Raw genomic sequence first — 57,671 nt, 5'->3', positions numbered from 1 at the left:
GGGTCGTCCGTCGCGTCCGCCGAGCAGTTCCGCAAGGTCAAGGGCATCGTCGAGGCCGATCCCGACCGCCGCTTCGTGGTGGTCTCCGCCGTCGGCAAGCGCTTCTCGGCCGACAACAAGATCACCGACCTCCTGCTGCTCGTGAACGCGCACGTCCAGTATCACGTGGACTGCACCGCGCTTCTCGCCGACATCGAGCAGCGCTTCGTCGACATCGCCGACGAGCTGGGCCTCAAGTGGCCGGTGCACGAGAAGTTCGAGCTCTTTGCCAAGAACATCAAGAAGCACTCGCCCGAGTACGTGGTCTCCCGCGGCGAGTGGTTCACCGCGCACCTCATGGCCGAGTACCTGCAGATGCCCTTCGTTGACGCTGCCGACGTGGTGGTCTTCCACCACAACGGCGAGGTGGACATGGAGCGCACCGCCGTGCGCCTGAAGGACGTCATGGTGCGCGAGGGCTCCTTCGTGCTGCCGGGCTTCTATGGCGCCACGGTGGACGGCCAGATCAAGCTCTTCCAGCGCGGCGGCGGCGACATCACAGGCGCCATCCTCGCGCGCTGCATCGACGCCGGGCTCTACGAGAACTGGACCGACGTCTCCGGCTTCCTCTCCGCCGACCCGCGCATTGTGGACCACCCGCGCTCCATCCGCCGCATCACCTTCGACGAGATGCGCGAGCTCTCCTACATGGGCGCCTCGGTGCTGCAGGAGGAGGCCATCTTCCCGGTGCGCGAGGTCAACATCCCCATCCAGATCAAGAACACCAACCGGCCGCAGGACGAGGGCACGATCATCCGCGAGCGCGCCCGCGCCGGCGAGGACGAGCACCTGATCACCGGCATCGCCGGCAAGAAGGACTTCATCTCGGTGCACGTCAAGAAGGCGCACATGTCCAACGAGGTGGGCTTCGTCCGCCGCGCCCTCTCGATCCTGGAGCGCTACGGGGTCTCCGTGGAGCACATCCCCACGGGCGTGGACTCGTTTTCTGTGGTGGTGAACGGCGCCGACGTGCGCGACTCGATCTACTCCATCGTCTCCGACATCCGCCGCGAGCTGGAGCCGGACGACATCACGATGGTGGACAAGCTCGCGCTGATCTCCGTCGTGGGCCGCAACATGTCCAAGAGAAGCGGCACCTCCGGCAAGATCTTCGGCGCGCTCGGCGAGGCGGGCGTCAACATCCGCATGATCACGCAGAGCTCGCAGGAGATCTCGATCATCATGGGCGTCAACAACGACGACTTTGACCGTGCCATCCAGGTGATCTACGACCGCTTTGTCCGCGACGAGATGGTCACCGCCGCCTAGCTGTAAATTGGGGACAGTCCCCAATTTACAGAAAAGATTTATGCGAGACGGAGCCTATCCGGCTCGCGCGTCACGAGAGGAACCGCCATGAGCGAGAAGACCGTTGCCATTCTCGGCGCCACCGGCGTGGTGGGCCAGCAGATGCTCCAGTGCCTGGAGGAGCGCGACTTCCCGGTGGGGCGCCTGGTCCCGCTGGCCTCCGAGCGATCCGTGGGCAAGCCCGTGCGCTTTCGCGGCGAGGACGTTGCCTGCCGACTCGCCGAGCCGGATGCCTTCGAGGGCGTGGACATCGTTCTCGGCGCCGCTGACGACGCCACCGCCCGTGCGCTCATGCCCGAGGCCGTGCGCCGCGGCGCCGTATGCGTGGACAACTCGCACGCCTTCCGCATGGACGCCGACGTGCCGCTCGTCGTGCCGGAGATCAACGCTGCGGACATCGCGAGCCATCACGGCATCATCGCCAACCCCAACTGCGCCACGATCATAGGCCTCGTGCCCGTGTGGCCGCTCCACCAGCTCGCGGGCGTGACGCGCCTCGTCGTCTCCACCTACCAGGCCGCCTCGGGCGCCGGCAAGCCCGGCCTCGACGAGCTCGTGCGCGAGATCGGCTGCGTGGCGGCCGGCGAGCCGGTGGGGGAGAGCAAGCCCTTCCAGTACCAGCTCGCGGAGAACCTCATCCCGCAGATCGGCGGCTTCAAGGACGAGGGCTACACCTCCGAGGAGCTCAAGATGCTCAACGAGGGCCGCAAGATCATGCACCTGCCTGAGCTGCGCGTGAACTGCACCTGCGTGCGCGTGCCGGTGGTGCGCTCGCACTCCGAGTCCATCACGGCGGAGTTCGAGCGCCCCCTCTCCGTGGAGGAGGCGCGTGCGGCGCTCGAGGCGGCGCCGGGCGTGAAGGTGGTGGACGAGCCGGCCGCGAGCCGCTATCCCATGCCGCTCGAGACCTCCGACCAGGACCTCATCTACGTCGGCCGCATCCGCCGCGACCTCTCCGCGCCCGAGGGCGTGAGCGCGCTCACGTTCTGGTGCTGCGGCGACCAGATCCGCAAGGGCGCCGCCACCAACGCCGTGCAGATTGCGGAGCACCTGGTCTAGGGGCGGGCGGAACCGCATCGACCGCCTCGTCGCGAAGGGGAGCCCCATGGCGCTTCTCGCCAGCTACTGCCTGCCCGGCCTCGCTGTGGAGGACCGTGCTATCAGCGTGCCGCTTGACTGGCGGGGGACGTCTCCTGCGCGGCTGGCGGGTGTCTCGGGAGCCCCGACCTCAGCGCTCGCGGAGGCCTCGGCTGCCGAGAAGTGCGACCCCGCGTTTGAGGGCCGCTCGCTGCGGCTCTTCTACCGCGTGCTCTGCGCGCCGGAAAACGTTGGGCGCGACCTGCCGTACCTTGTCTACCTTCAGGGCGGTCCGGGCGGCGCCGGCCCGCGCCTCACCTCGCCGACAAGCGACGGCTGGGTCGCTGAGGCCGTGCGCCACTTCCGCGTGATCCTGCCTGACCAGCGCGGCACCGGGCGCTCCAGCCGCGTGGACGGCGCCGCAATCGCGCGCGAGGGAGACGCCACCGCGCAGGCCCGATTCCTCAAGCGCTTCCTCGCCGACTCGATCGTCCGTGACTTCGAGTACCTGCGCCTTGCCGAGCTAGGCGGCGCGCGCTGGGTCACGCTCGGTCAGAGCTACGGCGGCTTTCTCACGCTCACCTACCTCTCCACGTTCCCGGGTGCCGCGGCCGCAAGCTTCACCTGCGGCGGCATACCGCACGTCCCGACGAGTGCGGACGAGGTCTACGCCCACACGTTCCCGCGCATGGTCGCCAAGACGGGCCTCCTCTACGAGCGCTACCCTGACGACGAGCGCCGCCTCGCGCTTCTCGCCGAGCGCGCTGTCGTCGGTGACCTGCGCCTGCCCGACGGCTCGCCGCTCTCGCCGCGCCGCCTGCAGTCGCTGGGGCAGGGCCTTGGCATGAAGCCGGGCCATGAGCGGCTGCACAACCTCCTCGACCTCGCCTTCTCGGTTGGTGACGGTTCTGCGGAGGCAGCCCTCGCCGCAGCGGGCGGCAACGTCGAGAAGGTCGAGGTATCGCCGGCGTTTCTCGCCGGGGCGTGGGAGGCCACCAACGTGGTATCGAACCCGCTCTACTGGGTGCTCCAGGAGCTCATCTACTCGGACGGCGAGCTGGCCCGGCCGATCGCGTGGGCTGCGGAGCGCGCGCGGTCAGGTCGCCCTGAGTTCTCGCCGGACGCCCGGCCGCTCATGCTCACCGGCGAGGCGTGCTTCCCGTGGATGTTCGAGGAGACGCCGGAGCTGGCGCCGTTTGCGGGCGCGATGGGAGAGCTCATGCGCGACACGAGCTTCGGTCGGCTCTACGACCCTGCGGTTCTTCTCGCCAACGAGACCCCGCTCCAGGCGGCCGTCTACTTCGACGACCTCTACGTGGACTCCGGCCTGCAGCTCGACACGCTCTTCCGCGTGGGCGCGAGCCACGCCTGGGTCACCAACGAGTTCGAGCACGACGGCCTGCACGGTGAGCGCGTCTTCAGGCACCTGCTCGAGGAGGCCCGCGACCGCGGCGACCTTGCGGGTGTGCTGTAGCGGAGCCCTCCTCGGCGAGAATAACGCACAGAATCGTACATGTGCGTTATTTCCACCTGCGGATATAGAAAGTTGTGCTTGATTTTGTGCGTTGTTCCGCGTGGGACGAGGCAGGCGGGCGAGAAGGACGGAGGGCCCGCCGCACGCCCCCTCCGCCGAGCCGTCCGCGCCTCTGGCAGAGAGGGCGCGCCCGAACGCCGCCCCCGGCGCTACAATGCCCCAAACAGGTCCAGGACGGGAGGCACGCCATGGCAGATTCGCTGAAGCCGCAGTACGACGAGCTCGTCGCCAGGTGGGCCGCGCTCGCGCCCGAGCGGCGCGAGGAGCTGCTCGCGGAGTTTGTGCCCGACTATGTCTACAACTCCGAGAAGATCGAGAACTCCGAGCTCACGTACGAGACCGTGAGGCAGATCGTGGAGACCGGCGGCGTCACGGGCTACACCGGTGACGTCCAGCTGCTCATAGAGACCTACAACCTCAAGCTCTCCTGGGACCTCGCGCGCGTCAAGCTCGCCGAGAACCCGTGCCTCTCCGAGGAGCTCATCCAGGAGGCGCAGGGTCTCGTCACGATGGGAACCTACGACGAGAAGCGCCTGCTCGCCGGCGAGCGCCCGGGAACCTTCAAGCTCGAGAACTACGTGGGCGGCCCGGCGAGCGTGGGCATCCCCGCGGCCGAGGTCCCGCGCGAGGTGGGCCTGCTCGCCGATGACGTGAACACCTATCTGGAGGAGGGCGAGCGCCGCCTCACCATCGCGGCCTACCTCCACGCCAAGCTCTTTGACATCCACCCCTTCGCCGACGGCAACGGGCGCACGGCGCGCCTGCTCATGAACGGCGTGCTGCTCGCGATGGGCATGCCTCCGATCGTGATCCACGCGCAGAACCACGCCGCCTACCACGCGGCGCTCGACGTGTTCCACCTGGAGGGCGACCTCGGCCCGCTCAGGCGCTTCCTTCGCTCCGAGACGATGCTCACCTGGGAGGGCCTGCTCGACTAGCCATGGGCAGCCCCTTCGACTTCAACCGAGACGGGCGCTGGTCGACCTCAGAGCGCGCGTTCACGCACTATGGCGTGGACCCGCTCATGCGGGAGGGCGGCGGCTCCGGGTGCGGATGCGGCGGCTGCCTCTCCGTGCTTATCGGCGTGGTCATCTTTCTTTTCGTCTTCCTGATGTGAAGATGGCCTCGTCCCAAAAAAGTCCTTGCATCGCGCCGCGCGGTCTTGCATAATAGTCGAGCTGCTTCACGAGGTGGCAAAAATGGTGGGTGTAGCTCAGTTGGCAGAGCGACGGACTGTGGCTCCGTAGGTCGAGGGTTCGAGACCCTTCGCCCACCCCATTTAATCGAATACGGATCGTTAGCTCAGCTGGTAGAGCAGGGGACTCTTAATCCCAAGGTCCAGGGTTCGAACCCCTGACGATCCACCATTTTGGATCGTTAGCTCAGCTGGTAGAGCAGGGGACTCTTAATCCCAAGGTCCAGGGTTCGAACCCCTGACGATCCACCACGATATGCGGGGGCCGTCGAGAGACGGCCCTTTCTCGTAAGGAGGGTCCATGCCGAGAAGGACGCGGAGCACGCCGAGAAGAATGTCGCCTCGCGGCCCGCTCGCCCTGCTCGCCGCCCTGCTCGTCGCGGCCGCGTCCGTCATCGGCTCCGGGGCGCTCTCCCTGCCGGGCGCCCCGCAGGCCCCGCTCGAGCGCCTCTCCGAGCGCCAGGCCGGCTGGACGGCGTGGGACGCCGACGCCTGCCCCGACTACTACCGGGTCGTGGGCACGGCGGTCGTGGACGTCGAGCTCGAGCCCGGCGAGGTGCGCTACGAGGGCCTCGACGAGCTCGGGCGCACGGGCCGCGTGGCGGCGTGCGTGACGCCCGAGATAGCGCAGGCCGGCAGCGAGCGCGAGCGGGAGGACATCTCCGACATCCGCCCCGCCGGCTGGGGCCACAACGAGGAGGTGGCCATCGCCATGCCCGACGGCAGCACCTATCACGGCTACCTCTTCAACCGCAGCCACCTGCTCGCAAAGTCGCTCGGCGGGGACGATGCCGACTACAACCTCGTCACGGCCACGCGCACGCAGAACGTCGGCGACAACCGGGGCCAGGACGGCGGGATGGCCTACGCCGAGGGCGTCGCGCGCGAGTGGCTGCGCGCCCACCCCGAGGGCACGCTCTACTACTCCGCCACGCCTGTCTACGAGGGGGACGAGCTCCTCTGCCGCAGCGTCATCGTGGACATGCGCTCCTCCGACGGCAGCGTCGACCAGGAGGTCGAGGTCTACAACGCGGCGGCGGGCTTTGAGATCGACTACGCGACCGGCGAGTTCAGGGAGGTATGACATGGCTGAGGGGCTTGAGGCGATCCGGCGCGCGCTCGCGTGCGACCCGGCGCTCCGCGAGGAGGTCGTCCGTCGAGAGCGCCCCTGGGAGGGGAGGATCTTCTCGGTCGAGCTCCTGGAGGTGGAGCTCTCCGACGGCTCCCGCGACGGGCGCGAGCTGGTGCGCCATCACGGGGGAGCCGGCGTGGTCGCCGTGCGGGACGGGAGCGTCTGCCTCGTGCGCCAGTACCGCGTGGCCCTTGGGCGCATGACGCTCGAGATCCCCGCCGGCAAGGTCGACCCGAGCGAGCCGCGCGACGTCTGCGCCGCCCGCGAGCTCACCGAGGAGACGGGGCTCGTCGCCGAGCGGCTCGAGCTGCTCACGGAGTCCTACGGGGCGCCGGGCTTCACCGACGAGCACACCTCGGTCTACTTCGCGCACGGGCTCACGCAGGGCGAGGCGTCGCCCGATGAGGGGGAGTTCCTGAACGTCGTGTGGGTGCCGGTCGACGACGCGCTTGCGGCGATCCGCGCGGGGCTCATCGACGACGCCAAGACCGTCTCGGGCATTCTCGCGGCGAAGGCCTACGGGATGCTCTAGAATGGGTGCTCGCCGGCCGCGTGCCGGCTGTCGCGGGCGCCCTTAGCTCAGCTGGATAGAGCAGGGGACTTCTAATCCCAAGGTCGGGGGTTCGAATCCCTCAGGGCGCGCCATCGCTTGTCCGGGCCGGACCCACCTCCGTGGGCCCGGTCTTTTGCCGCCTCTCGCGGCGGCGAGCGGTTCGCTCGCAAAATTCCGGTAAGATGCGTGAGGCGATATGCGGCATACTGAACAGGTGCGAGTTGCCCGACGGAAGGAGCACGCGTTGATATACACGATGACGTTGAACCCCGCCCTCGACTACGTCATGCACCCCCTGACGCTCGACATGGGATTCACCAACCGCTCCTCCTCCGAGGAGCTGCACTGCGGCGGCAACGGAATCAACATCTCGACGCTGCTCAACGAGCTGGACGTCCCCAGCATCGCCATGGGCATCGCCGCCGGCTTCACCGGTGACTACCTCCTGCGCCGCCTGCAGGAGAAGGGCGTCGCGTTGAACTTCGTCCTTCTCGACCGCGGCTACACGCGCATCAACATCAAGCTCAACGGCATCGTCATGACGATGGTCAACGGCATGGGCCCCAAGATCCCGGAGAAGAAGGTCGACGAGCTCCTCTCCCGCATGGACGTGGTGGGTGCCGGTGACACGCTGGTCCTCACGGGCTCCATCCCCAACACCCTGCCCGAGGACATGTACATGCAGATCATGCACCGCCTGGGCGGCCGCGGCATCCAGTTCGTGGTCGACGCCCCCGGCCAGCTCCTGATGGAGTCCCTCGAGGCGCATCCCTTCCTCATCAAGCCCAACAACCACGAGGTCGGCCGCATCTTCGGCGTGGACATCGAGGAGCCCGAGGCGTGCATGCCCTACGCCCACAAGCTCCAGGAGGCGGGCGCCCGCAACGTCATCATCTCCTGCGGCGGGCACGGCTCGCTGCTGCTTGACGAGAACGGCGCCGAGCACGTGGTGCCCACGGCCAAGATCAGGCTCGTCAACGCCACCGGCGCCGGCGACTCCATGGTCGGCGGCTTCCTCGCCCAGGTCACGCGCGGCGCCGACTACGAGACCGCGCTGATCTTCGCCTCCGCGTGCGGCACGGCCACGGCGGCGAGCAAGGGCATCGCCAAGCGCTCGACGATCGACCGCGTCGTGGCGGCGCTCTACAAGAAGATGGGCCGTGCCATCCCCGGCACCATCGCGCGCGACATGGAGAACAACCGCGCCCGCGAGGCCGCGGAGGAGGGCTCCGCCGAGAAGAAGTAGTTCTCGCCGAGGGTCTCGCCGAGAGGGGTCGTTTACGCCCGCGAGGGCGTGACGTTACAGAGATAGGCCGCCTGGGCGGCCGGGACGACATAGGGGGAGTCCACATGTACGAGGGAGTCAACGCATCTGACGGCATCGGCATCGGCGTCGCGCGCGTCGCCGTCGAGCCCGACCTCAGCTTCACGCCGCACGCCCCGGAGGACGCCGGCGACGAGAAGCAGCGCTATTCCGCCGCCGTCGCCAAGTTCATCGAGCAGACGAACGCCCAGATCGCCCGCATGACCGAGACCGTCGGCGAGGAGGCCGCCGCCATCATGGGCGCCCACATCGAGTTCGCCGAGGACGAGGGCATCGTCGAGATGGTCAACGGCTCCATCGAGGCGGGCATGTGCGCCGAGCAGGCCGTCTCCGAGGCCTACGACATGTACTACAACATGTTCTCCAACATGGAGGACGAGCTCTTCCGCGAGCGCGCGGCCGACGTCGCCGACGTCAAGACCGGTCTTCTCGCCGACCTGCTGGGCCAGGAGCTCGTCGACCTCTCCACGCTGCCGGAGAACTCCGTCGTCGTGGTGCACGAGCTCACGCCGTCCATGACCGCGGACATCGACAAGGACAACGTCGCCGCCATCGTTACCGAGACCGGCGGCCGCACCTCCCACTCCGCGATCATCGCCCGCGCGCTGGAGATCCCGGCGGTCCTGTCCGTGGCCGACGTCACCACCGCAATCAAGTCCGGCGACATGGTCATCGTCGACGGCACGCGCGGCCGCGTGCTCGTGAACCCGGACGACAACGACCTCACGCACTACCGCGCCAAGGCGAAGCAGTACGCCGAGGAGAAGCTTGCGCTCGAGGCCTATCGCGGCAAGGAGACCGTGACCGGCGACGGCGACAAGGTCCTTCTCGTCGCCAACATCGGCAACCCGGACGACGCCAACGTCGCGGCCGAGCACGACTGCGAGGGCGTGGGCCTGTTCCGCTCCGAGTTCCTGTTCATGGACGCCAAGGAGCTCCCGAGCGAGGACGAGCAGTTCGCGGCCTACCAGAAGGTCGCGCTGCGCATGAAGAACCAGCCCGTCATCATCCGCACGCTCGACGTGGGCGGTGACAAGGAGATTCCGTACCTGCACCTCCAGAAGGAGGAGAACCCCTTCATGGGCTACCGTGCGGTGCGCTACTGCCTCGCCAACCCCGATCAGTACAAGGTCCAGCTTACGGCCCTGCTGCGCGCCTCGGCCTTCGGCGACATCAAGATCATGGTGCCGCTCGTGACCAACCTCGACGAGATCCGTCAGGTGAAGGCCCTCGTGGAGGAGTGCAAGGCGGACCTCGACGCCCGCGGCGTCTCCTACAACAAGGACATCGAGGTCGGCACGATGATCGAGACGCCCGCCGCGTCGCTGATCGCCGACGACCTGGCCGCCGAGTGCGACTTCTTCTCCATCGGCACCAACGACCTCATCGGCTACACGATGTGCGCCGACCGCGGCAACGACAAGGTGGGCTACCTCTACGACGTGTACCAGCCCGCCGTGCTGCGCTCGCTCAAGCGCATCATCGAGGAGGGCAACAAGGCCGGCATCATGGTCGGCATGTGCGGCGAGGCCGCGGCCGACCCGCTGCTCATCCCGGTGCTCATCTCCTTCGGCCTGAACGAGTTCTCCGTGAGCGCGCCGTCGATCCTGCGCACGCGCCGCATCATCTCCGAGTGGACCAAGGCCGACGCCGACGCCCTCACCGAGAAGGTCATGAAGCTCAAGACCGCCACCGAGGTCAAGGCCATGCTCCAGGCCGCCGCCCGCTAGCCTGTAAATTGGGTAAATTGGGGACAGTCCCCAATTAACACAAACATTTGATGCCGCTCGCCGAACCGTCGGCGGGCGGCATCTCTCTTGGCCGATTTGGGGTAAGACGCCTTCACGGGGAGATGGGGGTGCGCATGCCAAGAGGTCCAAGGGCGCTTTCTGATTCGGGCTACTACCACGTCGTCATGAGGGGCGCAGGCAAGCAGGTCATCTTTGAGGACGCGGGAGACTACGAGGAGTTCCTCTCGGTTCTCGACCGGGGAAGAACGTCATCCGGCGTGGACGTCATCGCCTGGTGCCTCATGAGCAACCACGTTCACCTGCTCGTCGGCGACCCGCTCGGCCATCTCAGCGACTTTGTCCACTGGGTGGCGACAACATACGCGCGCCGCTTCAACGACCGCTGGGGTCACGTGGGGCACGTCTTTCAGGAGCGGTTCCACAGCGTGCCAGTGACGGACGAGACGCAGCTTCTTCGTGCGGTGAGATACATTCACAACAACCCGTCCAAGGCGGGGCTGGCCGCGCCAGACGAGTATCCGTGGAGCAGCTACCGGGAGTATGTCGGGACGGCGCGCATATGCAGCACGTCCCCGGTGCTCGACCTCCTGGGCGGGTCGGAGGGCTTCGAGGGGTTTGCCAAGGCCGAGGACGCGCCGTACTTTCCGCAGTTTGCGAAGAGGGTCTCAGACGAGGACGCATCCGAGGCGGCCGCCGCAGTCGTCTGGCCGTCGACCGTGTCGGAGTTGAAGCAGCTCGGTCCCGCCACAAGGGACGAAAAGCTGAGGAGCATGCATGAGGCGGGGCTCTCCGTCAGGCAGATGGTTCGCCTGACCGGAATAGGGCGATACGCGATCGAGAGGGCCCTGCATCAATAGTTTCTGTTAATTGGGGACTGTCCCCAATTAACAGATGACGCGGAGGGCGAAGGGGATTACGTCGATCGAGAAGGACGTGCCCTCGAGGGCCTCCCCGTCGACCTGACAGGGCGGCGCGGCCGCGAACTCGAGTCGGGCGTGGCGCGTGCGGCGCGTCTCGACGACGCTCGAGCGGACGTGCCGCCCGGTCCGGGCGAGCCCGAAGAGGGCCAAGAGGCGCGGCAGGGACGGCTTGCGCGTGTTGTAGCAGACGTCGAGAAGCCCGTCGGCGGGGTCGGCGTCCGGGCAGATGCGAAAGCCCCCGCCGTAGCTTGGCCCCACCTGGACGGCGAAGACGAGCGTGGAGAGCTCGACGGGCTCCTCGTCGTCGAAGGTCGCCGTGCAGGGAAAGCCGCCCTTGGCGCGCGAGAGGATCCTGAGGCCCGACGTGACGAAGAGCGCCTCGCCCTCCTGGGAGGTGTCCTCCGCGCGCCGCCGCGTCGTGTCGAGCGCGATGGCCGCGTCCAGCCCGAAGGAGAGCGTCTCCATGAAGTAGGTGTCGTTCACGCGCCCGACCTCGAGCGGGCGCGCCCGTCCGCGCACGATCTGGGCGAGCGCCGCCTCGACGTCGTTTCTCGCCATGCCGAGCGTGCGCGCGTAGTCGTTGCCGGAGCCGAGCGGGACGACCCCGAGCCGGGGCCGCGCGTCCGCCGGGCGTTCCATGAGGCCGCAGACCGTCTCGTGGATGACGCCGTCGCCGCCCAGGACGAGCACTGTGTCAAACCCCTCGGCCGCCCCGGCGAGGGCGGTGGCGTCCCCGGGGCCGGCCGTGAGCCGCATCTCGTAGCCGTCGGTGACGGAGGAGTAGCTGGAGAGGAAGCGGCGGGCGAACTCCGCGCCGGCCGCCCCCTTGCCGCTGTGCGCGGCTGGGTTGGCGATGAGGAGCGTGCGCCCGAGCGGGGAGTCTGCCATGCGTGACCAATCTCCGTGGTTCTTCTCGCTTGCCCCATTCTACGCTTGCCCGCTGCGGGGAGCTCGCCTATACTTCTCCGTGCGACCGGGGCGTGGCGCAGCTTGGTAGCGCATCTGCTTTGGGAGCAGAGGGTCGCTGGTTCGAATCCAGTCGCCCCGACCACCGCACGCGGGTGTGGTTCAATGGTAGAACCTCAGCCTTCCAAGCTGATGACGCGGGTTCGATTCCCGTCACCCGCTCCAGAGTCTGTTCGAGCCCGGGCCTCGCGTCCGGGCTCTTCTGTTAGTTGGGGACTGTCCCCAATTAACAGTTTTGCGAGAAGAACACCTGTGGATTGCGCCTGTGTTTCATGTGTACGGAAGATTACGCGCGAGGTTCGGCGGCGTTACGCTTCGTGCCCGGATTTGTGTCTCCAGGTTTCAAAAACGTATCCTCTCTTCCGGAACTTTTGGCGCGGCGCAGCCGCCCGAGAAGGGAGAGAGACATGACGTATTCCGAGAGGATCATCGCCGACCTCGAGGCCCGCTACCCCGAGCAGACCGAGTTCATCCAGGCGGCCAAGGAGGTCCTGGAGACCCTGCAGCCCGCCCTCGACGCGCACCCCGAGTACGAGGAGAACGCCCTGCTCGAGCGTCTCGTCGAGCCCGAGCGCGTCATCATGTTCCGCGTGCCGTGGGTCGACGACGAGGGCAAGGTCCAGGTCAACCGCGGCTACCGCGTGGAGTTCAACTCCGCGATCGGCCCCTACAAGGGCGGCCTGCGCTTCAACCCCACCGTCACCGTGGGCATGCTCAAGTTCCTCGGCTTCGAGCAGATCTTCAAGAACAGCCTCACCACGCTGCCGATGGGCGGCGGCAAGGGCGGCGCGGACTTCGACCCCAAGGGCAAGTCCAACCGCGAGGTCATGGCCTTCTGCCAGTCCTTCATGACCGAGCTCTGCCGCCACATCGGCCCCAACACCGACGTCCCGGCCGGCGACCTGGGCGTGGGCGGCCGTGAGGTGGCCTACATGTTCGGCCAGTACAAGCGCATCCGCAACGAGTGGACCGGCGTCCTCACCGGCAAGGGCCTCACCTTCGGCGGCTCGCTCGCCCGCACCGAGGCCACCGGCTACGGCCTGGTCTACTTCGTCGACGAGTACCTCAAGAGCGCCGGCGACTCCTTCGAGGGCAAGAAGGTCGTCGTCCACGGCTCCGGCAATGTGGCCATCTACGCCATCCAGAAGGTCGCCCAGCTCGGCGGCACCGTCATCGCGGCCTCCGACACCAAGGGCTGGGTCGAGGACCCCGAGGGCATCGACTACCAGGTGCTCGAGCACATCTACAACAAGAAGCGCTCCGGCCACGACCAGGGCGTGAGCCTCGCGATGTACGTCGATGAGCGCCCGAACGCCACCTGGCACGAGGGCGACGGCCGCGGCGTCTGGCAGCTCCCCTGCGACATCGCGCTGCCCTGCGCCCGTGAGAACACGCTCACCCTCGAGGACGCGAAGGCCCTCGTGGCGGGCGGCTGCAAGGTCGTGGGCGAGGGCGCGAACATGCCCACCACGCCGGACGCCACCGCCTACCTCATGGAGAACGGCGTGGCCTTCATGCCCGGCAAGGCGGCCAACGCCGGCGGCGTGCTCGTCTCCGGCCTCGAGATGAGCCAGAACGCCGAGCACCTCTCCTGGACCTTCGAGGAGGTCGACGGCAAGCTCGAGAGCCTCATGCGCGGCATGTTCCACAACGTGGACGACACCGCCCGCGAGTACGGCCACGAGGGCAACTTCGTGATGGGCGCCAACATCGCCGGCTTCCTCAAGGTGGCCGAGGCCATGATGGCGCAGGGCGTGTGCTAGCCGTCGCCTGACCCGATACGCGCTGGGGGAGGCCCCTCCGGTTCTCACGCAAGAGTGTGCTTCGCAGAACTCTTGCTTAGAGAACCGGAGGGGCCTGCCGCGTATCGGGTCGCTCCTTCCGACGTATGAGGTTGTGCGCAGGGTTGGAGGGTGTGTGCGCGGTTGCAAGGTTGATGCTGATTGAGCAACCAATCTAGCTGCGGGTTCTTTGTATGAGGCTGGGTCTCGAAGGTGGAATTGTGCGCATAACCTACGGGAGCGCGCATAACCTTCCAGGCCATCTGGCGAGAAGAACGTGCGCCCCCCGTAACCGTCGAATATGTCCAGGCCGAATGGGGGTACAATGAGCTCGACGGCGGCCTACGCGTGGTGGCCTAGGCAGCGTCGTCTTTGGGTTCGGGGCCGCTAGCGCATGCGCTTGCGGCCCCTCGCCGTCTTACGTCGTCGACTACGCACTTCGGGAAGGGCGCCCACCACCGCAGCCACAAGTCCGACAAGAGCGGTCAGGAGCTTGAGGATTTGAATGGCGAGGTCCATTGGCAACTCACCTCCTCTCGCAAGGAGTGGCGCTGCCTGGTGCGCGGTCCCGCCGTCGAGCGTAGGGGTGAGTCTACCCGTCTACGGGGCAGGCCATTCAGCTCTTCTCGGCCGTGCGGCATGTTCGGAGGGCCTCGGTCGCCGCATGCGTTTTTCGTTATCCCGTCACACGGGCAACGGCCAACCTGCTATGCTATCCAAGACCTTTAAGACGGTACGAGAGACCGAAAAGGCGTCCACAACCTAAACCGCAGCTGCCTTTCGGAGTCTCCGCCACGCGGCGGTCGCTCCGTTTTTTGTAGCGGCGGATTTGCCCCTGGGCGCACGACGAAAGGGCGGTGTTGCTGTGAACCTACTGGTGGATGGCGGCAGGCATCCGAGGGCGCTCCTCGCGCTCGAGGACGGGACGTACTTCTTCGGACGTTCCGCCGGCGCCGAGGGCGAGGCCTTCGGCGAGATCGTGTTCAACACCTCGATGGTGGGCTACCAGGAGATCGTCTCCGACCCGTCCTACGCGGGCCAGATCGTGACGCTCACCTACCCCCAGATCGGCAACTACGGGATCAACGAGAAAGACATGCAGGGCGACCCGCTGCACCTGGCCGGCCTCGTGGTCCACGACATGTGCTACACGCCGAGCAACTGGCAGTCCGTCGAGAGCCTGCCCGAGTTCCTTGCCCAGCGCGGCGTCGTCGCCATCGAGGACGTGGACACCCGCGCTCTCACGCTGACCATCCGCGAGGGCGGCGCCATGCGCGCGGCCATCTCCACGGTGGACCTGGACCCCGAGAGCCTCGTGGCCCGCGTCAAGGCGTCCCCGGCCATCTCCGAGCACAACTACGTCGCCGACGTCTCCACGCCCGAGCCCTACACGGTGCCCGGCCAGGACGCGGACGGCCAGCCGCGCCTCCACGTGGTGGCCTACGACTGCGGCGAGAAGCGCGGCATCGCCAAGCGCCTCTCCGCCGCCGGCTGCGAGGTCACCGTCGTGCCGTGGGACACGCCGGCCGAGAAGGTCCTCGCGATGGAGCCCGACGGCGTGTTCTTCTCCAACGGCCCTGGCGACCCGTCTTCCGTGCCGCCCGTGGTCGAGGCGGTACGCGCCTGCCTGGGCAAGCTCCCGGTCTTTGGCATCTGCCTCGGCAACCAGGTCATCTCGATGGCGGCCGGCGCCCAGATCGAGAAGCTCCCGTACGGCCACCACGGCGGCAACGAGCCCGTGATGAACCTGCTCACCGGCAAGGTGGAGATTACCGCGCAGAACCACAACTACGGTCCGGTCTTCTCGACCTTTGGCCCGCTCGTGCCGGAGCTCTCCGGCGGCGTCTCCGAGCACCCGGCCGACGAGGACCTGCGCTTCTGGTCCCGCGCGCACGTGGCGCCCGTCGTCCAGACCGCCGAGTACGGCCGCATTCGCCTCACGCACGTGAACCTCAACGACGGCACGCCCGAGGGCATTCAGTTCCTCGACATCCCGGCCTTCTCCATGCAGTACCACCCCGAGGCCAAGCCCGGTCCCAACGACTCCACGTACGCCTTCTCGGCGTTCGCCAAGCTCATGCGCGGCGAGGACGACTACCTCGCCATCGACGTCCGCGAGGGGAGGCGCTTCTAGATGCCCAAGCGCACCGACATCAAGAAGATCCTGATCATCGGCTCCGGCCCCATTGTCATCGGCCAGGCCTGCGAGTTCGACTACTCCGGCACCCAGGCCTGCAAGGCCCTGCGCTCGGAGGGCTACGAGGTCGTGCTCGTGAACTCCAACCCGGCCACGATCATGACCGACCCGGAGACCGCCGACCGCACCTACATCGAGCCCATCACCGTCGAGTCCGTGACCAAGGTCATCGAGAAGGAGCGCCCGGACGCGCTGCTCCCCAACATGGGCGGCCAGACGGGCCTCAACTGCGCCGTCGCCCTCGGCAAGTCCGGCGTGCTCGAGAAGTACGGCGTCGAGGTCATCGGCTGCGACGTGGACTCCATCGAGACCGGCGAGGACCGCGAGCTCTTTGCCAACGCGATGCGCGACATCGGCCTCGAGGTCGCCAAATCCGGCATCGCCCACACGATCGAGGAGTGCGAGAAGATCGCCGAGGAGCTGGGCTACCCGGTCGTGCTGCGCCCGGCCTTCACGCTCGGCGGCGCCGGCGGCGGCATGGCTTACAACCACGACGACCTGCTGCGCATTGCCGAGCAGGGCCTCGCGCTCTCGCCGGAAAGCGAGGTGCTCGTCGAGCAGTCCGTGGAGGGCTGGAAGGAGATCGAGATGGAGGTGATGCGCGACTCCGCAGGCAACGGCGTCGTCATCTGCTCCATCGAGAACCTCGACCCGATGGGCGTCCACACCGGCGACTCCATCACCGTGGCGCCCTGCCAGACGCTCAACGACTTCGAGCTCCAGCGCCTGCGCGACTACTCGATCGCGATCCTCGAGCGCGTGGGCGTGGCGTGCGGCGGCTCCAACGTGCAGTTCGCCGTGAACCCGGACGACGGCCGCGTGATCGTCATCGAGATGAACCCGCGTGTCTCCCGCTCCTCGGCGCTCGCCTCCAAGGCCACGGGCTTCCCGATCGCCAAGATGGCGGCCCTGCTCTCCGTGGGCTACACCCTCGACGAGATCGAGAACGACATCACGCGTGAGACGCCGGCCTGCTTCGAGCCCTCGATTGACTACTGCGTGGTCAAGGTCCCGCGCTTCGCGTTCGAGAAGTTCAAGGGCACCGACGACACGCTCACCACGCGCATGAAGGCCGTCGGCGAGGTCATGTCCATCGGCGCCACCTTCGAGGAGGCCATGCAGAAGGCCATGCGCTCGCTCGAGCAGGGGCACGCCGGCCTCGGCGCGGACGGCGCGGACGACTTCGACGAGGAGCGCTTCGAGGAGCACGTGGCCACGCCCACGCCTGAGCGCATCCTCTACGTGGCCGAGGCGCTGCGGCGCGGCTGGGGCGTGGAGCGCGTCTTCGAGCTCACCAGGATCGACCGCTGGTTCCTGAACCGCATCGCGGACATCGTGGCCGCCGAGGGCGTCATCTCCGAGCGCGGCCTCGCCGGCCTGGACGCGGACACGATGATGGCCGCCAAGCAGCTGGGCTTCTCGGACGCCCAGCTCGGACACCTCACCGGCCAGCGCGAGGACACCGTGCGCGCCGTGCGCGAGGTCCTCGGCGTGCGGCCGTGCGTCAAGACGGTGGACACCTGCGCCGGCGAGTTCTCCGCCCGCACGAGCTACCACTACTTCACCTACGAGAAGGGCGGCGTCTCGGAGTTCCACGAGGCGAAGCGCCCGCGCGTGGTCATCCTCTCCGCCGGTCCCAACCGCATCGGCCAGGGCATCGAGTTCGACTACTGCTGCGTCCACGCGGCCTACGCGCTCGAGGCCAAGGGCTACGAGACCGTCATGGTCAACTGCAACCCCGAGACCGTCTCCACGGACTATGACACCTCCGACCGCCTCTACTTCGAGCCCCTGACCTTCGAGGACGTCATGAACGTCATCGAAGTCGAGAAGCCCGTGGGCGTGATCGTCACGCTCGGCGGCCAGACCCCGATCAACCTCGCCAAGCGCCTCAAGGCCGCCGGCGTCCCCATCATGGGCACCCAGCCCGAGGCCATCGACCTCGCCGAGGATCGCGACCGCTTCGCGAGCCTGCTCGACCGCCTCGAGATCGCCTACCCGCCCTCGAGCACGGCCGAGACCGTGGACGAGGCCAAGGCCGTGGCGCGCCGCGTGGGCTACCCGCTGCTCGTCCGCCCGAGCTACGTGCTCGGCGGTCGCGGCATGGGCATCGTCTACGATGACGACGACCTCGTGAGCTACATGGCCGAGGCCACCAAGGTCTCGCCGGACCACCCCGTCTACCTGGACGCCTTCCTCGAGGACGCCATCGAGCTCGACGTGGACGCCCTGTGCGACACCGAGCAGTGCTACGTGGGCGCGGTCCTCGAGCACATCGAGGAGTGCGGCATCCACTCCGGCGACTCCGCCTGCTGCTTCCCGCCCTTCTCGCTCTCTGACCGCCTGGTCGAGAAGGTCCGCGAGACCACGCGGCGCCTGGCGCTCTCCTGCCACATCCAGGGCCTTCTCAACGTGCAGTACGCGGTTCGCGACGAGCAGGTCTTCGTGATCGAGCTCAACCCGCGCGCGAGCCGCACGGTGCCCTTCTCGTCCAAGGCCACCGGCGTGCCGCTGGCCAAGTGCGCCGCCCGCATCATGAGCGGCGAGAAGATCTGTGACCTTGGCCTTCCCGAGGAGGCGCACGAGCGCGGCTACTACGCGGTCAAGGAGGCCGTCATGCCGTGGAGCCGCTTCCCGGGCGCCGATGTCACGCTCGGCCCGGAGATGAAGTCCACCGGCGAGGTCATGGGGCTCGACGTCACCTTCCCCAAGGCGTACGCCAAGACGCGCGAGGCCATCGAGTACGACGTGCCGCAGTCCGGCAGCGTCTTCGTCTCCGTGTGCGACCGCGACAAGCGCTCCGTGGCGCCGGTGGCGCTGTCGCTGCGCAACCTCGGCTACGACCTGCTGGCCACGCGCGGCACCGCCAAGACGCTGCGCGCCGCCGGCATCCCGTGCGAGGTCGTGAAGCCCATCTCCGAGGGCTCGCCCAACGTCCTCGACCTCATGGCGGAGGGGAAGATCTCCTTCCTCATCAACACGCCGAAGGGCCACAGCTCCCGCGGCGACGGCACCAAGATGAGGAGCGAGGCCGTGAGCCGCGGTATCGACATGGCCACCACCATGTCCGGCGCGGTGGCGCTCGTCCAGGCCATCGCGGCGCTGCGCCAGGGCCCGCTCGACGTCTACGCCCTCCAGGACCTGTAAAACTTGCCTGAAAGGGGTCATGCCTAAAAGGGGTCAGACCCCTTTTAGGCAACTTCTGAGGAAGGGAGCTCCCCGCATGCCGCGACTGCTGCCCGCCGCCACAATCGTCGACACGCACACCCACACGCGGTTCTCCGACGGCGTCGGGACGTTCGAGGAGAACGCCCGCGCCGCCGTCGCCGCCGGGTGCGCCGTGCTCGTCTCGACCGACCACCTGACGCTGCCGGCGTCGATGGACCCGGACGGCAGCATCGGCGTCGCGGAGGGGGAGCTCCCCGCGCACCGCGCCGCCTGGGAGGCGGCCCGCGACGCGCACCCGGAGCTGGAGATGATCTACGGCTTCGAGTGCGACTGGTACCCGGGCTGCGAGCCCGCCGTCGAGCGCTTCTCGGCCGGCGCGAGCTTCCTTCTGGGCAGCGTGCACTGGCTCGGGACGCCCGAGGAGGGCTCCTGGATGGACGACGCCGAGGATTACGTCATCTGGCGCGAGCTCGGGGCGAACGGCGTGTGGCGCCGCTACGTCGACTCCTGGTGCGCCGCCTGCGAGAGCCCCCTGCCGTTCGATTCCATGGCCCATCCCGACCTCCCGGAGCTCATGCGGACCAAGGGCTTTGTCCACGAGGGGAGCCTCGAGCCGCTCTGGGACGAGATGGCCGCCTGCGCGCACGACACGGGCCGCCGTGTGGAGCTCTCCACGGCGGGCTGGCGCAAGGGCGTGGGGTCCTACTACCCGGCGCCGGGCCTGCTCGAGCGCTTCCGCCGCGCCGGGGTCCCGATCACCGTGGCCTCCGACGGCCACCGCCCGGAGGACATCTGCGACGGCATCGCCGGGGCGTACGCGCACGCCTGGGAGGTCGGCTACCGCGCCGTGGAGGTCCCGCGCGCCGACGGCAGCTGGGAGTCGATGCCGCTCAGGTAGCGCCCCCCGCGCCGAGAAGAGCGGCGTGCCGAGAAGAACGACGTGCCGAGAAGAACGGTGCGCCCGTTAGGGCTCGAGCCGCTCGACGATGCGGAGGAGCTGGGGCACGCACGCGGCGGGAAGCTCGCGGTCCTCGCCGCGCACGAGCCTCTCGACCGTGTCGACGTCGCAGCCGACGAGCCGTGCGAGCGCGTCCGTCGACAGGAGGCCCCGCTCGACGATGAGCCCGACCCTCGCGAGAAGGTCCTCCCTCAGCCGCGCGGTGCCCCGGAGGGTGCCCTCGCGCGTCTCGGCGCCGAGGATGGCGCCGATGAGCAGGCCGGCGTCGCGGGGACACCCGAGCGAGAACGTCACGTCGCTCTCGGGGGAGGTTCCCGTCAGCTCCCATTCGAAGCGCTCGACCCAGTCGATTCCGGCAAACAGCTTGTCCATGTCGGCCACCGCGTCCCTCGCGTCGTCACGCCAGCCCCACTATACCTCGCGCCGATCCGACGCCGCCGTCCTTCTCGCCTGCGTGAATTATCTGCCGAGTCGTGGGTATCCTGTAGAAGTTTGGTACACTCATAAGGCTGTGCGAACTGCGGGCGTGGTGGAACTGGTAGACACGCTGGATTTAGGTTCCAGTGGGGGAGACCCCGTGAAGGTTCGAGTCCTTTCGCCCGCACCAGCGAGAAGGAAGTGGCGGCGCGGCCGCCATCAGAGACACTGGAGGAACGTTGAAGATCACCGTCACCGCTGCTGAGAAGCCGATCGACGACAAGCTGACCGCCGAGGTCACCGTCCCGGCCGCCGATGTCGACAAGGCCATCGCCAAGACCTACAAGGACATCGCCAAGAAGTACAACTTCCAGGGCTTCCGTCGCGGCCACGCGCCGCGCCCGGTGATCGACGGCATCATCGGCCGCGAGGCCGTGCTCGCCCAGGCCACCAACGACCTCCTGAACGCCGCCGAGCCGCTCATGCTCGAGGAGCTCGACGTCACGCCCGTCGGCCGCGTGAGCTTTGGCCCCGCCGACGCCGACCCCGAGCTCGCCAAGCAGGGCGCCGACTACGTGGTCACCGCCACCATCGGCGTGCGCCCGACCTGCGAGCTCGAGAGCTATGACGCCCCGACGATCAACATGCCGCCCGAGGAGGCCACCGAGGCCGAGATCGACTGGCAGATCAACCAGCTCCTCAGCTACCAGATGACCTACGAGGACGTCGAGGAGGACCGCGCCGTCGAGCCCGGCGACGTCGTCTCCGTGGACATCGAGAACGTGGAGGGCGCCGGTCACCTCGCTGGCACCAACCGCATGCTCGCGCTCGACGGCCAGCAGGTGCCCGCCCAGCTCGAGGAGGGCATCGTCGGCATGAAGAAGGGCGACGAGAAGGCCATCGAGTGGACCCACACCCACGAGCACGAGGGCGAGGAGCACTCCCACACCTTCTCCGTCAAGGTGAAGCTCAACGCCATCAAGAAGGGCGTCACCCCCGAGCTCGACGACGAGGTCGCCAAGAAGTACGGCTACGACGACGTGGCCTCCTTCCGCGACGCCGTCAAGGAGGAGATCGAGGGCGACAAGAAGACGACCCTGCCCAACCTCAAGGAGGACCGTCTCGTCGAGGCCATGGGCAAGCTCCTCAAGCTCGATGAGGTCCCCGAGGCCTACCAGAACGAGATCTTCAACGAGCTCGCCTCCGAGTTCCTCGGCCGCCTGCAGAACCAGGGCGTCTCGCTCGACATGTATCTGCGCGCCCGCGGCGTGAAGTCCGAGGACTTCATCGCCGACCTGCGCGTCCAGGCCGAGGAGCGCGCGCGTCAGTCCCTCGCGCTCGACGCCCTCGCCGCCAAGCTCGGCGTGGAGGTCAGCGAGGACGAGGTGCGCGAGGAGTTCGAGAAGGCCGGCGTCGAGGACGTGGACGCCTCCCTCGAGCAGTGGCGCTCCGAGGGCCGTCTGCCGGCCATCCGCGACTCCATCCGTCGCACGAAGGCCCTCAACTGGCTCGTCGAGAACGCCAACGTGAACATCGTGGACGAGGTCGCCGAGCGCGCCGCCGCGGGCGAGACGTCCGAGGACGCCGAGTAGCCCCGTCTCACGGCTCGGAAACGCCCCGGGCGAGCGCTCGCCCGGGGCTTTCACATACGAAACGGAGAGCACATGCACCAGCCAACCAACATCCCGCTCATCCCCTACGTGGTCGAGCAGACGCCGCGCGGCGAGCGCAGCTACGACATCTACTCCCGCCTGCTCAACGACCGCATCGTGTTTCTCGGCGAGGAGGTCACGCGCGACTCCGCCAACCTCGTGATCGCGCAGCTGCTGCACCTCGAGAGCCAGGACCCCGACAAGGACATCTCGCTCTACATCGACTCTCCCGGCGGCGACGTCTACGCGGGCCTCGGCATCATCGACACGATGAACTTCATCAAGCCCGACGTCTCCACCATCTGCGTGGGCATGGCGGCCTCCATGGGCGCGGCGATCCTTGCCTGCGGCGCCAAGGGCAAGCGCCTGGCCCTGCCCAACTCGATGGTCCTCATCCACCAGCCGAGCTCGGGCGTCTCCGGCCAGCAGACCGACATCCAGATCGTGGCCGACGAGACCCGCTGGATCCGCCAGCACCTGAACGAGATCCTCGCCGAGGCGACCGGCCAGCCCATCGAGAAGATCAACGCCGACACCGAGCGCGACAACTACATGCGCGCCGCCGAGGCCTGCGCCTACGGCCTCGTCGACAAGGTCATCACCTCCCGCACCGAGCAGAGCCAGGAGTAGCGCATGCCCACGAACGACATGGACTCCTTCGGCAACGAGATGCGCTGCTCCTTCTGCGGCAAGACCCGCAGCCAGGTGAGCAAGCTCATCGCGGGCCCCGGGGGCGTCTTCATCTGCGACGAGTGCGTCCACGCGTGCTCCGACATGATTGACGGCTCCGAGCTCGACGTGGCCGAGGAGGACGAGCCCGAGCAGACCGACGGCGGCCTGCCGATCAAGAACCTTCCCACCCCGCACGAGATCTACGACGAGCTCTCCCAGTACGTCATGGGCCAGGAGCAGGCCAAGCGCGCGATGAGCGTGGCCGTCTACAACCACTACCGCCGCATCCTCTCCGGCAACGATGAGGTGGAGGAGGGCGCCGAGGAGGTGGAGATCGCCAAGAGCAACATCCTGCTCCTGGGTCCCACCGGAACCGGCAAGACGCTGCTCGCGCAGACGCTCGCGCGCTTCCTCGAGGTGCCGTTCGCGATTGCGGACGCCACGACCCTCACCGAGGCGGGCTACGTGGGCGAGGACGTGGAAAACATCCTGCTCAAGCTTATCACCGCCGCCGACGGCGACGTCGAGCGCGCCCAGGTGGGCATCGTCTACGTGGACGAGATCGACAAGATCGCGCGCAAGGCCGAGAACCTCTCCATCACGCGCGACGTCTCCGGCGAGGGCGTGCAGCAGGCGCTGCTCAAGATCCTCGAGGGCACCGAGGCGAGCGTGCCCCCGCAGGGCGGTCGCAAGCACCCGCAGCAGGAGCTCATCCGCATCGACACGACGAACATCCTGTTCATCTGCGGTGGCGCCTTCGTGGGGCTCGACAAGATCGTGGCCGACCGCATCGGCAAGAAGGGCATCGGCTTCAACGCCGAGGTCGGGCACAACGCCGAGAAGGACGAGGACTACCTCATGGGCCAGGTCATGCCGCAGGACCTGCACAAGTTCGGCATGATTCCCGAGTTCCTGGGCCGCATCCCTGTGATCACCGCCACGCGCGAGCTCACGGAGGACGATCTCGTGAGCATCCTCACGCAGCCGAGAAACGCGCTCGTGAAGCAGTATCGCCGCATGTTCGAGCTCGAGGGCGTTGATCTGGTCTTCGAGGACGACGCGCTCGAGGAGATCGCCCGCCAGGCCATCGCCCGCGGCACCGGCGCCCGCGGCCTGCGCGCCATCTGCGAGGCGACGCTGCAGGACACGATGTTCGACCTGCCGAGCGACCTGGACATCACCAAGGTCGTCGTCACCAAGGAGAGCGTCGGCGGGGGCACGCCGCCCCGCATCGTCACCACGGCGCACGGCAAGCATCGCGTCGCGTAAAAGGGGACGGGTTATTCCTCTCAGAGTCTTTGGGACAGGCCTCACGCCGCGCTCGGCTGGGGCCTGTCTGTTAATTGGGGACAGTCCCCGATTCACACATATTTTTGATGTTGGCGCGGTCGCCGATTGGCAACCGGGCGGGCCGCCCGCATCGGCTACACTCAAGCAATCTGTAAGCTGTCTGAACGGACACGGCAACGGGAGGCACGAGGATGCACAAGCACATGAGGCGCATGCTCGGCTGCCTGGCGGTGACGGGCGCGCTCGCCCTGTCGCTCGCGCCTGCGGCGTACGCCGCGGACGAGCCGGGGGAGGGGTCGGCCTCGGTAGCTGACCCCGCCTCCGCCCAGGTGGTCGAAGCGGGGGAGGGCGGCGCCGCAGCGCCGCAGGCCGACGAAGGCGTCGCCAGGATCGGCAACGAGACGTATGCCACGCTCGACGAGGCTATTGAGGCGGCACAGAGCGGCGACACTATTGTGTTGTTGACCGATGCTCAGGTAACGAAGACGCTCAACAAGACCATGACCATCGACGGCAACGGTCACACGCTCGTCTCGAAGGATGTTCGCTATGGATTTGGCGTTCCAGACGATACCATCCATCTGACGCTCAAGAACATGACGGCTGATTTTGACTACACCGTCGATGTCGAGAATCCCTCATATGAATCGGATCTCAGCCTGTTCTACATCAACTCGGATACCGACTTCACGTTTGAGAACGTCACGATGAGCCTGAACGGGTCGGGTGCCTCTAACCGCCTGCATGGCTTTTATAATGACGGCGGGAGCGCCTCGGTGTTCGATCTGGTCGACTCGACCATTACCGTCTCGAATTTCCCCGAGGATGCACTGGAGTGGTCGGGCACTTCGTCGCAGTTCAACATGACGAGGTCGCACTTCACGTCAGACCACAACCGATCCGGTTTTGCGGGGACGTTCAACACCGTCGCCGTCGACTCGACGATTTCGGTCGTCAACAGCACGGGAAACGGCGCGAACGGCTCCAACTTCGACTTCACCAACTGCGAGGTTGATTTCAGTGACAACAATAGCCACGGTCTCTCGGCGGGCACCCTGGTCATCGACAGCTCCACGGTGACGGCGAACCGCAACGGCGCCAACGGCATCCATACCAGCGGTACCTTGACGATTCGCAACGGTTCCGACGTGACGGTCGCCGGCAACGACTGCTCCATCAGCAGCCAATGGACCATCCCCGGCGCGCTGTACGTCGGCGGCGCCGGCGAGTCGACGATTGAGGACAGCTCGGTGACTATCTCCGGCAACTACGGGTCGGGCATCTACCAGAAGGACGCGGGCGGCACGCTGACCATCGCGGACTCCGCCAAGGTGGACGTCACCGCCAACACGGCCGTCAAGCTCGGCCTGGGCGGCGGCCTCTACGCCAATGGCTCCGTCGCCCTCGGCGCGTCGACGACGCTCTGTAACAACCACGCCCCGCAGGCGGGCGACGACGTCTACGTCTCGGAGTCGGGGTCGGTCGCCCTGCGCGAGACCGGCTCCGGCTGGAGGCTCGACGGCGTCGGCATCGACGGTGCCGCCGACGACTGCACCGACGCCATCGACGGCTGGTACGACGACTCCGCCGACGCCCGCTGGGAGGCGCACGCCGACTCCTACGACGGAATCCACGTCGAGGAGCACGCCGTCGACGGCACCGTGACCGTCGAGGGCCCGCTCGCCCTCAAGGCGGCGCACGGCCTGGGCGTCGTGACCGTCCAGCCCGCCGACATCACCATCTACATGGGCGGCGACGAGGGCTACGAGGGAACCGCCACCGAGGACGGCGCGATTGCCGGCAGCAACTCGCTTCCCGAGCCGGGCTTCTACCTCGAGCTCTCCGACGACGTGAACGCCGCGCTCCAGGCGGCCGGCGCATCGACCGAGGGCGAGGGGGCCGACCTCTCCCGGTACCTGGCCATCTACACGCACGGCTACGACGGCGAGGGCGGCGAGCTCCACTGGAGGCTCGAGCCCTACGGCAACACGTACTCCGGGGCCAACGGTCGCTACATCTACCGCATCGTCCCCGTCCCCGAGGGCGATCAGGAGCCGGTGCCCGTCCGCCTTCAGTTCACGGCCGATGACGGCGCCGTGACCACGAGCGACGCGTTCGACCCGAGCTCCGCGGGCACGCTGCAGCAGCACTACGCCATGCGGCTCTACACCGAGCTCGTCCAGAACGACCGGGTCGTCTTCGAGGTCGACGTCGACGGCGAGAAGTTCTACAACTCGATGGAGCTCGCCGACGGCACCCTCAGCGTCCGCTACGTTACCGGTGACCAGGACAGCGTGATCACCGACGTCGTCAGCTCCGAGGAGGACCTCGCGGCCGCCCGGGCCGAGAACCCGGACAAGGCGTTCGCGACCCTGCCCGACGGAACCAAGTACTTCATCAACGAGAGCAAGGTCGACGTGACCGGCTCCGCGGCCCCGTCGCTTCTGTTCGACGACGTGGTGAGCGACCACAACACCGAGGGCGCCTCAGACTACGACCAGCAGCTCGCCAACCGCGCCGCCGAGGTGGCGGCCGACAGCGGCGCCGACCTCGAGAACCCCTACTACCAGGCCAAGTACCTCGACCTGGTCGACGCCAACAACGGCAACGTCTGGCTCACCGCCAGCGAGCCGGTCACCGTGTACTGGCCGTACCCAGAGGGCACCGACGAGTCCACCGAGTTCCACCTCGTGCACTTCCCGGGCCTCGACCGCACGATGGACAACGGAGACGTCCAGGCCGCCATCGAGGGCTCGGCGGCGGAGTACGTCGACGTGGAGAACACCGAGCACGGCATCCGCTTCACCACCGACGGCTTCTCCCCGTTCGTCCTGATCTGGGACGCGGGCGCCGAGGCGGGCCCGCAGCCCGAGCCGCCGACGGAGACGGCGGGCGACGAGGGCGACGGCGGCCTCGCGAGGACCGGCGACGACACGTCCTTCGCCGGCGCCGCCGTGGCGGCAGCCGCCGGCGTCGCGCTCGTCGCGACGGGCGTCCTCCGCACGAGGCGCGAGGCGTAGCTAGCGTCCCCAGGCTCTGTCCCACGGACGGGTCCCGGCTCCGGCCGGGGCCCGCTTTGTCGTGTATGTGTAAATTGGGGACAGTCCCCAATTAACAGAAGCTTCTTATATCAAAAATGTGTGTGAATCGGGGACTGTCCCCAATTTACAGGTTGGAGCCGCCGAGGCCCATGTAGGTGCGGATGACGGCGTCGCGACGCCGCGTGCCGGCGGGGCAGATCTTGTCAAAGGCGGGCATGATACCCTTGTAGATGGCGATGACCTGGAGCCGCTTGGCAAGCCCCGCCGCAGAGGCGCGCGACTCCTCGAGCTGCCCGCGAATCTCGTCGAGGTAGGGCGAGCGCATCGCGTAGTGCCAGAAGAGGTCGGCGCGGTCGGCATCGGGATAGAGCCAGGGACGGTTGTCCGGCCCGGCGAAGTGGATGATCGCGGGGTCGGCCGCCGCCTCCTCGTACTCGGCGCGCACGTCGGCCGGCGCGTTGGCCACGATGTGGGTGCGCCGCAGGTGCTGCCAGTCCATGAGGTAGTTCCAGCGCATGTGCACGCGCACGTAGTTGCCGTCCACGACCTTGTTGAGCACGTCCTGGTCGAGCCAGCGCCACATGCGCTGCGTGGAGAGGGCGAGAAACTCCTCCGGCGTGACGCTCGCGCGCAGCTCGGCAAGGTTCATCAGCAGCACGCCCGCCTGGAAGTAGTCGTGGGGGTCGCGCATGCCGAGCTCGTTCTTGAGATAGGGCCCGACCGTGGTGTCGTAGCCGTCGATCTGGCCGATCGTGTCGGCGTCGCGCGTCGCGGCGAGCGGGTAGCCCGTCACGTCGACGTCGTAGAACTTCGCCACGTCGTCGTCGACGATGAGGTCGGAGTCGAGGTAGATCGCCTTGTCCACGTTGGAGAGCAGCTGCGGCGCAAGCAGGCGGTAGTACGTCTCGGGGCGGAAGTGCCCGTGGTGGGGAAGCTCGATGTCGCCGAGCGCGGCGTCCACGTCCAGAAACCCGATGCCCACGTTGTCCGCCTTGGTCTGGCGCGTGAGCGTGATCATGCTCGCCGGCGAGATGTTGCGCGTGAGCACGATGATGTCGTAGCGCCGTGCCGCGCTCGCGTTGTCCACGATGGACTGGATGGCCACCGAGAGGTACGGGACAAAGTTCTCGCTGCACGCAAAGACGATGACCACGTCGTCCAGCGGCAGGCCGAGGTCGTCGGACGTGCTGGCGAGCATCGTCGATGAGAGCGGGTTTCTCACGTGCGTGGTCTTGCGCAGCGGCTTCATGGGTCCTCGGTTCGGGTGCCTTCAGGGCACCGTCAACTCTACCATTCGTCGCCCCGCCCCTCAAATGCCGAGAAGGACGGCGGCGTTGTCGGCGAGCCCGCGACGGACGTCGCCCGGCTCCTCGCCGCGCTCCTCCGCGATCCCGGCGACGGCGCGCTCCAGGGAGGCCACGAGCTCCTCCGCCCCGCCGCCCGCGCCCGGCGCCTCGGGGAGGTCGGTCTCCGTGAGCAGGAGCTCCGCTGGGAGCACCCGGGCGTACTCGCGCCCCCGGCGCGTGGCGAGCGCCCGCTCGCCGAACGAGAACCGGCACCCCAGCCGCGCCGCCCGCCAGAGCTCCTCCGAGCTGCCCGAGAACCAGTGCAGCACGCAGCGGCAGCGCGCTGCGGCGCCCGTGCGCTCCAGGACGTCGAGCGCGGCCGTGGCGGCGTGCACGGCGTGGACGGAGAGGACCAGGGGCGCGTCCTTGTCGCTCGTCTCGGCGCACACCGCGCAGACCCGCTCGAAGGCGGCGAGCTGCGCTTCCCAGGTGCCCGCGCGCCTCGGCGAGGCGTCGAGCCCGACCTCCCCGACGAGCCGCGCGTCGCCGAGCAGCCCGACGAGGGCCTCCGCCTCGGAGCCGTCGCGGACCCACCACGGGTGCAGTCCGAGCCCCAGGGCCACGTTCTTCTCGCCCCGCAGCGTCTCGCTGACGGCGCGGTACTCCGCAGGGGTCACGGTGACGGCGAGCAGCCCCAGCCCCCGCGCCCCGGCCTCGCGCGCCGCCCGGGCCGGGTCGGAGAACCACCCGAGGTGGCAATGCGTGTCCCAGAGAGAATAGTCCAAGGCCCCTCCGACCCGGTGTGGTATGTTCGCTGGGAAGAGTATAGGAGAGGAGCGGCGATGTTCTGTCCCAAGTGCGGGTCCCAGCTTCCGGACGGCGCCAAGTTCTGTGCGGCGTGCGGCGCCCAGCTCGGCTCCCCTGCGGCGCCGGCCGCCGCGTCCAAGCCCCCGCGCCGCTCGCGCAAGGCGCCCCTCATCGCCGGGATCGGCGCCCTCGTCGTGCTCGTCGCGGCGGGCGTCATCGTCTGGCTCGCCTTCTTCGCGCCCTATGACATAGACGAGAAGAACTTCCCCGACGCCGCCCTGCGCGCCGCCGTCGCGGCCACCTACGACGCCGACCACGACGGCAAGCTCTCCCGCGACGAGGCCCGGGCGGTCACGAGCATGAGCCTCTCGGGCTGCGTGAAGCTCTCGGGGCTCGGGCACATCTTCCCCAACGTCGCGTCCCTCACGGTCACGGGCGGCGCGCTCACGGAGCTCGACACGAGCGACCTCCCGCAGCTCGCGGCGCTCGACGTGAGCTCGGAGCCGCTCGCCGCGCTCGACCTCAGCGGCAACGGCGCGCTCACGAGCCTCTCGGTCCCGGACGCGACGCAGGTGAGCGGCCTCGACGCGACGGGGCTGCGCGAGGTCTGGCTCACCGCCGACATCGTCGAGACGAACCAGGGCGACACGGTCACCTACCACAGCGAGCGCGACGCCGCCGGGCGCGTCACCGCCTGGAGCTTCCAGTGGGAGACGGGGCCCGTCGTCTCGGGCAGCTACACCTACGACGACCAGGGGCGTCCCGCCTCCGTGGCGCTCAACAACTCGCAGTCGGGCGTCACCGAGGAGACCTACGCCTACGACGAGTCGGGCCGCCTGGCCACGATCGTGTCGACGAGCGACTACTCCACGCAGACGAGCACCTACGCCTACGACGACGCGGGCCGCCTGTCCCAGGTCGTCTCGGAGACCGGGTCCACCTCGGCCTCGACCTCGACGACGGCCACCACGGACTATGCCTACGACGACGCCGGGCGCCTCACGCAATCAAAGACGACGAACGTCTTCCAGGGGTCGACCACGGCCTACTGGACGAACTACGTCTACGACGAGCAGGGCCGCCTCGTCCGCGAGGAGACCTGGACTGGCGGCGACCGCCACGGGGACCAGCTCTCCTATGCGGCGATCTTCTCCTATGACGACGCCGGCAACATGGTCGGGACGTCCTACGAGGGCACCTACACCGACTTCCTGATCCCCGAGAGCTTCGTCTACGACGACCAGGGGCGCGTCGTGTCCGCCTCGACCGGCGACCCCACCGGCTCGGTGACGTCGGCCACCTACGAGGCCACCTTCTCCTACGACGACGCGGGCCGCATGGTCGGCGCCGAGTCCGTCTCGACCTACGACGGGCGGGAGCACGTGGACTCCTACCAGGCGACGTACACGCGCCGCTTCGTTGCCAAGGACGCCCCGGACCCGGCCACCGGGTTCAGCCTCATCGCCTACAAGGGGGTCGCCGGCGCCGACACGATCCCGCTCGTGGGCATCACGCACCCGGCGACCGGGGTTGTCCCCGACGGCCTGGAGGTGCCGCCCTACAACGAGAGCGTCTATCGCGGCTACTAGCGAAGGTACGGGGCCCTGCGCCACGGCCCCGCCGTCCTTCTCGCCCGCCCGTCCTCCGGTCCTGCGCGTGCTATCCTGTAGGACTGATATGCACGCGACCGGGAGAGGACGCCCCGTGGAAGAGATGCCCAAGACCTACGACCCCCAGACCACCGAGCCCGAGCTCATCGAGCGCTGGATGAGCGCCGGCTGCTACCAGCGCTCCAAGGGGGTGGGGGACTGCACCGTCGTGATCCCGCCGCCCAACGTGACGGGAATCCTGCACATGGGCCACGCGATGGACGACTCCATCCAGGACACCTACGTGCGCTACAGCCGCATGCGCGGGCGCTCCACGCGCTGGATCCTGGGCACGGATCACGCGGGCATCGCCACGCAGACCAAGGTCGACAAGAAGCTCAAGTCCGAGGGCGTCTCCCGCCTTGAGATCGGCCGGGAGAAGTTCCTCGACGCCTGCTGGGACTGGACGCGCGAGTACGGCGGCACCATCGTCAACCAGATCAAGCGCATGGGCTGCTCGATCGACTTCTCGGACGAGAAGTTCACGATGAGCCCCGAGTTCTCCCGCGCCGTGCGCAAGGTCTTCTGCGACTGGTACCACGACGGGCTGATCTATCGCGGCAAGCGCATCGTCAACTGGTGCCCGAGCTGCTGCACCGCCATCTCGGACGACGAGGCCGAGTACCAGGACGAGAAGGGCCACCTGTGGTACCTCCGGTACCCGCTCGTGGAGCCCGTGGACGGCATCGACCACATCACCGTGGCCACCACGCGCCCGGAGACCATGCTCGGCGACACGGGCGTGGCCGTCTCCCCGCAGGACCCCGAGAAGGCCAAGCTCGTAGGCAAGATGGTGCGCCTGCCGATCGTGGACCGCGAGATCCCGATCTTCTCGGACTGGCACGTGGACGCCGGCTTTGGCACGGGCTTCGTCAAGGTTACGCCCGCGCACGACCCCAACGACTACGCGATGGGCCAGGCCCACGACCTCGAGCAGATCAACATCTTCGACGAGCACGCCGTCGTGGTGGACGGCTACGGCGAGTTCTCCGGCATGAACCGCGACCAGTGCCGCGAGGCCGTGGTGGCGTGGTTTGAGGAGCACGGCCTGCTCGAGAAGGTCGAGGAGCTCGACCACTCCGTCATGCACTGCTACCGCTGCAACACTGCGCTCGAGCCTTGGCTCTCCGAGCAGTGGTTCGTCGCCGTGGACAAGCTCAAGGAGCGCGCCACGCAGGTCGTGCGCGACGGCGAGGTCACGTTCCACCCCGAGCGCTGGACCCAGACCTACCTCACCTGGATGGACAACCTCAAGGACTGGTGCATCTCCCGCCAGCTCTGGTGGGGTCACCGCATCCCGGTCTTCTACTGCGAGGACTGCGGCTGGGAGGACGCCCTCATGGAGGACACGGACACGTGCCCCAAGTGCGGCGGCCGCCACGTCCACCAGGACGAGGACGTGCTCGACACGTGGTTCTCGAGCCAGCTGTGGACCTTCGCCACGCAGGGCTGGCCCGATGACACCTCCGAGCTCGCCGAGCACCACCCCACCAAGGTCCTCGTGACCGCGCGTGACATCATCGCGCTCTGGGTGGCGCGCATGATCATGAGCTCGCTCTACTTCACCGACGAGGTGCCCTTCCACGACGTCTACATCTACGCTACGATCCTGGCCAAGGACGGCAGCCGCATGTCCAAGTCCAAGGGCAACGGCGTTGACCCGATGGAGCTCATGGAGAAGTACGGCGCGGATGCCATGCGCTACAACCTCCTCACGCTCATCACCAACAACCAGGACGTCAAGTTTGACGCCAACATCGACAAGAAGACCCACAGGCTCGTCGACAGCCCGCGCACCGAGCAGGCCCGCGGCTTCGTGACCAAGATCTGGAACGCGAGCCGCTTCGTCCAGATGAACCTCGAGGGCTACGAGCCGGGCGCGCCCGCCGCCGTGACGCCGGAGGACGCGTGGATGCTCTCGCGTCTGGCCCGCGCCGTCGCGCACGCGACCGAGCAGCTGGAGACCTACGCCTTCGGCGACTACGCGCGTGAGATCCAGAGCTTCTTCTGGGGCGACGTCTGCGACTGGTACATAGAGCTTTGTAAGAGCCGCCTGCTCGACGGCGCGCCCGCCGAGCGCCTGCAGGTCCAGCGCAACCTCGTCTTCGTGCTCGACACCTGCATGAGGCTGCTCCACCCCGTCATGCCGTTCGTGACCGAGAGCGTGTGGGATGCCCTTCCCGCGAGCGGGCTTGACGACCACTCCGCCGAGTTCCTCATGGTGGCCGCCTGGCCGGAGCCCGAGCGCTTCGCCGAGTTCGTGAACGAGAAGGCCGAGAAGGACTTTGAGCTCGCCAAGCGCGTCATCTCCTGCGTGCGCTCCACGCGCGCCCGCTACCGCCTCTCGCCCCGTGCCGAGCTCGACGTCTGCGTGCGCTGCTGCTGCGAGGACGCGGCGGTGCTCGCCGGGCAGGAGGGCTTCGTGAAGAGCGTCGGCCACGTCGGCGAGCTGCGCGAGGGCGAGGGCGTGGAGAAGCCCGAGGGCTGCGTCTCCGTGGCCGACGGCGGGCTGGAGATCTTCGTCCACGTGGGCGACCTCGTGGACCTCGCCGCTGAGTCCGCGCGCCTTGCCAAGGAGCTCGCCAAGGCCGAGAAGGACCTCGCGGGCGTTGAGCGCACCCTTGCCAACGAGGGCTTCGTCGCCAAGGCGGCGCCCGCGGTCATCGAGAAGAAGCGCGCTCAGGCCGCCGAGCTCACCGCCACGATCGAGCAGCTCAAGGCTCAGATCGCGGACTTCGCGTAGGCTCTCGCGCGCCGGGGGCGGCGTCGTTCTTCTCGCCCCCGGCGCGCGTCTCCCGGCGCCCCTGGCGCCTGTCCTCTGTCGCCCCGTTCCCGGCTGCCCGTCCCCGTTCTCCGGTCCCCGGTCTTGTGTGGGCAAACTTCTTGAACCATCTGAACCCACATAAGGCATGTCCGGAGCATTTCCGCAGGTAGAAACAGCCCACGTAAGATCCGGAGGGCAAACTGGTTCAAGAAGTTTGCCCACACAAGACCGGGGTGCGCCTCTTGGTTGATTCCCGAGCAGCGGGGGGGGGGTATCATCTCCGCATCTACCGCGACGTTTGGAGGAAGACATGAGCTCGCGCGAGAACGAGGCGGAATCGTACACGGACGTGAACGCGCGGATCGTGGACGCGTGGGTGGCCGATGGCTGGGAGTGGGGGACGCCCGTCAGCCACGAGCGCTACCAGGCGGCGCTGGGCGGTGACTGGTCGATGGTACTCACGCCCACGCGCGAGGTCCCGCGCGACTGGTTCTTCGACGACATGCGCGGCAAGCGCGTGCTCGGGCTGGCTTCCGGTGGCGGCCAGCAGATGCCGATCTTCGCGGCGATGGGCTGCGCGTGCACCGTGCTCGACTACTCCGAGGCGCAGATCGCGTCCGAGGTCATGGTCGCCGAGCGCGAGGGCTACGAGATCCGTGCCGTGCGCGCGGACATGACGCGCCCGCTGCCCTTCGAGGACGGCGCGTTCGACCTCATCTTCCACCCGGTCTCCAACTGCTACGTTGAGGAGGTGCTCCCCATCTGGCGCGAGTGCTTCCGCGTGCTGGCACCGGGAGGGCGTCTGCTTGCCGGGCTGGACAACGGCTTCAACTACGTCATGGACGACGAGGAGGAGCGTGTCGTGCATAGCCTGCCGTTCAACCCGCTCCGCGATCCCTCGCTCATTCCCGAGAAGGACCTCCCGGAGTGGGGCATGCAGTTCTCGCATACTTTGGACGAGCAGATTCGCGGACAGATTCTGGCAGGTCTGCGGATTCTGGACCTCTACGAGGACACCAACGGCGAGGGACGCCTCCACGAGCTGGGCATCCCCACGTTCTGGGCCACCTGCGCTGAGAAGCCCACGGCCTGATGTGCAACAACTCGACTTTCTTAAGCGGACTCTACCTGCAGAAACTTAAGAAATAGCAGGTAGATGACCTGTTTCTGGCGCTTAGAAATTCGCGGTCGTTGTAGGCTGCCGCTCGCGCGCCCCGGCATCCGGACGGTGCGTCTTGGCGCGCGTCGCCGCGAGCACGGCCACCGAGAGCGGCGCGCAGAGCACGGCCGTACCGGGGAAGTTGAGCCAGATGCCCGTGAGTCCGAGCGGATTCAGCACCACGAGCAGCACGAGCGGGAAGACGAGCGCCGCACTCACGGAGATAAGCGATGCGGGCAACGGCTTGGCGATGGCATTCATGTAGCTCTGTGTGGCGAAGGCGAGCCAGCGGAAGAGATACGTGATGGTGAAGAGACCGAGCGCGTCGCGCGAAAGGGCGAGCATCTCGCCCGTGGCGTCGGGCATGAAGAGGGCGATGAGGGCGTCCGGGAAGAGCGCGACCACCGCCACGGCCGCGGCACCGATGGCCGCCGCCGCGAGGAAGCAGCGCTTCTCGAGCGCACGGACGCGACCGTAACGGCGTGCGCCCCAGTTGTAGCTCACGGCCGGCTGCAGCGCATCGCAGGTTCCGTAGAAGAGCGGCTGCGCGAAGCCGTCCACGAACATGAGCACGCCGTAGGCGGAGACTGCGGCCTCGCCGCCGAGACGTACGAGGACGGCGTTGATGACGATCGAGGCTATGCGCTGTGCCACGTTGTTGAGGAAGGTGGGGCTTCCGCAGGCGAAGACACGCTTTACGAGATCGAGGGTGAAGCGCGGGTTGCAGAAGGCGAGGGTCGCGCGCCGCATGACGAAGGGAGCGAGGGAAAACACCAGGCAGATGACCATGGCGAGGCTGCAAGCGAGCGCCGCCCAGATGCCCCAGCCAAGAACTCCGAGGAAGAGCACTTCGAGTACAAGCGGGATGGCCGACATGAGCACGCAGAGGGCCATGTTCGCCTTGAGGTAGCCCGAGATGCGCATGTAGTTGTCCGTGGCATAGAAGAGCGTCGTGAACGGGGAACAGAGCGCGTATACGCGCAGGTAGTCCACGGCAAGCTCCGCCAGCTCATCCGTCGCGCCCATGAGCGACATGATGAGGGGCGCCCGGCGAAGAGCGCCGCCCCCAGTGCGGTGCCGAGCCCCACGATGAGCAGGACGGAGCAGGTGAAGGCGTTGTTGGCCTCCGCGCGCTCGCCGCGGCCGAGCAGCAGCGAGATCACGACCGACGATCCCACGCCGATGAGGTCCGACACGGCGAAGTTGATGACCACGAACGGCATGGCGAGGTTCACGGCGGCAAAGGCGGTCGTGCCGAGGTACTGACCCACGAAGATGCCGTCGAAGGTCTGGTAGAGGGCGGCTGCGAGCATGCCGATGGCGCTGGGTATGGCGGCCTTGAAGAAGAGGCGCGTGGGCGGGGTCTTTGCGAAGAGCTCGTCAGAGGTCACCGCGCGCCTCCCTCGAGCGTGCCGAGACGCGCGCCAAGGAGGCCGAGGTAGCGCTGGCTGAGTGAGACGAGCGCCGTGCGCTCTTTGGGCGCCAGGTCCGCGAGGGCGGCGCGCTCCGCGTCGATGAGGGGGTCGATGACGCGCTCGACGGTCTTCTCGCCCTCCGCAGTGAGGTGTACGGCCTTGTCGCGCCTGCTGCCGGTCGCGGGGGCAAGCGCGACGAGCCCCTGCGCCTCGAGCCGCTTGAGCGCGGAGTTGATGGTCTGCGGGGGATAGTGCCAGTCCGCGCAGATGGCCGCCTGTGTGAGGTTGTTCCCGCCAAGGCGGATTACGTACAGGAGTCACAGCGCGGCGTCCGAGACGCCCGCGTGGCGCGCGTAGGCGTGATAGAGCTGCTCGAGCTCTTTGCTGGTGCGGTTGTAGGTGATGTGCAGGTCGTTCGTCTTCGGCACGATTTAGCCTCCCAAATTATCCGAAATCGGATAATAACGAAGAGGATTACATCCGATTTCGGATGATATGGAAGGGGTAAATCGTGTCGCCCTACAACAACCTCGATTCTCCAAGCACCGAAAACGGCCCATCTGCCTGCGCCAATTTGCATCTTCGCAGGTAGATGGCCGCTTAGGAAATGCCGCCTGTTGCATGTTGCGGCGTCAACCTGACCCGTGATGTGCGGTTATCATCCTGCATGTGATGAGGGGGCGACATGCGAGGAGGAGCCATGAACTACCGCAAGCTGGGCAACACGGGGCTCGAGGTGAGCGAGATCGGCTTTGGCGGCGAATGGATGGACCGCTCGCCCGAGGAGACGCTTGCGGTGGTGCGCGCCGCGGAGGAGGCGGGCATCAACATTCTCGACTGCTGGATGAACGATGCCACGCGCCGCTCCAACCTGGGTGACGCGCTCCGGGAGCTCGACAGCCGCGAGCGCTGGGTCATCCAGGGGCACCTGGGGTCGGTCACGGTTGACGGGCAGTACACGCGCACGCGCGACCTCGACCTAGTGAGGCCGGCCTTCGAGGATCTTCTCGAGCGCTTTCACACCGACTACGTCGACTTGGGCATGATCCACTACGTGGACAAGGTTGAGGAGTACGAGCGGATCGTTCTGGGCGACAGCCCCTTCATGCGCTACGTACGCGAGCTGCGCGCGGCGGGCACCATCCGCCACATCGGTCTCTCCACGCACAACACCGAGGTCGCGCGACGCGTTGCCGAGAACCCCGAGATCGAGATGATGCTCTTCTCGGTGAACCCGGCCTTTGACATGATGCCCGCGACCGAGAACCTCGACGACCTCTTTGGCGACTACACGGGCGTGGGGGAGGGCGGCATCAACGCCGACCGCGCCGAGCTCTACGCGCGCGCCGAGGAGACGGGCACGGGCATCACCGTCATGAAGGGGTACGCCGGCGGCCGTCTGCTCGACGCGGCGACCTCGCCCTTCGGCGTGGCGCTCACGCCCGTGCAGTGCATCCACTACGCGCTCACGCGCCCGGCGGTAGCGAGCATCATGGTGGGCTTCTCCACGCCCGCGCACGTGGTCGAGGCCGTTGCCTACGAGACCGCCTCTGCCGAGGAGCGCGACTATGCGAGCGTGCTCGCCGGGGCGCCGCGCCACGCCTACCTGGGTCAGTGCACCTACTGCGGCCACTGCGCGCCGTGCCCCAAGGGCATCGACATCCCCACGGTCAACAAGTTCTACGACCTCGCCGCCCTGCACAACGAGGTACCCGATTCTGTGCGCGACCACTATCGCGCGCTCGATGCCCATGCGGGGGATTGCATCGCCTGCCACGCGTGCGAGGGCCGCTGTCCCTTTGGCGTGAAGGTTGCCGACAAGATGGCCGCGGCGGCGGGGCTCTTCGGGCTCTAGCGAGAGGCGCAACGAGTGCGCGCGGGGAGGGGCTCAGCGAGAGAGCCGTGGTAGCACGCGCTCGATGAGCTCAGAGCCCTTGCCCTGCCCGTCCGTGCGATACACAAGATAGAACGTCGCGCGGGCGCTGGCGTCGCTGAGCGGGACCGCGACGCGGGCAACGTTTTCGGTCTGATGCGATGTATACGGCGTTGCCGCCTCGGTGCTAAACGCGAGAGCATCGCTCGTGGAGAGCAGAATCTCAAACATCGAGCGATCCTCCTGCCAGAGGAATGTCGCATGCGGCAGCTCGCGCTCGACGATGCTGCGCCAGAAGCCGATGTTGGTGTATATGAGGAAGGTCTCGCCGTCGATGTCGCAAAAGCGCAGCGTCTGTTTGCTCGCGAGCGGGTGCGTGCGCGGCAGGAGCGCCGAGAGGCTCTCGGTCATGATGGGCTGCGAGATAAAGCCGGGGAGCACGAGCGGGTTGAGCGTGATGGTGGCATCGAGCGTGTCCTCCATAAGTCCGCGGCGCAGATGCTGCTCATCAAGGGATTCCGAAGCGACGATGGTGCCGGGCGTTGTCTCTACCACGAGCTGCGTGACGCGCCAGAGCGGGGCTGGAGCGCAGGTGCCGATCCTCAGCGTGCGTCGGCGCGTCTCGAGCGAGGACAGTTCGTCTCGCATGCGCCGATAAGTGCGGAGCAGGTCGTCGGCGTAGTCTGCCGCGATGCAGCCCGCCTCGGTGAGCGCCGACCTGTTCGCGGTGCGGCGCAACAGGCCGCAGCCAAGCTCGTCCTCAAGCCGCCGGATGGAGCGGCTGAGCGCAGGCTGGGACATATGGAGCTCGGCGGCGGCGCGGGATATGGATCCCGTTCGTGCGACGCAGGCTATGTGCTCGAGCTGCTCGATGGTCATGGGTGTCTCCCGTGTTCTGGTGTGTCCTTCTCAGTATGCACGTTATGCATGCTAACTGCTCGAATGCGTAGGGCGCGGCATTCGCTTTTCGCAGCATGATGGTGGGGTCAAAGGACGGTGCGATTAGGCGAGAAGGGAATCTACCATGGCAAACGTTCAGACCGTGACGCTCAACAACGGTATCGAGATGCCGTGTGAGGGCTTCGGGGTGTTCCAGGTACCCAACCCTGCGGTATGCAAGCAGGCGGTGCTCGACGCCATCGACTGCGGCTATCGCCTCATCGACACGGCGGCGGCCTACATGAACGAGGAGGCGGTGGGCGCCGCCATTCGCGAGAGCGGCGTGCCTCGCGAGGAGCTCTTTGTCACCACCAAGCTCTGGGTGCGGGACGCGAGCTACGAGGGTGCCAAGGCGGCGCTCCAGACCTCGCTTGACAAGCTCGATCTTGACTACCTGGACCTCTATCTCATCCACCAGCCGCTCGGTGACTACGTGGGGGCCTGGCGCGCCATGGAGGAGGCGTACCGCGCTGGCACCATCCGCGCCATAGGCGTGTGCAACTTCTATCCGGCGCGCTTGGCGGACTTCTGCGAGACCGTCGAGGTGACGCCTGCCGTGAACCAGGTGGAGCTGCACCCGTTCTTCTCACAGGAGGCGGCGCTTGCCACGATGCGCGAGTACGGCGTGGTGCCCGAGGCGTGGGGTCCCTTCGCAGAGGGCAACCACGGCATCTTCACGCACCCCGTCCTCATCGCGATCGGCGAGAAGTACGGCAAGACTGCGGCTCAGGTGGCTCTGCGGTGGAACATCCAGCGCGGTGTGGTGGTTATCCCCAAGTCCGTGCACCGCGACCGCATGGAGCAGAACATCGACGTGTGGGACTTCGAGCTTACCGCAGATGACATGGCGCAGATTGCCGAGCTCACCCTTGACCACAGCGAGATCGTGAACCACGACGATCCGGCGTTTGTGAAGATGCTCCACGGCGTGAGCAGCGTGAGGACTCGTCTTTAGCGTCGCAGGCGGACAGGGGACGCTTTGCTGGGAGCATCGATGCTGCCGGCAGAGCGCCCCTTTCCGGAACGTGTGAATCGTTTGAGCTACACGCGCACCACGTAGCCGTCCTTGCGCGGGGCGGCGGTGGGCTCGGGGCCGTCGGCGTAGCCGAGCGCGATGGCGCCCACGCCGCGAAGCGTCTCAGGAAGACCCCAGTCGCGCAGGAGCGCCTTGCCCTCCTCGCTGTCGAAGATCTCGCGCTCGCGGTGGATCCAGCAGCTGGAGAGGCCCACGGCGTGCGCCGCGAGCATGAGGTTCTCGAGCACGCAGGAGCCGTCCTCCACGAAGGTGCCGCGTCCGCCGTCGGCGAGCACCACCACGATGGCCGGCGCGCCGTAGTACGGGTCGGTTTCCTTGCCCATGACGGCGGCGTTGAGCGCGCGCAGGCGCTCGCGGGTCTCGGGGCTCGTCACGGCCACGATCACCGGCGACTGGTGCCCGCCGCCCGTGGGCGCGTAGGTGCCCGCCTCAAGCACGGTGTCGAGCAGCTCTTGGGGGACGGGGTCCGCCTTGTAGCTGCGCACGCTCCTGCGCGTCTTGATGAGGTCGATGAGATCGCTTGCCATACGCTGCCCTTTCTCTCGCCGGAAACCGCGATATAGAAAAACCGCCCATCTGCCCAAGGACAGGTGAGCGGCGAAAAGATGATGGCGGCATCCGGAAAAATCCGCTGGGATTTCCGAGCCCCATTATGGGCACTCCCCACGCCGTGTCAAGCGTCGACAAGAACTTCTCGCCCCTGCTTGACTTCCGCAACCAAGGCCCGTACAGTCAGTTCGTCTAAAATCGTGTGGACTTTTCTGGGCGCAAGCCACCTTTTTGCCGCACAACGGAGCTCCGGTTGTGCGGCTTTTTGCGCCGTCAATCACGTGATGACGCGCCAGCCTCCCTCCGAGAGCCCGAGACGCACAGGGCCGAAGCCTCGCGTTGCGGGGCGAGAGGAGGAACGGCTATGGAAAACGTGATCGATCGGCCGATGCTGTCTGCGGGGATGGCGCCCTCGGGACGCCGCCGGGCGGTGGCGGCACTCCAGGTGTTCGCGGGCGGCGCCTGCTATGGGGCGATGGCGACCACCTACAAGCTCGCCTACGCGGCGGGCTTCACCTCCGCGCAGGTGGTTGCAAGCCAGGCGTGGTTCGGCTTCCTGTTCTTCGGGCTCGCGGTGCTTCTCGGCCGTCTGCGCGGTGTGCGGTGGCAGCGTCTTTCCGGCAAGCAGGTGCTCAAACTCATGGGGCTCGGTGCCCTCACCTGCACGACCTCGATTCTGTACTGCTACGCCATGAGCGTGCTGCCCGCACCGGTGGCGCTCACGCTGCTCTTCCAGTTCACGTGGATGGGGCTCGTCTGGCAGACCATCATGACGCGCCGAGCTCCGCGCTTCGTGGAGGTCGTCTCGGCGGCGGTCATCGTGTTCGGCACCGTGTTCGCGAGCGGCGTCTACAGGACGGGGCTTGCGGGCTACGACCCGGTGGCCCTCCTCTGCGCGCTCGGCGCCGCCGTGACCTGCTCGCTCTTCGTGACGCTCTCCGGTAAGGTGAAGGCCCTCTGCTCCAACGAGCAGCGCGGCCTCGTCGTGTGCCTGGGGGCGGGCGTCATGTCGCTCACCGTGTGCCCGGACTACCTGGTGTCGGGCGTCGTCTTCCAGGGCATCCTGCCCTTTGCCGCGGTCGCGGGCTTCTTCGGTCTCATGTGCCCCGTGCTGCTCTTTGGCCTGGGGTCGCCACACCTGCCCGCCGGCCTCTCAACCGTCATGGCCGCTGCGGAGCTTCCCGCGGGATTGTTCATCGCCATGGTCGTGCTCGGCGAGCCGCTCGGCGTCGTCGAGTGGCTGGGCGTGGTGGTGATTCTCGCGGGCGTGTGCCTCGCACAGGCTCCGAGCCTTCTCTCACGGCATACAATGCGGTGAGGCCATGCCGAAGGGCCCCGAGCGCGATGCCGTGGGGTTCCATCGGTGGCCCGATCTGCCGGGAGAGCTGCGGGCGCCCGCTTACGCGCAGACCGGCTCCGCGAGCACCGTCCCCTCAGGGAACGCGTGGCGGAAGACCCAGCGCGAGAGCGGGCCCGCCACCAGCAGGTTCCACGGCAGCGCGGCGACGAAGTTCCACGGGATGTTCGCGATCCACGTGGGCAGGATCATGGCCGGGTCGCCCACGTGCGTGAACGCCTCGAGCGCGCCGTAGAGCGACATGAAGAGCACCATGGGGAAGACCATCATCGTGCTGATGGCCAGCGTGATGGCAAGGCGGCTGCTCTTGCCCGGCGTCACCAGGAAGCGGAACGCAAACCACTTGGCAAACCGGCTGGCGAGAAGAACGTCCAGCAGCATCGCCACCACGTAGGCCGGCGGGAAGCCGAGCCATGCGTCGGCCAGCGTTCCGGTGCCGAAGCTCCAGCCATGCACGCGAGCGACGTTGTAGACGGACATCCAGAGCACCATGCAGAAGCACATGATGATCGTAAAGATGAGGCTCTCGCGTTTGTTGGTGGGCATGGGGGCAGACCTTTCTCGACGGGACCCGCAGGGCGGGCGAATGCGAGGAGCTACCCTACTAACTTTCCACGTCGCGCGTAAGCGGTGATTTTGTGGCGGACGCCCCTGCGCGACAGATGCCCCGGAGGGTTCTGTCGCACGCGGCTTGCGTCACGCCCACCCCAGGAGGTCGCGGATCACGCGGCTGGCGAGCATCTGGCCCATGATGGGGGGCAGGTAGCTCATCGTGCCCAGGAGCGACCCCTCGCGCAGCCACTGCTCGTCTGAGATGCGCTCCATGCGGACCGGCTCCTCGTCCGAGAAGAGCACGCGCAGGCCGCGGATGCCTCGGCGGCGGCACTCCTTTCGCATGACGCGCGCGAGCGGGCAGTTGACGGTGTCCTCGATGGCGGCGAAGTGCAGGCGACAGGGGTCGAGCTTGTTGGCGCCGCCCATCGCGGAGAGCTCGGGGACGCCGCGCTCCTGGCACCACTGCGCGAGGCGCAGCTTCTGGGCCACGGTGTCGATGGCGTCCACCACATAGTCGAGCGGCCCCAGCCCGTCCATCTGCTCGGGCAGCGCGTTCTTGTCGAGAAACGCGGTCACGGCGGTGACGTCCGCCTCGGGGTTGATGTCGAGCGCCATGGCGCGCATGACCTCGGCCTTGGGGCGGCCGACGGTGCTCGTGAACGCGAGCGCCTGGCGGTTAAGGTTGCTCGGCGCCACCACGTCGCGGTCCAGGAGTACGAGGTGTCCCACGCCGCCTCGGACCAGCGCCTCCGCGCAGGAGGATCCCACGCCGCCGAGACCGATCACGGCCACGCGGGCCTCGCCCAGCCGCGCCAGCCCCTCGTCACCGATGACGAGCCTCAGCCTGTCCGTCGCCGTCTCTGCCACGCCACCTCCTGTGAATTGGGGACAGTCCCCAATTTACACAACTCGCACGTTTCGGGTTTGCGTCGCATTCATCTATCAGCGCTTTACTCTGATAGAGTGCAGCGCAACGAGGGAGGTCAGCATGCACAGAGAGTTTCTGATGGGCAACGAAGCCATGGCCGTGGGCGCGCTCGCCGCGGGCGTGAACGTGGTGGCCGGCTACCCGGGCACGCCGTCGACCGAGGTCCTTGAGGCCGTGGCAGGGCGTCGCGGCGAGGGCGTCTACGTGGAGTGGTCCGTGAACGAGAAGGCGGCGCTCGAGGTGGCGGCCGGCGCGGCCTATGCCGGGGCCCGAGCGCTCGTGACGATGAAGCAGGTGGGCCTGAACGTCGCCTCCGACCCGCTCATGAGCCTCTCCTACATCGGCGTCAAGGGCGGTCTGGTGGTCCTCGTGGCCGACGACCCCGGTCCCATCTCGTCCCAGACCGAGCAGGACACGCGCACCTTTGCCGCCTACGCCAAGCTGCCGATTCTCGACCCCTCCAGCCCGAGCGAGGCCTACCAGATGATGGGGGAGGCCTTCGACCTCTCGGAGGAGCTGGGCTGCCCCGTGATCGTGCGGCCCACCACGCGCGTGGACCACGGCTACGAGGACGTCGAGGTGGCGGACCCGGATGAGTGGGAGCGCCGCGAGCCCGAGGGCTTTGTGCGCGACCCGTCCCGCTGGGTCATCTTCCCCGCGCTCTCCGTGCGCGCCCACGCCGCCATCGAGGCGCGCGACGCGGAGCTCGCGGCGCGTCTCTCCGGCTACGCGAGAAACACCGTGACGCAGACGGCGGGGCCCGCCGCGCGCCCGCGCCTCGGCGTTGCCACGCATGGCATCAGCGCGACCTACGTCGCGGAGAACCTGGGCGAGGGGGACGACGTCCGCGTTCTGCGCGTGGCCACGCCGTACCCCTTCCCGGAAGACCTCGCTGCCGCGTTCCTCGACGGCCTTGATGAGGTCCTCTGCGTGGAGGAGCTCGACCCCGTGATAGAGCGCGCCCTCGTCGCGACCTGCGGTCGCCGCGGGCTTACGGTAAAGATTTGCGGCAAGCTTACCGGCGACATCCAGCCCTCCGGCGAGAACACCGTCGAGAGCGTGGGCCGCGCGCTCGACGCCTTCCTCGGCCGCCAGACGGCCGTCGTTCCCACCCCGGCGCCCCCCACGCTTCCCGTGCGTCCGCCGGTCCTGTGCGCCGGCTGCCCGCACCGGGCGAGCTTCTACGCCGTCAAGCGTGCCATGCGCGGCCGCAAGACGCTCTTCTGCGGCGACATCGGCTGCTACACGCTCGGCAACGCTGCGCCGCTCGACATGGTGGACACGTGCCTGTGCATGGGCGCGGGCATCAACATCGCGCAGGGCGTGACGCACGTGGAGCCGGATACCGCGGCCTTCGCGTTCGTGGGTGACTCCACCTTCTTCGCCTCGGGCATCACCGGCGTGGTGAACGCCTTCTACAACCAGGCCAACATGACGCTCGTCGTGCTCGACAACTCCACCACCGCCATGACTGGCCATCAGCCGCACCCCGGCACGGGCCGCACGATGATGGGACAGGTTGTGGAGAAGGTGAGCATCGAGCGCGTCCTTCTCGCCATCGGACTCACCACCGTGGAGACCGTGGACCCGCTCGACCTGGAGGCCGCCGTCGCCACCGTGCGCCGCGTCGCGGACGAGCCGGGCGTCAAGGCGATCATCTTCCGGAGCCCGTGCGTGGTGCTCGCCAAGCCGCAGGCGAGAAGCACGGTGGACGTCGAGAGGTGCGTCGGCTGCCAGCGCTGCGTGCGCGAGCTGGGCTGCCCCGCCCTCGTGCCCGACGCCGCGACCGGCAAGGTGGCGATCGACGCCGCACAGTGCACGGGCTGTACCCTCTGCGAGCAGATCTGTCCCACGCACGCCATCTCGGGAGGTGAGCGCCTGTGAGCACCAACGTCATCCTCGCCGGCGTGGGCGGCCAGGGCGCCGTCCTCGCCTCCAAGCTGCTCGCGCGCGCCGCGATGGGGCGGGGCCTTCCCGTCAAGACCGCCGAGACGATCGGCATGGCGCAGCGGGGCGGCTCCGTCTTCAGCCACGTGCGCATCGGCGCCGGCGCGTGCTCGCCCCTCATCGGACGCGGCCGCGCGGACGCGATCGTGGCCTTCGAGCCCGCCGAGGCCGCGCGCCAGCTTCCGTTTCTGCGCGCGCACGGCATGGTTGTCACGAGCGACGCGCCCGTCGTGCCCGTCTCGGCGTCCACGGGCGGCCCGGCCTACGACCTGCCCGCCATCAGGTCCTACCTGCGCGAGCGCGTGGGCGAGAAGAACCTCGTGGTCGTGGACGCCGCCGCGGCGGCCTCCGAGCTCGGCACCGCCAAGGCACTGAACGTCGTCCTGCTCGGCGCCGCCGCCCGCGCCGGCGCGCTCGGCCCCGTCACCGCAGACGACCTCGCCGACGCCGTGCGCGCCCTCGTGAGCCCCCGCTTCCTCGACCTCGACCTCCGCGCCCTGCAAATTGGGGACAGTCCCCAATTCACATAAAACGTTTCTGCAAATTGGGGACTGTCCCCAATTGACAGGGGAGACAAGCATGAAGATCAGTGAGTCCCAGCTCAAGCTCGTGAACGAGCAGGTCCAGCGCCTCGTGGCGTCGGGCAACTACTTTGGCCGTCGCCTCCAGGAGGCGGGCGTCACCGAGGTCCGCACCGAGGAGGACTTTCTCGCGCTGCCCTTCTCGGAGAAGGAGGACCTGCGCAACTGCTACCCGCTCGGCGTCGCCGCCGTGGACGAGCGCCAGATCGTGCGCATCCACTCGAGCTCGGGCACCACGGGCACGCCGGTCATCATCCCCTACACCGCGCGCGACCTCGACGACTGGGCCGAGCAGTTCCGTCGCTGCTACGAGCTCGCCGGCATCACGGCCGACGACCGCATCCAGATCACGCCGGGCTACGGTCTGTGGACCGCCGGCATCGGGTTCCAGGCCGGCGCCGAGAAGCTCGGCGCGATGGTCGTGCCGATGGGCCCCGGCAACACCGAGAAGCAGCTGCAGTTCATGGTGGACCTGCAGACCACGGTCATCGGCGCCACGTCGAGCTACGCGCTGCTGCTCGCCGAGGAGGTGGAGCGGCGCGGCATGCGCGACCAGATCGCCCTCACCAAGGGCGTCATCGGCTCGGAGCGCTGGGGCAAGAAGATGCGCGACCGCGTGAAGGCGGGCCTCGGCATCCAGATCTACGACATCTACGGCCTCACCGAGGTCTACGGCCCCGGCATCGGCATCTCCTGCGACGCCGAGGACGGCATGCACTACTGGGACGACTACCTCTACCTGGAGATCGTCGACCCCGCCACGGGCGAGCCCGTGCCGGACGGGGAGTGGGGCGAGATCGTCATCACCACGCTCGTCAAGGAGGGCGCGCCGCTCGTGCGCTTCCGCACGCACGACCTCAGCCGCATCATCCCGGGCGCCTGCCCCTGCGGCTGCCCCTACCCGCGCATCGACGCGCTCCAGGGCCGATCCGACGACATGGTCAAGATCCACGGCGTCAACGTCTTCCCGCGCCAGATCGAGGAGATCCTCCAGACGTTCCCGGCGCTCTCGAGCGAGTACCAGATTCGCCTCTCGCACCTCGAGGGGCGCGACACCATGCGCATCTACGTGGAGACCGACGGCACCCAGGACTTCCTGGAGACCGCCGACGCCGTCGCGCACGAGGTCAAGCGCCGCATCGGCTTCACGCCGCTCGTGAAGGTCGTGGAGCTCGGCGTGCTGCCGAGAAGCGAGAAGAAGACCCGTCGCGTCTTCGACGAGCGCTACGAGTAGCCCCGCGCCGGGCCCACCCCGCGCCCCCGGACGCCGTTCGCGTGCCCCATGCGACCGTCGGCGGATGAAGCGGGGAGGGTTCCCGGCCTCCGTACATGCGAGTGTTAACGTACTCATGACAAGGCGCGCTCGAGACGCGCTCGGGGAAACGGGGAAAGGAACCCAACATGGATCTGACTCGTCGCAACTTCGTGAAGGTCTGCGGCCTCGGTCTCGCGGGCGCCGGCACGGTCGCGCTCGTCGGCTGCGGTGACGAGGGCGGCAACGGCGGCGGCTCGGGCGAGTCCGTGCCCAACAACCAGAAGCCGGTCATCTTCTTCAACCGTCAGCCGTCCAACTCCACCACGGGCGAGCTCGACATGGCTGCCCTCAGCTTCAACGAGAACACCTACTACGTCGGCTTCGACGCCACGCAGGGCGGCGACCTCCAGGGCGAGATGGTCCTCGACTACATCAAGAAGAACGCCGCCGAGCTCGACCGCAACGGCGACGGCATCATCGGCTACGTCCTCGCCGTCGGCGACATCGGCCACAACGACTCCATCGCCCGCACCCGCGGCACCCGCAAGGCGCTCGGCACCGGCAAGGAGGTCGACGGCAACATCGACCCCACGCCCGTCGGCACCAACACCGACGGCTCCTCCGAGATCGTCCAGGACGCCACGATCACCGCCGACGACGGCAAGGAGTACACCATCCGCGAGCTCGCCTCGCAGGAGATGAAGAACCAGTCCGGCGCCACCTGGGACGCCGCCACGGCCGGCAACGCCCTCCAGTCCTGGTCCTCCTCCTTCGGCGACCAGATCGACGTCGTCGTCTCCAACAACGACGGCATGGGCATGTCCATGTTCAACGCCTGGTCCAAGGACAACAACGTCCCGACGTTCGGCTACGACGCCAACTCCGACGCCGTCGCGGCCATCGCCGAGGGCTACGCGGGCACGATCTCCCAGAACCCCGCCGTCCAGGCCTACCTCACGCTCCGTCTGCTCCGCAACGTCTTCGACGGCGTTGACATCAACACCGGCATCGCCACCGCCGACGACGCGGGCAACGTCATCTCCGAGGATGACTACGTCTACAACGAGGAGCAGCGCTCCTACTACGCGATGAACCTCGCCGTCACCGCGGACAACTACCAGGACTTCACGGACTCCACCACCCTCTACGAGACGGCCTCCAGCCAGCTCGACGAGTCCAAGAGCCCGAACAAGAAGGTCTGGCTCGACATCTACAACGCGGCGGACAACTTCCTGTCCTCCACCTACCAGCCGCTGCTCGAGAAGTACGACGACCTGCTCAACCTCACGGTCGAGTACATCGGCGGCGACGGCCAGACCGAGGCCAACATTACCAACCGCCTCGGCAACCCGAGCGAGTACGACGGCTTCGCCATCAACATGGTGAAGACGGACAACGGCGCGTCCTACACCTCGCTGCTCCAGTAGTGAGCCCATGGTGACAGGCCGCTGACACACACGGAGCCATCGGAGGGAGGAGGTCACGCTCCTCCCTCCTCGTGCGTCTGGCGTTCTTGTCTTTTGAGGTTTTCCCGAGGCGCCGAGGGGCGCCGCGAATAGGCAAAAGGGGTGAAACATTGGCTGACAACAAACAAGACGACGTCATCTTGTCGATTCAGGGCATGAGCAAGTCGTTCGGGCGCAACCGGGTGCTGAACCGCATCAACCTCAACGTCCGGCGCGGCACGGTCATGGGCCTCATGGGCGAGAACGGCGCGGGCAAGTCCACGATGATGAACTGCCTGTTCGGCACCTATCAGAAGGACGAGGGCACCATCCTGCTCAACGGCAAGGAGGTCGCCTTCTCCGGACCCAAGGATGCGCTCGAGAACGGCATCGCGATGGTGCACCAGGAGCTCAACCAGTGCCTGGATCGCAACGTCGTCGACAACCTGTTCCTGGGGCGCTTCCCCACCAACGCGCTCGGCGTGATCGACGAGGGGCGCATGCGCAAGGAGGCCTCCGACCTCTTCCGCAGGCTCGGCCTCACGGTTAACCTCAGCACGCCGATGCGCAACATGAGCGTCTCGCAGCGCCAGATGTGCGAGATCGCGAAGGCCATCTCCTACAACGCCCAGGTCATCGTCCTGGACGAGCCTACCTCCTCGCTCATGACCCAGGAGGTCGAGAAGCTCTTTGCGATGATGCGCATGCTCAAGGAGCAGGGCATCTCGCTGATCTACATCTCCCACAAGATGGACGAGATCTTCGAGATCTGCGACGACGTCTCCGTGCTGCGCGACGGCGAGCTCGTCATGACCAAGCGCATCGCGGACACCAACATGAACGAGCTGATCTCCGCGATGGTCGGCCGCTCGCTCGACAACCGCTTCCCGCCGGTGGACAACACGCCCGGCGAGCCGATCCTCTCCATCCAGCACCTCTCCACCAAGTACGCTCCCTACCTCTCCGACATCACCTTCGACGTGCGCAAGGGCGAGATTTTCGGCCTCTACGGCCTGGTCGGCGCCGGGCGCACGGAGCTGCTCGAGACGATCTTCGGCATCCGCACGCGCGCGTCGGGCCGCGTCTACTTCCGCGACCACCTCATGAACTTCTCCAACGCCCAGGAGGCCATGGACTACGGCTTTGCCCTCATCACCGAGGAGCGCAAGGCCAATGGCCTCTTCCTCAAGGGCGACCTGACGTTCAATACCACGATCGCCAACCTCGGCCACTACAAGTCGGGCATCGCGCTCTCCAAGCCCAAGATGGTCAACGCCACCAACGACGAGATCAAGACCATGCACACCAAGTGCATGGGCCCCGACGACCTGATCTCGTCGCTCTCCGGCGGCAACCAGCAGAAGGTCATCTTCGGCAAGTGGCTCGAGCGCGCGCCGCAGGTCTTCCTGATGGACGAGCCCACCCGCGGCATCGACGTCGGCGCCAAGTACGAGATCTACGAGCTCATCATCAAGATGGCGAAGGAGGGCAAGACCATCATCGTGGTCTCCTCCGAGATGCCCGAGATCCTCGGCATCACCAACCGCATCGGCGTCATGTCCAACGGCAGGCTCTCCGGCATCGTCAACACCAAGGAGACGAACCAGGAAGAGCTCCTTCGCCTCAGCGCCAAGTATCTGTAAGGGGGATAACCTATGGCAACCGCAATACTCACACCCGAGGAGGAGCTGGCGCTGCGCAAGCCCATCGACGAGCACGTCGGCGCCATCCAGGCTAAGATCGACGCGCTGCGCGTCGACGGCACCGACAAGGTCGTCTCGCTCCAGGGCTCGATCGACGACGCCAAGCGCGACAAGATCCTGACCAAGGACGAGCGCTCCCGCGCCATCGCCGCCTACCAGAGGGACCTCGAGAAGGCCAAGTCCGTCGAGAGCAAGAACAAGGCGCAGGTCGACTCCCTCATCAAGGAGGCCGTCGCCTACCTCTCCGCCCACTACGAGAAGGACTACCTCTCAGCGGTCAAGCAGAGCTGCGCCGCCGAGCGCGTCGTCGCCAAGCAGAACTATGACAAGCGCCTCGCCGAGCTCGAGAAGGAGCACCAGGCCAACCTCGCCAAGCTCTCCGACAGCGCCGAGGTCAAGGACGAGAACTACGTCTACAAGAACCGTCGCTTCGACGCCAAGCTCGAGTACGAGAAGGCGCTCCAGGCCATCAAGGACCGCGGCCACGAGGCCTTCACCTACCGCTACCACCTGATCGACATGCTCCGCATGTCCAAGTTCACCCTCGCCGAGTCCCAGGCGCAGCGCTGGGAGAACTACAAGTACACGTTCGACCGTCGCCAGTTCCTGCTGCGCAACGGCCTCTACATCGCGATTCTCGCCGTCTTCATCGGCCTGTGCGTCGCGGCGCCCGTCGTCAAGGGCACCCAGCTCCTGACGCCCAACAACGTGCTCAACATCCTCCAGCAGGCCTCGCCGCGCATGTTCCTCGCGCTCGGCGTCGCGGGCCTCATCCTCCAGACGGGCACCGACCTCTCGATCGGCCGCATGGTCGGCATGGGCATGACCGCCTCGACGATCATCATGCACCAGGGCATCAACACCGGCACCGTCTTCGGCGTGGCGTTCGACCTCACCTCCGTTCCCGTGATCGCCCGCATCGTGCTGGCCCTCGTCGTCTGCATCGTGCTCTGCACCTTCTTCGCGACGATTGCCGGCTTCTTCACGGCCAAGTTCAAGATGCACTGGTTCATCTCCACGATGGCCAACATGCTGATCATCTTCGGCCTGCTCACCTATGCGACCAAGGGCGTCTCCTTCGGCTCGATCGAGCCCACGATCCCGAGCATGGTCATCCCCAAGGTCAACGGGTTCCCGACGATCATCCTGTGGGCCGTCGCGGCCATCGCCATCGTCTGGTTCATCTGGAACAAGACTACGTTCGGCAAGAACATGTACGCGGTCGGCGGCAACCAGGAGGCCGCTGCCGTCTCCGGCATCAACGTCTTCTGGGTCATGCTCGGCACCTTCATGCTCGCTGGCGTCCTCTACGGCTTCGGCTCCTGGCTCGAGTGCATGCGCATGACCGGCTCCGGCTCCGCGGCCTACGGCCAGGGCTGGGAGACCGACGCCATCGCGGCCTGCGTCGTCGGCGGCGTCTCCTTCACCGGCGGCATCGGCAAGATCTCGGGCGTCACGATCGGCGTGCTGATCTTCACCGCGCTGACCTACTCGCTCACGATCCTCGGCGTGGACACGAACCTCCAGTTCGTCTTCTCCGGCATCATCATCCTGCTCGCCGTCACGCTCGACTGCCTCAAGTACATCCAGAAGAAGTGACGCCGCGCGGCTGACCCTCCCCCTCGGACCCGTCCGGACCTCGTGCCGGGCGGGTCCGCTTTTGTCGGGGCGTGTCCCCATTGCGTCCGGGAATTGGCGGGGTTGTTCCGGAGGGTTCCGAGAATCGGCGTTCCTGTCCCGACGGGTTCCGGGAATCGGCGTTCTTGTCGCCCGCGTGTCCGGAAATCCGGGAGGTTGCGCGCCCGGACGCCGCTCGTTCCGCGCAACCCCGGAGATTCCCGGAAGCCTCTGGAACAAGCCCCGCAGTTTCAAGATCGCAGGGCGACAAGAACGCCGATTCCCGGACACAACGAGAAGGGCCCCGCGAACGGGGCCCCGTACGGAACGGACTTTCCGGCGCGCGGCCTAGACCGTCGAGAAGCGATACACGATGGTCTGCGAGTAGGGGCGTCCCGGCTCACAGACAGGCTGCGGCCAATCGGGGTGATGGGGCGCATCCGGATAGAACTCCGGCTCGAAGGCGAGGCCGTGGCGCGGCCGGTAGGAGGCCCCGTCTTTGGTGAGCGGGGCGTCGTCCTCAAGCCAGTTGCCGGTGTAGAGGTGGGCGCCCGGCATGGTGATGAGGACGTCGAGCGCGCGCCCGCTCGCGGGGTCCTCGGCGCGCATCGCGTGGCGCGGCTCGCCGCCCGGCTCCCACCCGCGCACGCAGAGGCAGTGGTCGTAGCCACGGGCGCGCGCGAGCTGCTCGCAGTCCGCCTCGATGTCGGCCCCGAGCGCCTTGGGCGCGCGGAAGTCGAAGGGGGTCCCGGTCACGTCGCGGACCTCGCCCTCGGAGACCGAGTCCTCGCGCAGGGGGAGGAAGGCGTCCGCGTCCACGGAGACGACCTCGTCGAGCACGCTGCCGGCGTCGTGCCCCGCGAGGTTCACGTAGGCGTGGCTCGTCATGTTCACGTACGTCCTCGCGTCCGTGGTGCACCCGAAGCCGATGCGCAGCTCCACGACGCCGTCCTCGGGCTCGCTCAGGTCGTAGGACGCGGTGAACGTGCGTTTTCCGGGCAGACCCAGCTCGCCGTCCGCGAGGGCGCAGCTGAGGCGCAGCGCCTCGTCGCCCTCGGTCGATCCGACCTCCCAGAGGCGCTTGTGCAGGCCATGCATGAGGTCGGAGTGGAGGTTGTTCTCGCCGTGCGCCCCGTCGTTTCCCGGCAGGTGGTAGACGACGCCGTCGATCGGGACTTCGGCGCGGTCGGTGCGGTTGGCCATGGGGCCGATGACGCCCCCGTAGCACGCGCCGTTCTCGCCGGCGTAGCCCTCCACCGACGCAAAGCCGAGAAGGACGTCGGCCGTGGCGCCGGTGCGGTCGGGGACGTCTATCCCGACGAGCGTCGCGCCGAAGTCCGAGACGCGCACGCGCGCGTGCTCGGAGCGGAGCGTGTAGACGTGGGCCTCGGCGCCTGCGGGCGTCGTGCCGAACGAGGAGACCTCCATGCGTGCTCCCTTCCTGTCGCAGGCGGGCGGATGGGCGCCGCTCGCCGCCTGCTCCCGTGCGGACCCTAGGCAGATGTTAACGTACACATAGGGCGGGTGCACCGGTCGCGCGCCCCGTTTGCCGCCAGGACGGCGGAACAGCTCGCAGACGGTCGGGGAGGGGACGGATGGAGAGGATCGAAGGCTCGGCTGCGGACGCCCGGCCCGTCTCCATGGCCGAGGTCGCCCGGGCGGCGGGGGTCTCGCAGCAGACCGTGTCCCGCGTGGTCAACGGTCAGGCCAACGTCAGCGAGCGGACGCGGGAGCGCGTGCTCGCCGCGATTCGCGAGCTCGGGTTCAGGCCCAACTTCGCGGGCAAGTCGCTGCGCAGCGGGCGCTACAACTCGCTGGGGCTGTGCCTCTACAACGTCGACCAGTTCGGCAACCTCGCTACCATCAAGGGGATCCTCTCCGCAGCGGGCGAGATGGGCTACGCCGTGACCACGCTCGAGATGGACGACCGCGTCCCGCTCTCGCTCGCCGAGGCAACGCGCCGGATGATGGCGCTGCCCATCGACGCCCTCATCATCAGCATGAGCATCAAGGCGAGCGACTTCGAGCGCTTCACGCCCCAGCCGGGGCTCTCCACGGTGCTGCTCTCCATGTACGAGCACCCGCTCTGCACGACCGTCGACTCGGACCAGTACGAGTGCTCGCATCTCGTCATGGAGCACCTCTTCGCGCACGGCCACCGAGAGATCCGCTTTGTCAGCGGGCCCACCTACTCGGTGGATTCGGTCTTCCGCGAGAAGGGCTGGCGAGACGAGCTCTTCGCGCGCGGCCTCTACGTCAGCGAGCCGCTGCGCGGCGACTGGACCGCCGAGAGCGGCTACGAGGCAGGCGCGCGGCTCGCCCGCGACCCGAGGGTGACCGCCGTCTACGCGGCCAACGACCAGATGGCGGTCGGCATCTGGACGGCGCTTCGGGACGCCGGCAGGCGCGTCCCCGAGGACGTGAGCGTCGTGGGGGTGGACGACTCGCTCGAGCGCACCCTGCCGCGCCTGCACCTGACCACGGTCCGCTTCGACCTGTTCGGGCGCGGGCGCACGGCGGTCGAGCACGCGCTGCTCGGGTCCGCGCCGGGCTACCAGCCGGTGGCCATCCGCATCCCGCCCGCGCTCGTCGAGCGCGACAGCGTGGCGGACGCGCCCTGAGCCCCGAGCCGCATGCGTCCCCGCGCCGCGTTATAGTAGTCACAACTGTGGCGACGTACGAGAGGGACGACTATGGCCGAGTACAAGTCCGACATCCAGATTGCGCAGGAGGCGGAGATGCTGCCCATCTCCGAGGTCGCGGCGCGGGCGGGGCTCACGGAGGAGATGCTCGAGCCGTACGGCCGCACCAAGGCCAAGGTGGACATCCACTCCCTCGCCGACCGTCCCGCCAAGGGGAAGCTCGTCCTGGTCACGGCCATCAACCCCACGCCCGCCGGCGAGGGCAAGACCACCACGTCGGTGGGCCTCGCGGACGCGATGAACCGCCTCGGCCACCAGACGATGCTCTGCCTGCGCGAGCCCTCGCTCGGGCCGGTCTTTGGCATCAAGGGCGGCGCCGCAGGCGGCGGCTACGCCCAGGTCGTCCCGATGGAGGACATCAACCTGCACTTCACCGGCGACTTCCACGCCATCGGCGCGGCCAACAACCTCTGCGCCGCGATGCTCGACAACCACATCAAGCAGGGCAACGAGCTGGGCATCGACCCGCGCCGCATCGTCTGGAAGCGCTGCGTGGACATGAACGACCGCCAGCTGCGCAACGTGGTGGACGGCCTCGGCGGCGTGGCCGACGGCACGCCCCGTCAGGACGGCTTCGACATCACCGTGGCCTCCGAGGTCATGGCGGTCTTCTGCCTCGCGACCGACCTCGCCGACCTCAAGGCGCGCCTCGGCCGCATGGTGATCGCCTACACCTACGACCGCAAGCCCGTGACCGTGGCGGACATTCGCGCCGAGGGCGCCATGACGGCGCTGCTCAAGGACGCCATCAAGCCCAACCTCGTGCAGACGCTCGAGGGCAACCCCGCCTTCGTGCACGGCGGCCCCTTCGCCAACATCGCCCACGGCTGCAACTCCGTGGAGGCCACGACGACGGCCCTCAAGCTCGCCGACTACGTGGTTACCGAGGCGGGCTTCGGCGCGGACCTCGGCGCCGAGAAGTTCCTCGACATCAAGTGCCGCGCCCTGGGCGTGGCCCCCTCCGCCGTGGTCCTCGTGGCCACCGTGCGCGCGCTCAAGTACAACGGCGGCGTCCCCAAGACCGACCTCGCCGAGGAGAACCTCGAGGCGCTCGAGGCCGGCCTGCCCAACCTGCTGCGCCACGTCTCCAACATCAAGGACGTCTGGGGCCTGCCGGTCGTGGTGGCCATCAACGCCTTCCCGACGGACACCCCTGCCGAGCTCGCCCTCGTCGAGCGCCGCTGCAACGAGCTCGGCGTGAACGTCGCCCTCTCCGAGGTTTGGGCCAAGGGCGGCGAGGGCGGCGAGGCCCTCGCGAACGAGGTCGTGCGCCTCTGCGAGGAGCCGTCGGACTTCCGCTACGCCTACGAGCTGGAGGGCGGCATCGCCGACAAGATCGAGGCGATCGCCACGAGGGTCTACCACGCGGACGGCGTGGACTTCACGGGCCCGGCCCGGCGCCAGCTCGCCCAGCTCGAGGAGCTCGGCTACGGCAACCTGCCCATCTGTATGGCCAAGACCCAGTACTCCTTTACCGACGACCAGACCAAGCTGGGCGCGCCGGAGGGCTTCCGGATCACGGTCCGCAACCTCCGCGTCTCTGCGGGCGCCGGCTTCATCGTGGCCCTCACGGGCGACATCATGACCATGCCGGGCCTGCCCAAGGTCCCGGCCGCCGAGAAGATCGACGTCACGCCCGACGGCCGCATCGTCGGCCTGTTTTAGGCCCAGCGCACGAGGAGGGATGCCCGTGGACGAGAGGCTCACGGAGCTCAGTTGCGAGGAGTTCGCCGACCGGCTCGCCTCGGACGAGAGCGTTCCCGGAGGGGGCGGGGCGGCGGCGCTCGTCGGCTCGCTCGCCGCCGCGCTCTGCTCGATGGCGGGGTCGCTCACGGTGGGAAAGCCGAGGTTCGCCTCGGTCGAGCCCGAGGTGCGCGAGATCATGGAGGACGCGGAGGACGTGCGCTTCCGCCTGCTTGAGCTCGTCGGCGACGACGCGGCGGGCTTCTCGCCCGTGCTCGAGGCCTACGCGATCCCGCGCGACGACCCGCGCCGCGCCCCCGCGATCGAGCGGGCGGTCCGGGGCGCCTGCATGGCGCCCCTGGCGATGATGGGGGAGTGCTGCCGCGCGATCGTGCTGCTCGAGGAGATGGAGGGGCGCTGCTCGCGCCTGCTCGCCTCGGACGTGGCCTGCGGCGCGCTGCTCGCCGCCGCCGCCCTCCAGGCGGCGAGCGTCAACGTCTTCGTCAACACCGCCGCCCTGCCCGCCGACGACACCACCTCGAGCATCGAGTCCGCCTGCGCGGAGATGCTCGACGAGTTCGTCCCGCGCTCGCGCGCCGTCGCGCGCCGGCTCGCGGAGAGGTCGGTCCGGTGACGGCGCGCCTGCTCCGGGGAGCCCCGGTCGCGAAGGCCCTCTCCGAGGGGCTCCGCACGCGCGTGGACGCGCTGGCGGCGCGCGGCGTCACGCCGACCCTCGCCGTCGTGCGCGTGGGCGAGCGGCCCGACGACCTCGCCTACGAGCGCGGGGCTCTCAGGCGCTGCGAGGGCGTCGGCGTGGCGACGAGGTCGCTCGTCCTTCCCGCCGACGTGAGCCAGGAGGTCCTTCTCGGCACGATCCGGGACGTGAGCGCGGACGACGCGGTCCACGGCTGCCTGCTCCTGCGGCCGCTGCCCGCGCACCTCGACGAGGACGCGGCCTGCGCCGCTCTTGACCCCGCCAAGGACGTCGACGGCGTGACCGATGCCTCCCTCTGCGGGGTCTTCTCCGGCCGCGAGGTCGGGTTCCCGCCGTGCACGGCGGAGGCGGTGCTCGCGGTGCTCGATCACTACGGCTGCGAGCTCGAGGGCGCGCGCGTCGTCGTCGTGGGGCGCTCGCTCGTCATCGGCCGGCCGGTCGCGATGATGCTTCTGGCGAGAAACGCCACCGTCACGATGTGCCACACGCGCACCGTCGACCTGGAGGGCGAGCTCCGCCGCGCCGACGTCGTGGTCGCGGCCGCCGGGCACGCCGGCGCCGTCCGCGCGGGCGCGCTGCGCACGGGGCAGGTCGTCATTGACGTGGGCATCAACTGGGACGAGGGGAGCGGCTCGCTCGTCGGCGACGTCGACCCCGCCGCCGAGGGCGTCGTGGGCGCGATCACGCCCGTCCCGGGAGGGGTCGGGTCGGTGACCACGGCGGTCCTCGCC

General features: G+C 67.8%; 45 protein-coding genes, 7 tRNA genes and 1 pseudogene (2 of these 53 cut by a window edge). 41 read left to right on the top strand and 12 right to left on the bottom strand.

Translation table 11 applies throughout. The features are described from left to right. The 14 genes from H6A07_RS00800 to H6A07_RS00735 form a co-directional block, all read left to right on the top strand. Nucleotides 1-1,308: the 3' portion of an aspartate kinase gene (locus tag H6A07_RS00800; protein ID WP_204812402.1), read on the top strand. The gene continues 24 nt to the left of window position 1, outside the view; only the last 1,308 of its 1,332 coding nucleotides appear in the window; its start codon lies beyond the left edge, outside the window; its stop codon occupies nt 1,306-1,308. A gap of 87 nt (nt 1,309-1,395) precedes the next feature. Beyond that, nucleotides 1,396-2,406, top strand: coding sequence for an aspartate-semialdehyde dehydrogenase (locus tag H6A07_RS00795; protein ID WP_204812401.1), 1,011 nt, complete (start codon nt 1,396-1,398; stop codon nt 2,404-2,406). A gap of 46 nt (nt 2,407-2,452) precedes the next feature. Next, on the top strand, nt 2,453-3,898 hold the full coding sequence (locus H6A07_RS00790; RefSeq protein WP_204812393.1) for an alpha/beta fold hydrolase: 1,446 nt from the start codon (nt 2,453-2,455) through the stop codon (nt 3,896-3,898). Between the two features lie 248 nt (nt 3,899-4,146). Beyond that, entirely contained in the window at nt 4,147-4,896 is a 750-nt protein-coding gene (locus H6A07_RS00785; RefSeq protein ID WP_204812392.1) for a Fic family protein, read from the top strand. A gap of 2 nt (nt 4,897-4,898) precedes the next feature. Continuing rightward, complete coding sequence (locus tag H6A07_RS00780; RefSeq protein ID WP_204812391.1) at nt 4,899-5,075, top strand: hypothetical protein; 177 nt, start codon at nt 4,899-4,901, stop codon at nt 5,073-5,075. Nucleotides 5,076-5,160: 85 nt separating this feature from the next. Beyond that, nucleotides 5,161-5,236: transfer RNA gene (locus H6A07_RS00775), tRNA-His, on the top strand. A gap of 13 nt (nt 5,237-5,249) precedes the next feature. Next, nucleotides 5,250-5,325: transfer RNA gene (locus tag H6A07_RS00770), tRNA-Lys, on the top strand. Between the two features lie 4 nt (nt 5,326-5,329). Beyond that, nucleotides 5,330-5,405 (top strand) — tRNA-Lys (locus tag H6A07_RS00765). 49 nt (nt 5,406-5,454) lie between these two features. Beyond that, on the top strand, nt 5,455-6,237 hold the full coding sequence (locus tag H6A07_RS00760; RefSeq protein ID WP_204812390.1) for a DNA/RNA non-specific endonuclease: 783 nt from the start codon (nt 5,455-5,457) through the stop codon (nt 6,235-6,237). Between the two features lies 1 nt (nt 6,238). Next, complete coding sequence (locus H6A07_RS00755; protein ID WP_204812389.1) at nt 6,239-6,817, top strand: NUDIX hydrolase; 579 nt, start codon at nt 6,239-6,241, stop codon at nt 6,815-6,817. Between the two features lie 36 nt (nt 6,818-6,853). Further along, nucleotides 6,854-6,930, top strand: a tRNA-Arg gene (locus H6A07_RS00750). 152 nt (nt 6,931-7,082) lie between these two features. Then, on the top strand, nt 7,083-8,084 hold the full coding sequence (locus H6A07_RS00745) for a 1-phosphofructokinase family hexose kinase (RefSeq protein WP_204812388.1): 1,002 nt from the start codon (nt 7,083-7,085) through the stop codon (nt 8,082-8,084). Between the two features lie 104 nt (nt 8,085-8,188). Beyond that, nucleotides 8,189-9,892: a phosphoenolpyruvate--protein phosphotransferase gene (ptsP, locus tag H6A07_RS00740; RefSeq protein WP_204812387.1), complete on the top strand. Its 1,704-nt coding sequence runs from the start codon at nt 8,189-8,191 to the stop codon at nt 9,890-9,892. Nucleotides 9,893-10,026: 134 nt separating this feature from the next. Next, a complete protein-coding gene (locus H6A07_RS00735; protein WP_204812385.1) occupies nt 10,027-10,770 on the top strand; it encodes a transposase in 744 nt (247 codons plus the stop codon). Nucleotides 10,771-10,797: 27 nt separating this feature from the next. Here the strand turns inward: H6A07_RS00735 and H6A07_RS00730 are convergent, their stop codons facing one another. Then, nucleotides 10,798-11,721 (bottom strand): diacylglycerol/lipid kinase family protein, encoded by a 924-nt coding sequence (locus H6A07_RS00730; protein ID WP_204812384.1) that lies wholly within the window; start codon nt 11,719-11,721, stop codon nt 10,798-10,800. Between the two features lie 86 nt (nt 11,722-11,807). Here H6A07_RS00730 and H6A07_RS00725 point away from each other — a divergent pair. The 6 genes from H6A07_RS00725 to H6A07_RS00700 all read left to right on the top strand — a co-directional run bounded on the left by H6A07_RS00725 (nt 11,808) and on the right by H6A07_RS00700 (nt 19,843). Continuing rightward, a tRNA-Pro gene (locus tag H6A07_RS00725) sits at nt 11,808-11,884 on the top strand. Between the two features lie 6 nt (nt 11,885-11,890). Beyond that, a tRNA-Gly gene (locus H6A07_RS00720) sits at nt 11,891-11,964 on the top strand. Between the two features lie 242 nt (nt 11,965-12,206). Continuing rightward, entirely contained in the window at nt 12,207-13,562 is a 1,356-nt protein-coding gene (gene gdhA / locus H6A07_RS00715; RefSeq protein WP_204812383.1) for an NADP-specific glutamate dehydrogenase, read from the top strand. Nucleotides 13,563-14,445: 883 nt separating this feature from the next. Then, nucleotides 14,446-15,714 carry a glutamine-hydrolyzing carbamoyl-phosphate synthase small subunit gene (carA, locus tag H6A07_RS00710; protein ID WP_204812382.1) on the top strand — a complete coding sequence of 423 codons (1,269 nt, stop codon included), beginning with the start codon at nt 14,446-14,448 and terminating at the stop codon, nt 15,712-15,714. Continuing rightward, on the top strand, nt 15,715-18,924 hold the full coding sequence (gene carB, locus H6A07_RS00705; RefSeq protein ID WP_204812378.1) for a carbamoyl-phosphate synthase large subunit: 3,210 nt from the start codon (nt 15,715-15,717) through the stop codon (nt 18,922-18,924). It begins immediately after the preceding gene. 76 nt (nt 18,925-19,000) lie between these two features. Then, the gene (locus tag H6A07_RS00700) at nt 19,001-19,843 is read left to right on the top strand and encodes a PHP domain-containing protein (RefSeq protein WP_204812375.1); all 843 of its coding nucleotides are present in this window, start codon (nt 19,001-19,003) and stop codon (nt 19,841-19,843) included. A 66-nt stretch (nt 19,844-19,909) separates the two neighbouring features. Here the strand turns inward: H6A07_RS00700 and H6A07_RS00695 are convergent, their stop codons facing one another. Further along, nucleotides 19,910-20,275: a hypothetical protein gene (locus tag H6A07_RS00695; RefSeq protein WP_204812374.1), complete on the bottom strand. Its 366-nt coding sequence runs from the start codon at nt 20,273-20,275 to the stop codon at nt 19,910-19,912. 148 nt (nt 20,276-20,423) lie between these two features. On the opposite strand from H6A07_RS00695, the gene H6A07_RS00690 reads away from it, so the two are divergent. The 5 genes from H6A07_RS00690 (at nt 20,424) to H6A07_RS00670 (ending at nt 26,954) form a co-directional block, all read left to right on the top strand. Beyond that, nucleotides 20,424-20,510 (top strand) — tRNA-Leu (locus H6A07_RS00690). A 49-nt stretch (nt 20,511-20,559) separates the two neighbouring features. Next, complete coding sequence (tig, locus tag H6A07_RS00685) at nt 20,560-21,912, top strand: trigger factor (RefSeq protein WP_204812372.1); 1,353 nt, start codon at nt 20,560-20,562, stop codon at nt 21,910-21,912. Nucleotides 21,913-21,984: 72 nt separating this feature from the next. After that, a complete protein-coding gene (locus H6A07_RS00680) occupies nt 21,985-22,602 on the top strand; it encodes an ATP-dependent Clp protease proteolytic subunit (RefSeq protein WP_204812370.1) in 618 nt (205 codons plus the stop codon). Nucleotides 22,603-22,605: 3 nt separating this feature from the next. Then, a complete protein-coding gene (gene clpX, locus H6A07_RS00675) occupies nt 22,606-23,913 on the top strand; it encodes an ATP-dependent Clp protease ATP-binding subunit ClpX (protein WP_275100572.1) in 1,308 nt (435 codons plus the stop codon). 224 nt (nt 23,914-24,137) lie between these two features. Then, a complete protein-coding gene (locus tag H6A07_RS00670) occupies nt 24,138-26,954 on the top strand; it encodes a right-handed parallel beta-helix repeat-containing protein (RefSeq protein WP_204812368.1) in 2,817 nt (938 codons plus the stop codon). A gap of 145 nt (nt 26,955-27,099) precedes the next feature. Here H6A07_RS00670 and H6A07_RS00665 read toward each other — a convergent pair whose 3' ends face one another. Together H6A07_RS00665 and H6A07_RS00660 are read right to left on the bottom strand one after the other, a co-directional pair. Continuing rightward, nucleotides 27,100-28,224: a glycosyltransferase family 8 protein gene (locus tag H6A07_RS00665; RefSeq protein WP_239470952.1), complete on the bottom strand. Its 1,125-nt coding sequence runs from the start codon at nt 28,222-28,224 to the stop codon at nt 27,100-27,102. Nucleotides 28,225-28,284: 60 nt separating this feature from the next. Further along, the gene (locus H6A07_RS00660) at nt 28,285-29,046 is read right to left on the bottom strand and encodes a TatD family hydrolase (RefSeq protein WP_204812366.1); all 762 of its coding nucleotides are present in this window, start codon (nt 29,044-29,046) and stop codon (nt 28,285-28,287) included. 57 nt (nt 29,047-29,103) lie between these two features. Here H6A07_RS00660 and H6A07_RS00655 point away from each other — a divergent pair, with 57 nt between their 5' ends. From H6A07_RS00655 to H6A07_RS00645, 3 genes are all read left to right on the top strand, one after another. Then, a complete protein-coding gene (locus H6A07_RS00655; protein WP_204812364.1) occupies nt 29,104-30,657 on the top strand; it encodes a zinc ribbon domain-containing protein in 1,554 nt (517 codons plus the stop codon). A 115-nt stretch (nt 30,658-30,772) separates the two neighbouring features. Then, a complete protein-coding gene (locus tag H6A07_RS00650; RefSeq protein WP_204812362.1) occupies nt 30,773-33,460 on the top strand; it encodes a valine--tRNA ligase in 2,688 nt (895 codons plus the stop codon). 331 nt (nt 33,461-33,791) lie between these two features. Then, nucleotides 33,792-34,574, top strand: a complete 783-nt coding sequence (locus H6A07_RS00645) for a class I SAM-dependent methyltransferase (protein ID WP_204812360.1) — start codon at nt 33,792-33,794, stop codon at nt 34,572-34,574. An 81-nt stretch (nt 34,575-34,655) separates the two neighbouring features. Here H6A07_RS00645 and H6A07_RS00640 read toward each other — a convergent pair whose 3' ends face one another. From H6A07_RS00640 to H6A07_RS10400, 3 genes and pseudogenes are all read right to left on the bottom strand, one after another. Continuing rightward, nucleotides 34,656-35,675: an MATE family efflux transporter gene (locus H6A07_RS00640; protein WP_239470951.1), complete on the bottom strand. Its 1,020-nt coding sequence runs from the start codon at nt 35,673-35,675 to the stop codon at nt 34,656-34,658. Between the two features lie 74 nt (nt 35,676-35,749). After that, nucleotides 35,750-35,953: pseudogene (locus H6A07_RS10405) on the bottom strand (MATE family efflux transporter); the annotation flags it as partial. A gap of 74 nt (nt 35,954-36,027) precedes the next feature. Beyond that, nucleotides 36,028-36,360, bottom strand: a complete 333-nt coding sequence (locus H6A07_RS10400) for a MarR family winged helix-turn-helix transcriptional regulator (RefSeq protein WP_369334319.1) — start codon at nt 36,358-36,360, stop codon at nt 36,028-36,030. Nucleotides 36,361-36,755: 395 nt separating this feature from the next. On the opposite strand from H6A07_RS10400, the gene H6A07_RS00625 reads away from it, so the two are divergent. Next, nucleotides 36,756-37,910, top strand: coding sequence for an aldo/keto reductase (locus H6A07_RS00625; protein WP_204812356.1), 1,155 nt, complete (start codon nt 36,756-36,758; stop codon nt 37,908-37,910). A 33-nt stretch (nt 37,911-37,943) separates the two neighbouring features. Here H6A07_RS00625 and H6A07_RS00620 read toward each other — a convergent pair whose 3' ends face one another. Continuing rightward, complete coding sequence (locus H6A07_RS00620; RefSeq protein WP_204812354.1) at nt 37,944-38,807, bottom strand: LysR family transcriptional regulator; 864 nt, start codon at nt 38,805-38,807, stop codon at nt 37,944-37,946. A 145-nt stretch (nt 38,808-38,952) separates the two neighbouring features. Here H6A07_RS00620 and H6A07_RS00615 point away from each other — a divergent pair, with 145 nt between their 5' ends. Further along, complete coding sequence (locus tag H6A07_RS00615; protein WP_204812352.1) at nt 38,953-39,822, top strand: aldo/keto reductase; 870 nt, start codon at nt 38,953-38,955, stop codon at nt 39,820-39,822. An 86-nt stretch (nt 39,823-39,908) separates the two neighbouring features. On the opposite strand, the gene H6A07_RS00610 is transcribed toward H6A07_RS00615, so the two are convergent. Next, entirely contained in the window at nt 39,909-40,430 is a 522-nt protein-coding gene (locus tag H6A07_RS00610) for a nitroreductase family protein (RefSeq protein ID WP_204812350.1), read from the bottom strand. Between the two features lie 386 nt (nt 40,431-40,816). Here H6A07_RS00610 and H6A07_RS00605 point away from each other — a divergent pair, with 386 nt between their 5' ends. After that, nucleotides 40,817-41,770, top strand: coding sequence for a DMT family transporter (locus H6A07_RS00605; RefSeq protein WP_204812348.1), 954 nt, complete (start codon nt 40,817-40,819; stop codon nt 41,768-41,770). Nucleotides 41,771-41,851: 81 nt separating this feature from the next. Here the strand turns inward: H6A07_RS00605 and H6A07_RS00600 are convergent, their stop codons facing one another. Next, on the bottom strand, nt 41,852-42,355 hold the full coding sequence (locus tag H6A07_RS00600) for a DUF2798 domain-containing protein (RefSeq protein ID WP_204812346.1): 504 nt from the start codon (nt 42,353-42,355) through the stop codon (nt 41,852-41,854). 150 nt (nt 42,356-42,505) lie between these two features. Then, a complete protein-coding gene (locus H6A07_RS00595) occupies nt 42,506-43,231 on the bottom strand; it encodes a tRNA threonylcarbamoyladenosine dehydratase (RefSeq protein WP_342636519.1) in 726 nt (241 codons plus the stop codon). 121 nt (nt 43,232-43,352) lie between these two features. On the opposite strand from H6A07_RS00595, the gene iorA reads away from it, so the two are divergent. The 6 genes from iorA to H6A07_RS00565 all read left to right on the top strand — a co-directional run bounded on the left by iorA (nt 43,353) and on the right by H6A07_RS00565 (nt 51,822). Continuing rightward, nucleotides 43,353-45,176: an indolepyruvate ferredoxin oxidoreductase subunit alpha gene (iorA, locus tag H6A07_RS00590; protein ID WP_204812344.1), complete on the top strand. Its 1,824-nt coding sequence runs from the start codon at nt 43,353-43,355 to the stop codon at nt 45,174-45,176. Continuing rightward, a complete protein-coding gene (locus H6A07_RS00585; protein ID WP_204812342.1) occupies nt 45,173-45,769 on the top strand; it encodes a 2-oxoacid:acceptor oxidoreductase family protein in 597 nt (198 codons plus the stop codon). Before iorA ends, H6A07_RS00585 begins: the two co-directional genes overlap by 4 nt. Before the next feature lie 49 nt (nt 45,770-45,818). Continuing rightward, nucleotides 45,819-47,054 (top strand): phenylacetate--CoA ligase family protein, encoded by a 1,236-nt coding sequence (locus tag H6A07_RS00580; protein WP_204812340.1) that lies wholly within the window; start codon nt 45,819-45,821, stop codon nt 47,052-47,054. A 167-nt stretch (nt 47,055-47,221) separates the two neighbouring features. Then, nucleotides 47,222-48,502 (top strand): substrate-binding domain-containing protein, encoded by a 1,281-nt coding sequence (locus tag H6A07_RS00575; RefSeq protein WP_204812338.1) that lies wholly within the window; start codon nt 47,222-47,224, stop codon nt 48,500-48,502. Nucleotides 48,503-48,651: 149 nt separating this feature from the next. Further along, nucleotides 48,652-50,163, top strand: coding sequence for a sugar ABC transporter ATP-binding protein (locus tag H6A07_RS00570; protein ID WP_204812336.1), 1,512 nt, complete (start codon nt 48,652-48,654; stop codon nt 50,161-50,163). A gap of 12 nt (nt 50,164-50,175) precedes the next feature. Continuing rightward, nucleotides 50,176-51,822: a galactose/methyl galactoside ABC transporter permease MglC gene (locus H6A07_RS00565; RefSeq protein ID WP_204812334.1), complete on the top strand. Its 1,647-nt coding sequence runs from the start codon at nt 50,176-50,178 to the stop codon at nt 51,820-51,822. 366 nt (nt 51,823-52,188) lie between these two features. Here the strand turns inward: H6A07_RS00565 and H6A07_RS00560 are convergent, their stop codons facing one another. Beyond that, nucleotides 52,189-53,268 (bottom strand): aldose epimerase family protein, encoded by a 1,080-nt coding sequence (locus H6A07_RS00560; RefSeq protein ID WP_204812332.1) that lies wholly within the window; start codon nt 53,266-53,268, stop codon nt 52,189-52,191. A gap of 167 nt (nt 53,269-53,435) precedes the next feature. On the opposite strand from H6A07_RS00560, the gene H6A07_RS00555 reads away from it, so the two are divergent. The 4 genes from H6A07_RS00555 to H6A07_RS00540 form a co-directional block, all read left to right on the top strand. Next, a complete protein-coding gene (locus tag H6A07_RS00555) occupies nt 53,436-54,461 on the top strand; it encodes a LacI family DNA-binding transcriptional regulator (RefSeq protein ID WP_239470950.1) in 1,026 nt (341 codons plus the stop codon). 72 nt (nt 54,462-54,533) lie between these two features. Continuing rightward, nucleotides 54,534-56,207 (top strand): formate--tetrahydrofolate ligase, encoded by a 1,674-nt coding sequence (locus H6A07_RS00550; protein ID WP_204812330.1) that lies wholly within the window; start codon nt 54,534-54,536, stop codon nt 56,205-56,207. Nucleotides 56,208-56,232: 25 nt separating this feature from the next. Further along, complete coding sequence (locus H6A07_RS00545) at nt 56,233-56,859, top strand: cyclodeaminase/cyclohydrolase family protein (protein WP_342636518.1); 627 nt, start codon at nt 56,233-56,235, stop codon at nt 56,857-56,859. Beyond that, on the top strand, nt 56,856-57,671 hold the 5' portion of the coding sequence (locus tag H6A07_RS00540) for a tetrahydrofolate dehydrogenase/cyclohydrolase catalytic domain-containing protein (protein WP_204812326.1). The gene runs 39 nt beyond the window's last position; the window shows 816 of its 855 coding nt (coding positions 1-816); the start codon lies at nt 56,856-56,858; its stop codon lies beyond the right edge, outside the window. The genes H6A07_RS00545 and H6A07_RS00540 overlap by 4 nt, the downstream gene beginning before the upstream one ends.

Source organism: Olsenella uli (genome assembly GCF_016899935.1).
Classification (GTDB): Bacteria; Actinomycetota; Coriobacteriia; order Coriobacteriales; family Atopobiaceae; genus Thermophilibacter; species Thermophilibacter uli_B.
The sequence above is the reverse complement of the archived record's forward strand: the minus strand, read 5'-3'. Positions and strand labels throughout refer to the sequence as shown.

Excerpts from the sequence above, each read along its gene's own strand:
- H6A07_RS00700 (WP_204812375.1), top strand. The coding sequence starts at position 19,001 with ATGCCGCGACTGCTGCCCGCCGCCACAATCGTCGACACGCACACCCAC.
- H6A07_RS00580 (WP_204812340.1), top strand. The coding sequence starts at position 45,819 with ATGAAGATCAGTGAGTCCCAGCTCAAGCTCGTGAACGAGCAGGTCCAG.
- H6A07_RS00665 (WP_239470952.1), bottom strand. The coding sequence starts at position 28,224 with ATGAAGCCGCTGCGCAAGACCACGCACGTGAGAAACCCGCTCTCATCG.
- H6A07_RS00695 (WP_204812374.1), bottom strand. The coding sequence starts at position 20,275 with ATGGACAAGCTGTTTGCCGGAATCGACTGGGTCGAGCGCTTCGAATGG.
- carB (WP_204812378.1), top strand. The coding sequence starts at position 15,715 with ATGCCCAAGCGCACCGACATCAAGAAGATCCTGATCATCGGCTCCGGC.
- H6A07_RS00795 (WP_204812401.1), top strand. The coding sequence starts at position 1,396 with ATGAGCGAGAAGACCGTTGCCATTCTCGGCGCCACCGGCGTGGTGGGC.
- iorA (WP_204812344.1), top strand. The coding sequence starts at position 43,353 with ATGCACAGAGAGTTTCTGATGGGCAACGAAGCCATGGCCGTGGGCGCG.
- H6A07_RS00555 (WP_239470950.1), top strand. The coding sequence starts at position 53,436 with ATGGAGAGGATCGAAGGCTCGGCTGCGGACGCCCGGCCCGTCTCCATG.
- clpX (WP_275100572.1), top strand. The coding sequence starts at position 22,606 with ATGCCCACGAACGACATGGACTCCTTCGGCAACGAGATGCGCTGCTCC.
- H6A07_RS00600 (WP_204812346.1), bottom strand. The coding sequence starts at position 42,355 with ATGCCCACCAACAAACGCGAGAGCCTCATCTTTACGATCATCATGTGC.
- ptsP (WP_204812387.1), top strand. The coding sequence starts at position 8,189 with ATGTACGAGGGAGTCAACGCATCTGACGGCATCGGCATCGGCGTCGCG.
- H6A07_RS00610 (WP_204812350.1), bottom strand. The coding sequence starts at position 40,430 with ATGGCAAGCGATCTCATCGACCTCATCAAGACGCGCAGGAGCGTGCGC.
- H6A07_RS00680 (WP_204812370.1), top strand. The coding sequence starts at position 21,985 with ATGCACCAGCCAACCAACATCCCGCTCATCCCCTACGTGGTCGAGCAG.
- H6A07_RS00550 (WP_204812330.1), top strand. The coding sequence starts at position 54,534 with ATGGCCGAGTACAAGTCCGACATCCAGATTGCGCAGGAGGCGGAGATG.
- H6A07_RS00640 (WP_239470951.1), bottom strand. The coding sequence starts at position 35,675 with ATGTCGCTCATGGGCGCGACGGATGAGCTGGCGGAGCTTGCCGTGGAC.
- H6A07_RS00735 (WP_204812385.1), top strand. The coding sequence starts at position 10,027 with ATGCCAAGAGGTCCAAGGGCGCTTTCTGATTCGGGCTACTACCACGTC.
- H6A07_RS00780 (WP_204812391.1), top strand. The coding sequence starts at position 4,899 with ATGGGCAGCCCCTTCGACTTCAACCGAGACGGGCGCTGGTCGACCTCA.
- gdhA (WP_204812383.1), top strand. The coding sequence starts at position 12,207 with ATGACGTATTCCGAGAGGATCATCGCCGACCTCGAGGCCCGCTACCCC.
- H6A07_RS00615 (WP_204812352.1), top strand. The coding sequence starts at position 38,953 with ATGGCAAACGTTCAGACCGTGACGCTCAACAACGGTATCGAGATGCCG.
- H6A07_RS00760 (WP_204812390.1), top strand. The coding sequence starts at position 5,455 with ATGCCGAGAAGGACGCGGAGCACGCCGAGAAGAATGTCGCCTCGCGGC.
- H6A07_RS00575 (WP_204812338.1), top strand. The coding sequence starts at position 47,222 with ATGGATCTGACTCGTCGCAACTTCGTGAAGGTCTGCGGCCTCGGTCTC.
- H6A07_RS00645 (WP_204812360.1), top strand. The coding sequence starts at position 33,792 with ATGAGCTCGCGCGAGAACGAGGCGGAATCGTACACGGACGTGAACGCG.
- H6A07_RS00625 (WP_204812356.1), top strand. The coding sequence starts at position 36,756 with ATGAACTACCGCAAGCTGGGCAACACGGGGCTCGAGGTGAGCGAGATC.
- H6A07_RS00605 (WP_204812348.1), top strand. The coding sequence starts at position 40,817 with ATGGAAAACGTGATCGATCGGCCGATGCTGTCTGCGGGGATGGCGCCC.
- H6A07_RS00670 (WP_204812368.1), top strand. The coding sequence starts at position 24,138 with ATGAGGCGCATGCTCGGCTGCCTGGCGGTGACGGGCGCGCTCGCCCTG.
- H6A07_RS00730 (WP_204812384.1), bottom strand. The coding sequence starts at position 11,721 with ATGGCAGACTCCCCGCTCGGGCGCACGCTCCTCATCGCCAACCCAGCC.
- H6A07_RS00785 (WP_204812392.1), top strand. The coding sequence starts at position 4,147 with ATGGCAGATTCGCTGAAGCCGCAGTACGACGAGCTCGTCGCCAGGTGG.
- H6A07_RS00655 (WP_204812364.1), top strand. The coding sequence starts at position 29,104 with ATGTTCTGTCCCAAGTGCGGGTCCCAGCTTCCGGACGGCGCCAAGTTC.
- H6A07_RS00790 (WP_204812393.1), top strand. The coding sequence starts at position 2,453 with ATGGCGCTTCTCGCCAGCTACTGCCTGCCCGGCCTCGCTGTGGAGGAC.
- H6A07_RS00620 (WP_204812354.1), bottom strand. The coding sequence starts at position 38,807 with ATGACCATCGAGCAGCTCGAGCACATAGCCTGCGTCGCACGAACGGGA.
- H6A07_RS00755 (WP_204812389.1), top strand. The coding sequence starts at position 6,239 with ATGGCTGAGGGGCTTGAGGCGATCCGGCGCGCGCTCGCGTGCGACCCG.
- H6A07_RS00565 (WP_204812334.1), top strand. The coding sequence starts at position 50,176 with ATGGCAACCGCAATACTCACACCCGAGGAGGAGCTGGCGCTGCGCAAG.
- H6A07_RS00560 (WP_204812332.1), bottom strand. The coding sequence starts at position 53,268 with ATGGAGGTCTCCTCGTTCGGCACGACGCCCGCAGGCGCCGAGGCCCAC.